52 protein-coding genes (2 of these 52 only partly in view) are annotated in these 57,671 nt (G+C 55.1%); 19 read left to right on the top strand and 33 right to left on the bottom strand.

Annotation, left to right across the window (positions count from 1 at the left end; all coding sequences use genetic code 11):
* From G512_RS0118225 to G512_RS0118215, 3 genes are all read right to left on the bottom strand, one after another.
* A protein-coding gene (locus G512_RS0118225; protein ID WP_028482946.1) for an ABC transporter permease crosses the window boundary here: on the bottom strand, positions 1-828 show its 5' portion. Its footprint begins 120 nt before the window's first position; the window shows 828 of its 948 coding nt (coding positions 1-828); the start codon lies at positions 826-828; its stop codon lies beyond the left edge, outside the window.
* A gap of 171 nt (positions 829-999) precedes the next feature.
* The gene (locus tag G512_RS0118220; RefSeq protein WP_051269612.1) at positions 1,000-2,508 is read right to left on the bottom strand and encodes an ABC transporter substrate-binding protein; all 1,509 of its coding nucleotides are present in this window, start codon (positions 2,506-2,508) and stop codon (positions 1,000-1,002) included.
* A 39-nt stretch (positions 2,509-2,547) separates the two neighbouring features.
* Positions 2,548-3,816, bottom strand: coding sequence for an acetylornithine deacetylase/succinyl-diaminopimelate desuccinylase family protein (locus G512_RS0118215; RefSeq protein ID WP_028482944.1), 1,269 nt, complete (start codon positions 3,814-3,816; stop codon positions 2,548-2,550).
* A gap of 197 nt (positions 3,817-4,013) precedes the next feature.
* Between G512_RS0118215 and G512_RS0118210 the strand changes: the two genes are divergently transcribed.
* The 3 genes from G512_RS0118210 to G512_RS0118200 all read left to right on the top strand — a co-directional run bounded on the left by G512_RS0118210 (position 4,014) and on the right by G512_RS0118200 (position 7,918).
* Entirely contained in the window at positions 4,014-5,426 is a 1,413-nt protein-coding gene (locus G512_RS0118210) for a mannose-1-phosphate guanylyltransferase/mannose-6-phosphate isomerase (protein WP_036490227.1), read from the top strand.
* 74 nt (positions 5,427-5,500) lie between these two features.
* Positions 5,501-7,000 (top strand): phosphomannomutase/phosphoglucomutase, encoded by a 1,500-nt coding sequence (locus G512_RS0118205; RefSeq protein ID WP_028482942.1) that lies wholly within the window; start codon positions 5,501-5,503, stop codon positions 6,998-7,000.
* 183 nt (positions 7,001-7,183) lie between these two features.
* Positions 7,184-7,918 carry a DUF6030 family protein gene (locus G512_RS0118200; protein WP_208975064.1) on the top strand — a complete coding sequence of 245 codons (735 nt, stop codon included), beginning with the start codon at positions 7,184-7,186 and terminating at the stop codon, positions 7,916-7,918.
* Here G512_RS0118200 and G512_RS0118195 read toward each other — a convergent pair.
* Positions 7,915-8,838, bottom strand: coding sequence for a pirin family protein (locus tag G512_RS0118195; protein ID WP_028482940.1), 924 nt, complete (start codon positions 8,836-8,838; stop codon positions 7,915-7,917). The two genes, G512_RS0118200 and G512_RS0118195, sit on opposite strands and share 4 nt — an antisense overlap.
* Before the next feature lie 145 nt (positions 8,839-8,983).
* Positions 8,984-9,862 carry a LysR family transcriptional regulator gene (locus G512_RS0118190; protein ID WP_028482939.1) on the bottom strand — a complete coding sequence of 293 codons (879 nt, stop codon included), beginning with the start codon at positions 9,860-9,862 and terminating at the stop codon, positions 8,984-8,986.
* Between the two features lie 155 nt (positions 9,863-10,017).
* Here G512_RS0118190 and G512_RS0118185 point away from each other — a divergent pair, with 155 nt between their 5' ends.
* A complete protein-coding gene (locus G512_RS0118185; RefSeq protein WP_028482938.1) occupies positions 10,018-11,514 on the top strand; it encodes a CoA-acylating methylmalonate-semialdehyde dehydrogenase in 1,497 nt (498 codons plus the stop codon).
* 64 nt (positions 11,515-11,578) lie between these two features.
* Here G512_RS0118185 and G512_RS21785 read toward each other — a convergent pair whose 3' ends face one another.
* The 6 genes from G512_RS21785 to G512_RS0118155 form a co-directional block, all read right to left on the bottom strand.
* Complete coding sequence (locus tag G512_RS21785; RefSeq protein ID WP_051269609.1) at positions 11,579-12,346, bottom strand: IclR family transcriptional regulator; 768 nt, start codon at positions 12,344-12,346, stop codon at positions 11,579-11,581.
* 444 nt (positions 12,347-12,790) lie between these two features.
* Positions 12,791-13,912, bottom strand: coding sequence for a saccharopine dehydrogenase family protein (locus G512_RS0118175; RefSeq protein ID WP_028482937.1), 1,122 nt, complete (start codon positions 13,910-13,912; stop codon positions 12,791-12,793).
* A 182-nt stretch (positions 13,913-14,094) separates the two neighbouring features.
* Positions 14,095-14,574 carry an Lrp/AsnC family transcriptional regulator gene (locus tag G512_RS0118170; protein WP_028482936.1) on the bottom strand — a complete coding sequence of 160 codons (480 nt, stop codon included), beginning with the start codon at positions 14,572-14,574 and terminating at the stop codon, positions 14,095-14,097.
* Positions 14,575-14,673: 99 nt separating this feature from the next.
* The gene (gene choV / locus G512_RS0118165) at positions 14,674-15,732 is read right to left on the bottom strand and encodes a choline ABC transporter ATP-binding protein (protein ID WP_028482935.1); all 1,059 of its coding nucleotides are present in this window, start codon (positions 15,730-15,732) and stop codon (positions 14,674-14,676) included.
* A 1-nt stretch (position 15,733) separates the two neighbouring features.
* Positions 15,734-16,582, bottom strand: coding sequence for a choline ABC transporter permease subunit (choW, locus tag G512_RS0118160; protein ID WP_028482934.1), 849 nt, complete (start codon positions 16,580-16,582; stop codon positions 15,734-15,736).
* Positions 16,583-16,682: 100 nt separating this feature from the next.
* Positions 16,683-17,639, bottom strand: a complete 957-nt coding sequence (locus G512_RS0118155; protein ID WP_028482933.1) for a choline ABC transporter substrate-binding protein — start codon at positions 17,637-17,639, stop codon at positions 16,683-16,685.
* Between the two features lie 276 nt (positions 17,640-17,915).
* On the opposite strand from G512_RS0118155, the gene betI reads away from it, so the two are divergent.
* The 5 genes from betI (at position 17,916) to G512_RS0118125 (ending at position 23,860) form a co-directional block, all read left to right on the top strand.
* Entirely contained in the window at positions 17,916-18,509 is a 594-nt protein-coding gene (betI, locus tag G512_RS0118150) for a transcriptional regulator BetI (protein WP_028482932.1), read from the top strand.
* 31 nt (positions 18,510-18,540) lie between these two features.
* Positions 18,541-20,193, top strand: coding sequence for a choline dehydrogenase (gene betA / locus G512_RS0118145; protein ID WP_028482931.1), 1,653 nt, complete (start codon positions 18,541-18,543; stop codon positions 20,191-20,193).
* A gap of 41 nt (positions 20,194-20,234) precedes the next feature.
* The gene (gene betB / locus G512_RS0118140; RefSeq protein ID WP_028482930.1) at positions 20,235-21,698 is read left to right on the top strand and encodes a betaine-aldehyde dehydrogenase; all 1,464 of its coding nucleotides are present in this window, start codon (positions 20,235-20,237) and stop codon (positions 21,696-21,698) included.
* Positions 21,699-21,936: 238 nt separating this feature from the next.
* Positions 21,937-22,986 (top strand): tRNA dihydrouridine(20/20a) synthase DusA, encoded by a 1,050-nt coding sequence (gene dusA / locus G512_RS21780; RefSeq protein ID WP_051269607.1) that lies wholly within the window; start codon positions 21,937-21,939, stop codon positions 22,984-22,986.
* A gap of 52 nt (positions 22,987-23,038) precedes the next feature.
* Positions 23,039-23,860 (top strand): sulfite exporter TauE/SafE family protein, encoded by an 822-nt coding sequence (locus G512_RS0118125; protein WP_028482929.1) that lies wholly within the window; start codon positions 23,039-23,041, stop codon positions 23,858-23,860.
* 9 nt (positions 23,861-23,869) lie between these two features.
* Here the strand turns inward: G512_RS0118125 and G512_RS0118120 are convergent, their stop codons facing one another.
* From G512_RS0118120 to G512_RS0118105, 4 genes are all read right to left on the bottom strand, one after another.
* Complete coding sequence (locus G512_RS0118120) at positions 23,870-24,571, bottom strand: retropepsin-like aspartic protease family protein (RefSeq protein ID WP_028482928.1); 702 nt, start codon at positions 24,569-24,571, stop codon at positions 23,870-23,872.
* Entirely contained in the window at positions 24,565-24,768 is a 204-nt protein-coding gene (locus G512_RS21775; RefSeq protein WP_036490076.1) for a DUF1289 domain-containing protein, read from the bottom strand. Before G512_RS21775 ends, G512_RS0118120 begins: the two co-directional genes overlap by 7 nt.
* 23 nt (positions 24,769-24,791) lie before the next feature.
* Positions 24,792-25,994: an alpha/beta hydrolase gene (locus G512_RS21770; RefSeq protein WP_073833345.1), complete on the bottom strand. Its 1,203-nt coding sequence runs from the start codon at positions 25,992-25,994 to the stop codon at positions 24,792-24,794.
* Between the two features lie 126 nt (positions 25,995-26,120).
* The gene (locus G512_RS0118105; protein WP_036490075.1) at positions 26,121-26,939 is read right to left on the bottom strand and encodes an adenosylcobinamide-GDP ribazoletransferase; all 819 of its coding nucleotides are present in this window, start codon (positions 26,937-26,939) and stop codon (positions 26,121-26,123) included.
* 152 nt (positions 26,940-27,091) lie between these two features.
* Here G512_RS0118105 and cobT point away from each other — a divergent pair, with 152 nt between their 5' ends.
* A complete protein-coding gene (gene cobT / locus G512_RS0118095) occupies positions 27,092-28,114 on the top strand; it encodes a nicotinate-nucleotide--dimethylbenzimidazole phosphoribosyltransferase (protein ID WP_028482926.1) in 1,023 nt (340 codons plus the stop codon).
* Between the two features lie 32 nt (positions 28,115-28,146).
* On the opposite strand, the gene G512_RS23105 is transcribed toward cobT, so the two are convergent.
* Positions 28,147-29,685, bottom strand: coding sequence for an ATP-binding protein (locus G512_RS23105; RefSeq protein ID WP_208975063.1), 1,539 nt, complete (start codon positions 29,683-29,685; stop codon positions 28,147-28,149).
* A 202-nt stretch (positions 29,686-29,887) separates the two neighbouring features.
* On the opposite strand from G512_RS23105, the gene G512_RS0118085 reads away from it, so the two are divergent.
* The 3 genes from G512_RS0118085 to G512_RS0118075 all read left to right on the top strand — a co-directional run bounded on the left by G512_RS0118085 (position 29,888) and on the right by G512_RS0118075 (position 31,927).
* On the top strand, positions 29,888-30,499 hold the full coding sequence (locus G512_RS0118085) for a glutathione S-transferase family protein (protein WP_028482925.1): 612 nt from the start codon (positions 29,888-29,890) through the stop codon (positions 30,497-30,499).
* Positions 30,500-30,506: 7 nt separating this feature from the next.
* Positions 30,507-31,151 carry a uracil-DNA glycosylase family protein gene (locus G512_RS0118080; RefSeq protein WP_051269602.1) on the top strand — a complete coding sequence of 215 codons (645 nt, stop codon included), beginning with the start codon at positions 30,507-30,509 and terminating at the stop codon, positions 31,149-31,151.
* Positions 31,152-31,438: 287 nt separating this feature from the next.
* Entirely contained in the window at positions 31,439-31,927 is a 489-nt protein-coding gene (locus G512_RS0118075) for an Lrp/AsnC family transcriptional regulator (protein WP_208975077.1), read from the top strand.
* A 50-nt stretch (positions 31,928-31,977) separates the two neighbouring features.
* On the opposite strand, the gene G512_RS0118070 is transcribed toward G512_RS0118075, so the two are convergent.
* The 6 genes from G512_RS0118070 to G512_RS0118040 form a co-directional block, all read right to left on the bottom strand.
* Positions 31,978-32,874 carry an NAD(P)-dependent oxidoreductase gene (locus G512_RS0118070; protein ID WP_265596924.1) on the bottom strand — a complete coding sequence of 299 codons (897 nt, stop codon included), beginning with the start codon at positions 32,872-32,874 and terminating at the stop codon, positions 31,978-31,980.
* 141 nt (positions 32,875-33,015) lie between these two features.
* Positions 33,016-33,933, bottom strand: a complete 918-nt coding sequence (locus G512_RS0118065) for an ABC transporter permease (RefSeq protein WP_036490074.1) — start codon at positions 33,931-33,933, stop codon at positions 33,016-33,018.
* Complete coding sequence (locus G512_RS0118060; RefSeq protein WP_028482920.1) at positions 33,930-34,640, bottom strand: ABC transporter permease; 711 nt, start codon at positions 34,638-34,640, stop codon at positions 33,930-33,932. Before G512_RS0118060 ends, G512_RS0118065 begins: the two co-directional genes overlap by 4 nt.
* 85 nt (positions 34,641-34,725) lie before the next feature.
* On the bottom strand, positions 34,726-35,502 hold the full coding sequence (locus G512_RS0118055; RefSeq protein ID WP_028482919.1) for an ABC transporter substrate-binding protein: 777 nt from the start codon (positions 35,500-35,502) through the stop codon (positions 34,726-34,728).
* 399 nt (positions 35,503-35,901) lie between these two features.
* Positions 35,902-36,567, bottom strand: a complete 666-nt coding sequence (gene mobA / locus G512_RS0118045; RefSeq protein WP_028482918.1) for a molybdenum cofactor guanylyltransferase MobA — start codon at positions 36,565-36,567, stop codon at positions 35,902-35,904.
* Between the two features lie 210 nt (positions 36,568-36,777).
* Positions 36,778-37,233, bottom strand: coding sequence for a BLUF domain-containing protein (locus tag G512_RS0118040; protein ID WP_028482917.1), 456 nt, complete (start codon positions 37,231-37,233; stop codon positions 36,778-36,780).
* A 342-nt stretch (positions 37,234-37,575) separates the two neighbouring features.
* Between G512_RS0118040 and apbC the strand changes: the two genes are divergently transcribed.
* The 4 genes from apbC to G512_RS0118025 all read left to right on the top strand — a co-directional run bounded on the left by apbC (position 37,576) and on the right by G512_RS0118025 (position 40,762).
* A complete protein-coding gene (apbC, locus tag G512_RS0118035; RefSeq protein WP_028482916.1) occupies positions 37,576-38,748 on the top strand; it encodes an iron-sulfur cluster carrier protein ApbC in 1,173 nt (390 codons plus the stop codon).
* Between the two features lie 295 nt (positions 38,749-39,043).
* Positions 39,044-40,003 carry a DMT family transporter gene (locus G512_RS21760; protein WP_051269600.1) on the top strand — a complete coding sequence of 320 codons (960 nt, stop codon included), beginning with the start codon at positions 39,044-39,046 and terminating at the stop codon, positions 40,001-40,003.
* Between the two features lie 9 nt (positions 40,004-40,012).
* On the top strand, positions 40,013-40,249 hold the full coding sequence (locus G512_RS22675; protein WP_143181425.1) for a hypothetical protein: 237 nt from the start codon (positions 40,013-40,015) through the stop codon (positions 40,247-40,249).
* 339 nt (positions 40,250-40,588) lie between these two features.
* Positions 40,589-40,762, top strand: a complete 174-nt coding sequence (locus G512_RS0118025; RefSeq protein WP_028482915.1) for a Flp family type IVb pilin — start codon at positions 40,589-40,591, stop codon at positions 40,760-40,762.
* Positions 40,763-40,819: 57 nt separating this feature from the next.
* Here the strand turns inward: G512_RS0118025 and moaA are convergent, their stop codons facing one another.
* Positions 40,820-41,851: a GTP 3',8-cyclase MoaA gene (gene moaA / locus G512_RS0118020; protein WP_051269599.1), complete on the bottom strand. Its 1,032-nt coding sequence runs from the start codon at positions 41,849-41,851 to the stop codon at positions 40,820-40,822.
* 129 nt (positions 41,852-41,980) lie between these two features.
* On the opposite strand from moaA, the gene G512_RS0118015 reads away from it, so the two are divergent.
* Positions 41,981-42,361 carry a gamma-butyrobetaine hydroxylase-like domain-containing protein gene (locus G512_RS0118015; protein WP_036490071.1) on the top strand — a complete coding sequence of 127 codons (381 nt, stop codon included), beginning with the start codon at positions 41,981-41,983 and terminating at the stop codon, positions 42,359-42,361.
* 78 nt (positions 42,362-42,439) lie between these two features.
* Here G512_RS0118015 and G512_RS0118010 read toward each other — a convergent pair whose 3' ends face one another.
* From G512_RS0118010 to G512_RS0117960, 10 genes are all read right to left on the bottom strand, one after another.
* The gene (locus tag G512_RS0118010; protein ID WP_028482912.1) at positions 42,440-43,033 is read right to left on the bottom strand and encodes a L,D-transpeptidase; all 594 of its coding nucleotides are present in this window, start codon (positions 43,031-43,033) and stop codon (positions 42,440-42,442) included.
* A gap of 294 nt (positions 43,034-43,327) precedes the next feature.
* Positions 43,328-44,962 carry a fumarate hydratase gene (locus tag G512_RS0118005; protein ID WP_028482911.1) on the bottom strand — a complete coding sequence of 545 codons (1,635 nt, stop codon included), beginning with the start codon at positions 44,960-44,962 and terminating at the stop codon, positions 43,328-43,330.
* A 164-nt stretch (positions 44,963-45,126) separates the two neighbouring features.
* On the bottom strand, positions 45,127-45,687 hold the full coding sequence (locus G512_RS0118000) for a YceI family protein (RefSeq protein WP_028482910.1): 561 nt from the start codon (positions 45,685-45,687) through the stop codon (positions 45,127-45,129).
* Positions 45,688-45,725: 38 nt separating this feature from the next.
* Positions 45,726-46,292 carry a cytochrome b gene (locus G512_RS0117995; RefSeq protein ID WP_028482909.1) on the bottom strand — a complete coding sequence of 189 codons (567 nt, stop codon included), beginning with the start codon at positions 46,290-46,292 and terminating at the stop codon, positions 45,726-45,728.
* A gap of 54 nt (positions 46,293-46,346) precedes the next feature.
* On the bottom strand, positions 46,347-46,922 hold the full coding sequence (locus tag G512_RS0117990; protein WP_208975062.1) for a YceI family protein: 576 nt from the start codon (positions 46,920-46,922) through the stop codon (positions 46,347-46,349).
* A 299-nt stretch (positions 46,923-47,221) separates the two neighbouring features.
* Complete coding sequence (locus G512_RS0117980; protein WP_208975061.1) at positions 47,222-47,758, bottom strand: class I SAM-dependent methyltransferase; 537 nt, start codon at positions 47,756-47,758, stop codon at positions 47,222-47,224.
* 50 nt (positions 47,759-47,808) lie between these two features.
* Positions 47,809-48,369 (bottom strand): GNAT family N-acetyltransferase, encoded by a 561-nt coding sequence (locus G512_RS0117975; RefSeq protein ID WP_028482905.1) that lies wholly within the window; start codon positions 48,367-48,369, stop codon positions 47,809-47,811.
* Positions 48,370-48,593: 224 nt separating this feature from the next.
* On the bottom strand, positions 48,594-49,598 hold the full coding sequence (locus tag G512_RS0117970) for a purine-nucleoside phosphorylase (protein ID WP_036490068.1): 1,005 nt from the start codon (positions 49,596-49,598) through the stop codon (positions 48,594-48,596).
* A gap of 172 nt (positions 49,599-49,770) precedes the next feature.
* Positions 49,771-54,156, bottom strand: coding sequence for a translocation/assembly module TamB domain-containing protein (locus tag G512_RS0117965; protein WP_028482903.1), 4,386 nt, complete (start codon positions 54,154-54,156; stop codon positions 49,771-49,773).
* Positions 54,157-54,203: 47 nt separating this feature from the next.
* Positions 54,204-56,222 (bottom strand): autotransporter assembly complex protein TamA, encoded by a 2,019-nt coding sequence (locus G512_RS0117960; protein ID WP_081657550.1) that lies wholly within the window; start codon positions 56,220-56,222, stop codon positions 54,204-54,206.
* Between the two features lie 498 nt (positions 56,223-56,720).
* Here G512_RS0117960 and G512_RS0117955 point away from each other — a divergent pair, with 498 nt between their 5' ends.
* A protein-coding gene (locus G512_RS0117955; protein WP_028482901.1) for a polysaccharide biosynthesis/export family protein crosses the window boundary here: on the top strand, positions 56,721-57,671 show its 5' portion. It continues 186 nt past the right edge of the window; only the first 951 of its 1,137 coding nucleotides appear in the window; it begins with the start codon at positions 56,721-56,723; the stop codon falls past the right edge of the window.

Genomic DNA, 57,671 nt, shown 5'->3' with positions numbered 1-57,671 from the left:
CTGGGTTATGGCTTGAAAAATCAGACGCCCAAGTCCTGGTAAGTAAAACACGTTTTCGATGATCACCGTGCCGGCAATCAGGAATGAAAACTGCAGGCCGAGAATGGTCAGTACGGGGATCAACGCGTTGCGTACCCCATGGCGCCACAGTGTGACGCGGGCAGACAAGCCCTTCGCGCGCGCCGTACGGATGTAATCCTCGCTCATCACGTCAATGAGGGCGGAGCGCATGACCCGCGCCAGAATGGCCGCTTGGGGCAGCGCAAGCGCGATGGCAGGCAGGATGAGCGCTTGCAGAGCCGTAAAAAAGCCCGCATCCCATCCTGGAAAACCTCCGGAGGGTACCAGACGTAGCACGATGGCGAAAACATAAACCAGAAGGATCGCAAACCAGAAATTTGGAATGGCAATCCCAATCTGGGTCAGGCCCATGATACCAGTGTCCAGCGCACGCCCGCGAAAACGAGCTGCCATAATGCCAATGGGAAAGGCCAATGCCGTTGAAAGGGTCAGTGCAATGACAGCCAACGGCAGGCTCACCCATGCGCGCTCTGCCAAGAGTTCGGCTACTGGCACGTCATAGGTATAGCTGATACCGAAGTCGCCGCGGAACATGCCTGTAACCCATTCGAGGTAACGGGTCAGGGCCGGGGCATTCAGCCCCAATTCCGCCCGCAGGGCTTCAAGTGTATCCGGCTGTGCGTTGATGCCCAGCATCACCTGAGCCGGGTCACCGGGCAGTACTTCAAGCACTACGAAAACGACTATGCTTGCCGCCAAGAGTGTCAGTGTCAGGCCTAAAAGGCGCAGCACTCCGTAGGAGAACATGGGCAAACCATCGGCTTGAGGATCACGAACCGGCACGGGTACGATCACTAACCGCACCCTCACTGGCGTTGGAGGTATCCCATACGATGCCAAGATGCAATTTTCGCTGGCGTGTCGTGGGGATAAGGCCAGACGCACGCGATTTTTGGCACGTGCGTCTGCAAGGCTGTGTCAGTTCTTCCAATGCACTTTGGTAATGTCGTTGGCCTGAATAGGGGCATTCTCCCACAGCCCCTCAAGCTCGGCATTCCAGACACCTGTTTTGCCCAGTTGGAACAGGAAGACATTGACCGCATCAGCCGTAATCATTTCCTGCGCTTGTCGCATGAGGTCGTATCGTTTTTCCTTGTCCGTTTCCGCATTCAACGCAGAGATCAACTCTTTGAACTCCGGATTGTCGTAGTTGAAGTAGTAATCGTCGCGGGCGTAGATGCCGATGTCCATGGGCTCGGTATGGGAGACGATGGTGAAGTCATAGTTCTTTTCACGGAACACTTCGGTCAGCCATTGCGCCCATTCGAGCGGAACGATTTCCAGTTCAATGCCCACTTTTTGCAAGTCGGAACGGATCAACTCGCCGCCGCGACGGGCATACTGAGGGGGCGGCAGTTTGAGTGTCGCGGTGAAACCATCAGCAAACCCGGCTTCTGCGAGCAACTCCTTGGCCTTGTCAGGGTCAAACGGATAGGTTCCCGTAAGATCCGTGTAGGCTGGATGATGCGGAGCAAAGTGCGAACCGATTGGCGTACCACGTCCGAACATGGCTCCTTCAATCAATGCCTGCTTGTTGATCGCGTGCGAAATGGCCTGACGGACCAAAGCATTGGCCAAGGGGCCGTTGGCATTGTTCATGGCCAGAATGGTTTCGCCTTCAGTCGAGCCAACCGATACGGTGAAGCGTGGATCAGTTTCAAACTGCATCAGCGTTTCTGGAGCTGGGAAGTTGGGAAACGCATCCACATCTCCAGACATCATGGCGGCAAAAGCGGCATTGGGGTCCGCGATGATCTTGAACTGTGCCGCTTCCAAGGCCGCAGGCTCTCCCCAATAATCCTCAAAACGCTTGAGGCTGATTTCCTGCCCCTTGACCCAACGATCAAACGCGAACGGACCTGTGCCAACCGGTTGGGTCTTGTTGCTGTCGGCAGATTCCGGCGCAACGATCACCGCATCTCCCCAGCCCAGATTGAACAGGAAGCCGCCAACAGGGCGAGAAAGGACGACCTGAACCGTGTCAGGGGCCACCACTTCTACGCTCTCGATCGCTTCAAACAGTGGCTTTTGAGCGTTTGTGCTGTCAGCCGAACGGGCACGGTCCAGCGAAAACTTGACGTCTTCTGCGTTAAAGTCGGTCCCGTCGTGAAAGCGAACATCGTCTTGAAGCCGGAAGGTATATGTCAATCCATCCTCGGAAATCTCCCAGGATTTGGCCAGAGCCGGCAGTACTTCGCCGTTGGGACCGATGCGCGTCAGGCCCTCGAAAACATTGGCGTAGGTGACTTCGTCAATGGCCGCAGCGGCGCCTGCTGTCGGGTCAAGGTGCGGGGGTTCAAGAACAATCCCCAGAGAAACGTCCGTTTTTGTCTGCGCTGCCGATAGGGTTGCGCCAGCAAGGCCCATCGCAAGGGCAGTGCCTATTGCAAGCTTCGTGAAAGCCCGCAAGGTCTTGTGCGTGTTCATGTCCCCTCCTTGTCCTGCGGTTCCAAGCTGCAGCCCGCCTCAGGGGGCCAAAAGCAAACCGTGTAATGCATGCGCCATGACCTTGGCGCTGTCCATCATGTCTTCTATGACCACGAACTCGTCGGGTCTGTGGGCCATTTCCAATAGGCCCGGTCCATAGGCAATGCAATCGTGCAAATGCCCCAGCCGGGCAATGTGCTTCTGGTCATAGGTGCCCGGCGAGATGACCATTTCGGCAGGTCTTGAAAGCACCTGTTCGATGCCCTCTGCGACTGCTTTTACCACCGGTGCGTCTTTTTCCGTCATGGTTGGGATGACTTCAAGTAGGTCTTTGATCGTGTATCGAAAGTTTTCCCGTTCTTTGCTGAGATCTTCGAGTAGTGACACGACCTCCGCTTTCACCTCTGCAAGGTTTTCTTCGATCAGGTATCGCCGATCCAGCACGATCCGACAGCTGTCGGGTACACATGGCGAAGGCAGACCCTCATACGTTTCTGGCTGGCCACCATGAATGGAGTTGATATTGAGGGTGGATTGGCGTGCGCCTTCCGGAACAACAGGCATTTCAGTGCGCTTTGTAGCCAACTTGGGATAAAGGCGTTTTTCCAAGGCTTCGAGAAAGGCGCCCATGTGGCGAACCGCGCAATCACCCAGAAACGGCATGGACCCATGGGCGATGGAGCCATGGGTTTCCACTTCTCCCCACCAGACCCCGCGATGACCCAGACAGATCCTGTCCTTGTGCAAAGGTTCCGGGATGATGACGTGGTTCACCCGCGGTTTGGAAAAAAGCCCCTTCGCCGCCAAATAGGCCACCCCTCCCAAACCGCCGGACTCCTCGTCGACCGTGCCGGAAATCTCGATGGCGCCGGGAAAATCCGGGACACACTCCAAGAAAGCTTCCACCGCGATGATAGAGGCAGCAAGACCGCCTTTCATGTCACAGGCACCACGACCATACACTCGACCGTCACGAACCACACCGGAAAATGGATCCATGCTCCAGCCATCTCCGGCCTCCACGACGTCGATATGCGAGTTGAAATGGACACACACACCGGGCACCCGGCCTTCACGCCGTGCCACCACGTTCATGCGCGGATATCGATCCGAGTCTCCGGGCGTATCTTCGCCACGAATGTACTGAACGGAAAAACCGCGGCTGGCCAAACGTTCCCCAATGTATTGCGCACACGGCGCATAGGCCTCGCCGGGTGGGTTGATGGTGGGAAAGCGGATCAGGTCTTGTGTCAAGCTGACAAGATCCTCCCGTTTGCCAGAAATGCGATTGGCCAAGTCCCCCAACATGCCCATACCTCCGTAAAATAACTTATTCATCTTGCCGCAGACGGAGAAAGATGGAAAGACTGACTCTGCGTTGTTTGAGATGCCCTAGAAAAAACGAAATAATGCAGTTAGTTAAGTTTATTGAGACTGTTGAAGACACGCTAGGGACGTGGCTTTGACAGCTAATCGGTTTGATTGATGATCGGATTGACGCGGGTATGACAGCTATTATTCCAGCAATTTTGTCGGGTGGATTCGGATCTCGTCTGTGGCCCTTGTCGCGGCGTGCCCGGCCCAAGCAATTTCTGCCGTTGTTCGATGGTGAAAGTCTGTTTCAAAAAACTTGCAAACGAACTACCGGGGCGCAGTTCGAAGCCCCGATGGTCATTTCCAATCAGGACCACCGGTTTCTGATCGGCGAGCAATTGCAAGAGCTTGGTATGACGGCTCAATCCATCCTGCTGGAACCTGTGGGGCGCAACACGGCAGCCCCGGCTGCGTTGGCTGCACAGGTGGCTCTGGCACAGGATGCAGATGCGCTTGTGCTGCTGTTGCCGTCCGATCATATGATTGCTGATGAGAAGGCATTTCAACAGGCCGTCGAAACGGCCACTCCGGTTGCTGCTGCAGGTCACATTGTAACATTCGGAATAAAGCCCGACCTTGCGCATACCGGCTATGGATATATTAAATTTGTCCCCGCCGACGAAGCCGTGCTGTCCGTGGATCAGTTCGTTGAAAAGCCAAGCAAGCAACGGGCGGAACAGTTTCTGGAAGAAGGTACCTACCTATGGAATGCGGGCATTTTCATGTTCAGTGCCAAGGCAATGCGCGACAGTTTCCTGCGCCACGCACCGGAGATCTGGCAGGGGGTTGAGGTAGCGCGCATCAAGGCGCGCCAGGACCTGGACTTCCTGCGCTTGGACCCGCAGGCCTTTGAACAAGTCCCGAATATATCGCTCGATTATGCAATCATGGAAAAACAGGCGGGCATCTGTTGCGTTCCCATGGACCCGCAGTGGAACGATCTTGGTTCATGGCGGGCCATTTGGGAAACAATGCCCAAGGATGATGCGGGCAATACAGCCCTTAGTGAAGCCATTTTTGAAAACAGTACGGACTGTTTGGTGTACTCGGAAGATGCCTTGGTGAGCGTGCTGGGCCTTCAGGATGTAATAGTGGTGAACACCAAAGACGTCCTTTTGGTTGCAGCCAAGGATCAGGCCGAGGCTGTCAAGACCATTGTTGCCGAGTTGGATCGCGAAGGGCGCCCCGAAACGGTCCAGCACCGGCGCGCCTATCGACCATGGGGTTGGACCGAGGAAATCGCGCGAGGCGAGCGGTTTCGTGTCCAGTCCATGATGATCAAGCCGGGGCAGGGATTGACCATGCAACGCCATATCCACCGCGCCGAGCACTGGGTGGTGATGAGTGGAACCCTGGAAGTTTCCGTCAATGGCGAGACAAAATACGTAACGGAAAATGAATCCGTTTTCGTGCCCCTGGGGGCACCGCACAAACTGAAAAACCCCGGAATGATCGAGGTCCGTATGATCGAGGTTCAATCTGGCGCGGTTATTCATGACGAAGATATTTTGAGAGAGCCTGCCGAGGATGAAAACCGTGACTAGGGATCATCCGGCATGAAAAGCGTCACAAGAGGCTGCTAGACCCTTAGCAAACTCACTTCATACGAGGAGCTTAAATGTTCGAGAAACCTGCTGCCCAGTTGACCCCGAACACCTATGAGTTTGAAACAACCCCGCTGGTGAAACCTACCGGTTTCCGCGAATACGACGCGCGGTGGTTGTTTGAAAAAGAAATCAACCTGATGGGTATTCAGGCGCTGGGCATGGGATTGGGAACACTGGTTCATGAACTGGGTGTTCGCCCTGAAATCGTGACCGGCCACGATTTCCGTGGCTATTCCGCTTCCATCAAGATGGCATTGATCAATGGCCTTCTGGCTGCTGGCATGAAGGTGCATGACATTGGGTTGGCCATGTCGCCCATGGCCTATTTTGCACAGTTTGATCTGGATGTGCCGTGTGTGGCCATGGTTACCGCGTCTCACAATGACAACGGCTGGACCGGGGTGAAGATGGGGGCGAACCGCCCGTTGACATTCGGCCCGGATGAAATGGGACGACTGCGCGATATCGTGTTGGCCGGTGACTTCAAGACACCTGGCGGGGGGGCCTACCAGTTCCACACCGGCTTTGCTGAGCGTTACATCGCCGATCTGACAGATCGACCCAAGATGAAGCGCCCGATCAAGGCGGTTGTCGCCTGCGGGAACGGCACGGCAGGAGCGTTTGCGCCAAAGATCCTTGAAGCTCTGGGCGTTGATGTGATCCCGCTGGATTGTGATCTCGACCATACGTTTCCGAACTACAACCCTAACCCTGAAGACATGAAGATGCTGCATGCCATTCGGGACAAGGTGTTGGAAACAGGCGCAGAAGTAGGCCTGGGCTTTGATGGCGATGGCGACCGATGCGGGATCGTGGACAATGAGGGCGAAGAAATCTTCGCGGATAAGGTTGGCGTGATGCTGGCGCGCGATCTGTCTGCTCTGCATGACAATGCGCAATTTGTCGTGGATGTAAAATCAACGGGACTTTTCAACACTGATCCCGTGCTGCAGGCCAATGGCGCAAAAACTGATTATTTCAAAACCGGTCACTCCTATATCAAACGCCGTGTTACCGACCTGAACGCGCTCGCCGGCTTTGAAAAATCTGGCCACTACTTCTTCAACGCTCCTATTGGTCGTGGCTATGACGATGGGCTGGTATCTGCCATTGCCGTACTGGATATGATGGATCGGAACCCGGAGAAAACGGTTGCTGATCTTCGTCGTGCCCTTCCGAAAACATGGGGTTCACCAACAATGGCCCCCAAATGTTCGGATGAAGAAAAATATGCAGTCGTCGACAAGGTTGTCGAACGTTTCACGCGCATGAAGGAAGCAGGCGAACAAGTCGCTGGTCAGGCCATTGCCGAACTGATTACAGTCAACGGTGTTCGTGTGGTTGCCGAAGATGGAACATGGGGCTTGGTGCGCGCGTCCTCCAACAAGCCGGAACTGGTCGTCGTGGTTGAAAGCCCGGTTTCAGAGCAACGGCTGCGGGACATGTTCAAGGCCATTGATACGGTGTTGCGCGAAAACCCGGAGGTCGGCGAATACAATCAGACCCTGTAACGGGGTGTGACAAACGTCGCCAGATGAAAGCGCCGCCTCCGGACATCGGTGGCGGCGTTTTGCGTGGGAGGAACCGTGCGTCGGGGATCGGGCGGCAGACAACATAAAAGTGACGGTGTGCAGTGGACAAGGGCTCCGGTCAAATCTGGGTGGCCCCATATCGGTCTTCGTTTTCTGGCGGCAATGGCTTTGGCTGCGTGTGTTGTCGCTGCCTATATCGCCGTCATCGTTCCCGGTGCCTTTGAGACCGTCTGGAGCAATCTGCATAGATCATTTTCTCATGCTGAGGTTCAACCAGCAGGCAACACCAGCCCCCTGTCACGATTGCTGCAGAACCGGCAGTTGGCCCAGCCACAAGAGTTTCGCCGCCTGCTTCAACCAAACCCAGAAGAAGTGTGCAAGCGCTTCGGAAGGGAAGGCTTTGAAAACAAGGGATGGCGGCCCGTTACGTTGGGATCGGGGTATGGATGCAACAGCGATGCGCTTCAAATCAACAGGGCCCCGGTAGAAACAAGGCTCGAGGAAACCGGCACATCCGGATCCAACAATAGCGCGGAGGTGTTCTTCAGTGCCCGCGGTCAAGGCGCGGCTGACCTTGACTTGGTGCGTTTTCAGGTTACGGCCCACGACGAGAGACTGATCCGGCTTGCATCGCAGACTGTTCTGGTCGCGTTGAACAACGTCCTTTCCGACCTCGGGACCCAGATTCCGAAGGCGGCTGAACAGGCTTTTCTAAGCGGCGAGGCTTTGGACCGCGAGTTCGGTCAGATTCACTGGCGCATCCTTGTCTTGCCCAGGCCGTTGAAAACAACGGCTTCAACACAAGAGCAGGAGCGGGCGCCCATGCAACGTCATCTGATCCTGTCGCCGGTAGGGGAACGCTATCAACGTTCCCCGTTGTTTCCAAAGGGTCTTTAGCTGAGACCAGGCAAGGGAATGAAGTCTTCGGCATCACCCGGAACGCTATCGAAACGCTTGGAACGCCAATCCTCCTTGGCTTGCTCGATCCGTTCCTTGGAAGAGGATACGAAGTTCCACCAGATATGGCGAGGCCCGTCCATTGGTTCGCCGCCAAACAGCATGAGGCGCGCATCGTCGAGAGCCGTGACTGTCAGCGTGTCCCCCGCACGCAAGACCAACAGTTGTCCCGGCTCGAAAACATCGCCGTTGATTTCAATGCGGCCTTGAAGTGTATAAAGCGCCCGCTCTGGATGGGTGGGGTCAACCGGTAGCAAGGCACCTGCTGTCAGGCTGATGTCGGCGTAAAGGGTCTCACTTGCGGTTCGAACCGGGGAAGATTGGCCATAAAGCGACCCGGCAATCAAGCGAACCCGTTTGCTTTCATCTGTCAGGACAGGCATTTCTCCCGAACCGTAATGTTCGAAAGCGGGCGCCGTCTCCTCCATTGTCTTGGGCAAGGCGACCCAGCTCTGGATGCCGAACAGGCGGCGAGGTGTCCCGCGCAGTTCCGGGCGTTCACGCTCTGAGTGAACGATGCCCTGACCAGCAGTCATCCAGTTGAGTTCTTCAGGCTTTATGAGCATGTCACTGCCCAAACTGTCTCGGTGATAAACCTCACCCTCCAAAAGGTAGGTGACGGTTGAAAGGCCGATGTGGGGATGAGGGCGCACATCGATGCCTCCTCCCTGCAAAAACTCCGCGGGTCCCATTTGATCCCAGAATATGAAGGGACCAATCATCTGGCGCTGGCGAGAGGGTAGGGCACGGCGCACTTCGAAATTGCCAATGTCGTGGGCTCTTGGCACGATGACTTGCTCAATGGCGTTGATGCTGCTCTCATCGCCTGGAATTGGGTCGGGCTGGTTTGGCAAGGTCATGGCTTTGGTTTCCCTCTAATGCCGCAGGCAGGGCGGCGTTGCGCTGTTGGAACCAAAGATAAAGCAGCGGTCGCAGATTGAAAGTGAACACACAGTTCCTGAAAACGTGAACAATATAGCGATCTGAGGCCAATTGTTTATGTTTTTAGAAGAGCGCGCGGTGTTCTTGAACTTCTGCCACAATGAAATCACTCACCACTTTGATACGGCGCAGATTGCGTATGCTTTCATGCGTAAGCAACCAATAGCTGCGTTCGATCCTGTAATCCGGTAGCAAGGGTTTCAGGCTCGGATCTTGATTGGCGATGAAGGCGTGAAGGACCCCGATGCCGCCACCTGCACGTACTGCTTCGGTTTGAGCCAGAGCGCTGGCAAACTCCAGCGTCGAGCGCCAGTCCTTTGTGATCTCGCCGGTATAGTTGAGAGAGGATGTAAGGATCATGTCCTCCACATAACCGATCAGTCGATGATCCTTCAGGTCGCCGGGCGCAAGCGGCATGCCGTGCTGGGTCAAATAAGCCTCAGTGGCATAAAGCTGCAAGGAATAGTCCACGAGTTTGCGGGTAACAAGCCGACCGTGGCTTGGACGCCCAACGTTGATCGCAATGTCGGCTTCCCGTTTGGACAGGGAAAAGCTGCGGTGCAACGGTACCAACTGTAGCGTCAGCTCTGGATATTTCTGGCTGAGATATCTCAGACGAGGGGCCAGAAAGTTCACGCCGAATCCGTCAGGGGCGGCAATGCGAACTGTGCCTGCCACCTCTACATCGGTGCCTCCGATGGTGGTTTGCGCCTCTTGCATTTGCGCTTCCATCGCTTCGGCATACTCAAAAAAACGCTCGCCCTCTGCTGTCAAAGTGCAGCCCGTTGTGGAGCGCTCCAGCAACTTGGCCTTCAATGCCTCCTCCAGCGCTGAGACGCGGCGCGCCACAGTTGCATGGTTCAGGCCCAAACGCTGGGCAGCGGCGAGAATTTGTCCGTTGCGCGCGACACTCAGGAATACGCGTGTGTCATCCCAGTTCATCAGTGCGGTTGATCCTGTCAGCTACTTTAAAATATGCACAGCGGTTTCGTTTTATATCACGTTGAATTGCGGAGAATATAGTTCATTCTGATCATACGTAGAGTTTGGTAAGCTGGTGCTCAAAGTATTCAGCCTGAAGGGAACGGGAGGTAACCATGGAACTTGGGCATTTCGTCAATGGAGAGCGTGTGGCCGGAAAGTCGGGGCGCACAGGCAACATTTTCAATCCGGCAACGGGCGAGGTAATCGGTCAGGTGGCGCTGGCCAGTGCTGGTGAATTGCAAGAAGCGGTGGCCGTTGCGGAGAAAGCGCAGGTGGGCTGGGGGGCAACCAATCCTCAGCGCAGGGCGCGGGTTTTGATGCGTTTTGTCGACCTGCTGCACCGGGACATGGATAAACTCGCCGAAACGCTGTCAAAAGAACACGGCAAGACCTTGCCGGATGCGAAGGGGGATGTGATCCGCGGTCTTGAGGTTGCCGAGTTTTGTATCGGTGCGCCGCATCTTTTGAAAGGCGAGTTCACTGAGGGAGCGGGACCGGGGATCGACATGTACTCCATGCGTCAGCCGCTGGGTGTGGTCGCCGGCATTACGCCGTTCAACTTTCCGGCCATGATCCCGATGTGGAAGTTCTGCACGGCGATTTCTGCCGGAAATGCCTTCATACTCAAGCCGTCTGAACGAAACCCGACGGTGCCAATCATGCTGGCCGAGTTGATGATGGAGGCCGGATTGCCTGCAGGGGTATTGAATGTTGTAAACGGCGACAAGGAAGTCGTCGATGCCATTCTGGATGATCCGGTCATTCAAGCCGTAGGCTTTGTCGGCTCAACGCCCATCGCCGAATATGTGTATACCCGTGGCTGCGCTGCTGGAAAGCGCGTGCAGTGCTTTGGGGGAGCCAAGAACCATATGATCATCATGCCGGATGCGGATATGGATCAGGCGGTGGATGCGTTGGTCGGCGCCGGATATGGGGCTGCCGGTGAGCGTTGTATGGCCGTATCCGTGGCTGTCCCTGTTGGAGATGAGACCGCAGATCGCCTGGTTGAAAAACTGGCTCCGCGTGTGGAGGCGCTCAAGATCGGGCCCTATACAGCTGGTGATGATGTGGACTTCGGACCGGTCATTACGCCTGAGGCACTCACACGCATCAAGGGACTCGTCACAAGCGGTGTTGAGCAGGGTGCCAAGCTGGTTGTCGACGGACGTGACTTCAAGCTGCAAGGCTACGAAAACGGTAACTTCATGGGCGGATGCTTGTTCGATCATGTAACCAAGGACATGGACATCTACACCCAGGAGATTTTTGGGCCTGTTCTGTCCGTTGTGCGGGCAAAGACCTACGATCAGGCCATCGATCTGCCAATGAGTCATGAATACGGAAACGGCACAGCCATCTTCACCCGCGATGGTGACACGGCCCGTGATTTTACCAGCCGTATCAACGTAGGTATGGTGGGCGTGAATGTGCCCATTCCAGTGCCACTTGCCTATCACACTTTCGGTGGTTGGAAACGGTCTGGCTTTGGCGATCTCAATCAGCATGGGCCTGATGGTTTCAAGTTCTATACCCGCACCAAGACGGTAACGGCTCGCTGGCCGTCAGGTCTCAAGGACGGGGCAGATTTCTCCATTCCAACAATGAAGTAAATAGGTTATGGAAAGGCCGGGCCTCAAACGGCCCGGCTACTTTATAAGTAGTCCCTTGATGACCTTAGCGAGTAAAGCGCATGGTTTGTGACAGGTCCCTTGCAGCTGCCGGGATGGCGTCTTTCCATGCATTGAGGGCAGCCTCATCAGTTCGATGTTTGGGGCCACTGATACCAATTGCGGCAATGACCTTTCCGCCACCGTTGATCACGGGCGCTGCAATACAAACCAGACCGCTCTCCGCTTCCTCATTATCGATTGCCCAATAGGTCCGACGAATTTCCTTTAGCTCCTGCCTCAAGTCGGCCGCGGTGCAAAGGGTATTTTCTGTTAACCGGGTGTACGGCGCTTTTTCCAAATAGGCCTCCTGCATCTCGTCATCGGAAAATGCGAGGATGGCCTTACCCAAGGCCGTGCAATAGAGAGGTGCTTTGTGTCCGGCCTGCGCGGCCACGCGGATCGAGTACGGCGATTCGATCTGGTCCATGTAAAGCACGCTCTGTTCGGTAAGAATGCCGAGGTGAACGCTTTCCTTGAACTCGGCTGAAAGACGTTCCAGCGTGGGTCTGATGACAGCACCGAGCGAGAAGCTTTCCTCGTAGATCTTTCCCAATTCAAACAGTTTGATGCCGAGCGAATAGCGGGTCGTATCCGGATCCTGCATGATGAGACCATGGACTTGCATGGTCGCAAGAATTCCGTGAAGGGTACTCTTTTTTAGGTCAAGCGCCTGGCAAATATCCATGAGACGCGCATTGTTGCCATTCTCTGCAATGTAGTTGAGAATGTGAACGGCGCGATCGATTGATTGATTTGTCTTTTTCTGTTCCACGGTGCTGCGGTCTCATCTTATTAATAAAATAGAATTCAGCTGCTGTGTGCTCTACGTGCGTTCAGTGTTTGCAATGACGTCAAGCTGAAGTCGCCCCCACGACATGAGTGTGTAGCGGAAAGTATGAGATGTGCTTCTGGACTGTCAAATAAAACAGAAAAAGCAACAACTTCTACCGAAACTCAGTGAACATGAAGGTCAATTGGACAAGGAAATTGGGGGCTGGGGATCCGTGACGGACGCGTTGAGAGACAAGCGCTCGGAGTGACGCAGGCTAAAGGACAAAGCCGTGCTCATGAGGACAGACCTGCAACCGAAAAGCCGCAGTGCTCCCATGAGCCCCTTGATCAAGGCAAGAAGCCTCTGCCGCCTACACCAGCTTGCCTATGTATAGCCGGGGCCAAAACCCCGGCCTCCATCGCATGGTAAAAAGAGCGTTTTGCTTTATTCGGCGGCAAGAAGATTTGTGTTGTTGTTATCATCCAGCCGGGTATCACCTTGATATAGACGCCCGAACCGGTTGGACAGAAACGCATCAAGGGGGATTTGCTCTTGCTTGATAAAGCCGCGTTGAGGCAATACCCCATTGCGAACAAGATCAAGGCTGGCGCATACGCCCGCAGATGTCGTGATCTGAATCGCGCTCCAAAGGGTTCCATTGATCTGCGCCGCATGGATCTTGTTGAGATAGGACCTTTCTTCATGGCGACCTGCGATTTCCCCGGTCGCTGTGATGAACACCATCACGAAATCCTGCCGAGTAGTAGCGAGTGCGGTTTCCATGACGTCCTTTAGAAGATCTCGCCGCTGTTTGAGGCCAAGATCCTCCAGCAGCATGGCAATTATATCGCGGTGACCGGGATAGCGGATGCTCAAGTAGCGCAGCGACTGTACCTTACCGCTCAGGGTTTCGTGCAAGGAGCCCAGGCCGCCTGAAGTGTTGAAGGCTTCAAATTCTGCCCCTTCAAGCGAAAAGGTCTCCAGCCCTTCCAGGGGCGCGACTTCCACTGGTTTGCCGTCCTCAATGGCGAGGCAAGGGTTGCAGTACTCATTGATCAATCCCTCGGTTGACCAGGTGAGGTTATATTTCAACCGATTGGTGGGATAACGGGGCAGTGCGCCAACGCGAAGACGCAGGTTGTCAAGCTTGTCGAATTGCTGCGCCAGATCATGGGCTGCGATGGAGACAAACCCTGGTGCCAGTCCGCACTGCGGGGCAAATACGGTTTCACTTTCAGCAGCAAGGCGATGAACGGCTTGCGTTGAGGCGACATCTTCAGTCAGATCGAAATAGTGAGTGCGTGCCTTCTTGGCCGCCTCAGCAATGACGGGTGTCAGAAAAAACGGCGCTGCTGAGATCACGGCGTCCAGAGGTTCCAGTGCTTTGGTCAGCGTGGTTTCGTCACTCACGTCCAGACACTGAGTCTCGGCGTTTCCAACTCGATCAAGAGCAGCTTGATCCCGGTCGAGAATGATCACCGAATAGTCGTCGGTTTGTGCCAGAAGATCCGCAAGCGCAACGCCAATCTTGCCTGCCCCGATTATTCCGATTTTCCATGTCGTCATATGAGCCCTCCACTCCAATGCCTATTGCAACAGTGTACGTGGGAGTGCTTACGATTTTGAGAGCGCAAACTGACGGATTAACGGTGATATCCGTCAATATAACTCATATTTCGTCAATATAACGAATAATGGCCCACGCTACGATGGCGTGTGAGTGGGGCACCCGAATCCATAGCAAGAGATTACAGCACGGGGCTCAACGGATTGGTCGATGTGATCGGTTTTTGCCGTTCAAACTTCTTGGAGAGGACAATGGATGAGCGGGAGCGCAATACACCGGGAATTTCGGCGATCTCATCCAGAATGTCATCAAGTTCTTCAAGGCGGCTAGGCTCGACTATGAGAAACAGGTCAAACTCACCAGAAATAGTATAGCACACCCGTATTTCCGGATAGGATTCCAACTGTTTGACCAGGGTCTTGGATTGCTGCTGCGCTACAGAGAGCATGACAACCGCTTGAACCTGCTGTCCTGCGTGAACATCACCCAAAATGGCGGTATAGCCAGAAATGACGCCTGTGCGTTCCAGTCGGGTTATGCGTTCCTGTACAGTGGAGCGGGCAACATTCAGCCGGCGCGAAATGGCAGATACCGGTTCGCGAGCATTGGCTTGAAGGATGGATATGAGTTTACGGTCGAGGTCGTCTTTTAGGTCGGGCATCAGCGATCAGTCCTTTTCCGGCAATATAACCGAGATGCCGTGATTTTGTCAGAGGTCTGCTGACAACTCTGACAAAATCACACAGGAAACTGAAACCCGTTAAGAGGACCCGAGACTGTTGAGGATGTCGTCTTCCGTGATCGTGCCGATGACACGTCCTTTCTCGACAACACTCAGGTGGCCCGTAGCCGCCTTCTTGACCTCAATGACCTCGCGCAAGGAGAGGGTTGCATCCACTTGTCGAGCAGATTTGGCAGCCTGTTCGTCCGGTCCGGCATCCGCTATCGCAGTCATGATGTCCTTCGCGCGAAGGACGTGCAGCGGGTTCATGTGAGAAACGAAGTTTGCCACATATTGATCTGCGGGCTTGGTTACGATCTCTTGTGGTGTGCCGATCTGTACCACATGCCCACCTTCCATGATGGCGATCCGGTTACCAAGCTTGGCAGCCTCATCCAGATCGTGACTCACGAAAACGATGGTTTTGTTGAGCTGTTGTTGCAGCTCCAACAGTTCGTCCTGCAGGTGGGCGCGGATAAGGGGATCAAGCGCTGAAAATGGCTCGTCCATCAACAAAATGGGAGCATCCGTTGCAAAGGCCCGGGCCAGTCCCACTCGTTGCTGCATGCCGCCTGATAGCTCATGCACATACTTGTCAGCGTACTCCTTGAGACCGACAAGCTCCAACTGTCTGTCGACCAGTTCCCGCCGGCGTGCCCCTGATATACCGGAAAGCTCCAGCCCAAAGCCAATGTTGCTGCGCACAGTGCGCCATGGCAAAAGCCCAAACTGCTGGAAAACCATGGCTACGCTCTGTCGGCGCAACTTGCGCAGCTCTTGCTGGCTGCAGGTTGCCGGATTGATGTACTCAGTGCCGTTGGAAACCTGTACCGCGCCGCGGCTGATCGGATTGAGCCCGTTGATCGCACGCAGGAGCGTGGATTTACCCGAACCCGACAGGCCCATCAAAACCAGTAGTTCGCCTTGTTGAATGTCAAAGCTTGCATCAGCCACGCCAACCAACTGACCAGTTTGCTTGAGTATTTCCTCACGCGACAGTTTTTGGTCGACAAGATCGAGCGCTTTGTCAGGATGATTGCCAAATACAATGGAGACGTTCTCAAAGGAGATCGCAGTTGTTTCGTTGTGATCTCTCATTTTACTTGTCCGCCTCCATTGTTTGGTTTGTTCTGAAGAAACGATCCAGAATGATGGCAACCAGTACAATTGCAGTACCGACTTCAAAGCCCTTGGCGATGTTGACGGTGTTAAGTGCCCGCAAGGTCGGTACGCCCAAGCCGTCTGCGCCAACAAGAGCCGCAATGACAACCATTGAGAGGGACAGCATGATGGTTTGCGTCAGGCCGGCCATGATGCTTGGCGTGGCGTAGGGCAGCTCGATCTTGAACAGCTTTTGCCAATAGGTGGCGCCGAACGCTTCTCCAGCTTCCAATAAATGTTTTGGCGTGGAGGCGACGCCGAGCTGGGTCAAGCGAATGGGAGCAGGCAAGGCAAATACAACGGTCGAGATCAAGCCAGGCACAACACCAAGGCCAAACAGGATCAGCGCCGGAATAAGATAAACAAAGGTCGGGATGGTCTGCATCAGGTCCAACACCGGCCGAACCCACTCAAAAAAGCGCGGGTGATGGGCGCTGTAAACACCAATGGGAACGCCAATAAGCATACAGATAAAGGCGGAGCAGAGCACCAAAGCCAGTGTTTCTGTCGTTTCTGCCCAATACCCCTGATTGATGATCAGGAGAAGGCTAAGTGTGACGAACAGGGTGAAGCCAATCGTACGGCGCACGGCATAGGCCAGCGCGGCAGCAATGGCGACGATGACAAGTGGATGTGGTGTGGTCAATGCCCATAGAACAGCATCAATCATGGCTTCAATGCCAATGGCGATGCCATCAAATACGGCTGTGGCATTATCGGTAAGCCAGTCCACGGCCCATTTGGCCCACGTGCCAATGGGAAGTTTGTGGTCGGTCAGCCAGTCCACGCGAATACCTCGATTCTAGACTTTGTTTTTGAGCTCAAAGAGCTGTGCTTTGGCGGGGGCAAGGAAATCGCCCCCGCGCGAAAAGCCGATGTGCAACGGCTTACTCAGAAAAAGCGTTTTTAGCGACAACGAGACCGTCTTCACCGTCGAAGGTGGTCACGCCGTCCAGCCACGCATCCAGCGCTTCCGGGTTGGCTTCAAGCCACTCACGTGCCGCTGTTTTGGGTTCGGTGCCATCATTCAAGATGGCGTTCATCAGTTCATTCTCCATTTCGAGAGAGAACTTCAACTGGGTCAGGAACTTGCCAACGTTGGCGCATTCTTCGGTGTAACCGGCACGCACGTTGGTGCGAACGTCGGCACCGCCATAATTCGGGCCAAAGTAGTCGTCGCCACCGGAAAGATACTCAAGTTCGAAATTGCTGTTCATTGGGTGCGGCGCCCAGCCGAGGAACACAATGGGCTTTTCACGGCGCACGGCGCGGGCGACCTGCGACAGCATGCCGGCTTCCGAGGATTCAACCAGTTCGAAGCCTTCCAGATCGAAGGCGTTGCTCTCGATCATGTTCAGGATCAAGCGGTTGCCGTCGTTACCCGCTTCAATGCCAAAGATTTCGCCGTCCAGCTCATCTTTGAACTTGGCGATGTCGCCGAAAGACTGCAGGCCAGCATCGTAGGTATACTTGGGTACCGCGAGCGTATACTTGGCACCAGTCAGATTGGTTGCGATGGTTTCAACCGTACCAGCTTCGCTATATGCGGCGATATCGGCTTCCATGGTTGGCATCCAGTTGCCTAGGAATACGTCGAGGTCATTGTTGGCCAGAGAGGCGTAAGTCACTGGAACAGAAAGAACTTTTACTTCTGGCTCGTAACCCAGAGCTTCAAGCACGACGGAGGCTGTGGCAGTGGTGGCGGTAATGTCCGTCCAACCTACATCAGAAAACCGGACCGTCTTGCAGGTGTCCGGTTCTTGTGCAGTCGCGATGCCGGCGCTAAGTAGTAGTGCCAATGTAGAGCCTAGGGTGACAAGTTTTGTTGTCCCAGTAAAAGGCATGTAAATCCCCTTTATTCAAGTTTTCAATTCCGAGATGCTGCATTCTACAAGAAAGAATTGATCTTTTTTATGTATGCATCCGGTCAATTGATATGCGTTCTGTGATCGCCCCCTAAGCTATTAGGCGGTGTCTCAATTGATATCAAGGGGAAACCCTGTCAAAAAAATACGCTTAATCCGAAATCAATACTTTTCAATCGCTCCAAGGTACTCTAAAAGAGGGAAAATATTGATTGAGTGTTCAATTAATTTTCTTGTGGGTAAGGGGAATTTGGTATGAAGCGGGCACAAACGATCGAGGAAAGAAAGTCATCGATAATCGATGCGACGATCTTCGTCATCCATGACCGCGGTTATTCCGAGGCTACAATGGCCCAGATCGCCAAACGGGCGGGTGTCTCGACAGGCCTGCCGCATCACTATTTCGGCTCAAAGGCGTTGTTGCTGAATGCGACAATGGTCAAGCTTTTGAAGGACCTTTCGGTGCAGACACGAGCGCAGATGAAAGGCCTTTCGCACCCGGAAGAGCGGGTCAAGGCGATCGTTGCGGCCAGTTTCAGCCAGGAGCAGTTTCGACCGGAAGTGATTTCAGCGTGGCTGGCGTTTTACGTGCAGGCGCGCACGGAACAAGCAACCCGGCGATTGCTGCGCATCTACCACAGCCGATTGATCTCGAACCTTGTCCATGAGTTCAGCGGTCTGGCTCCCCGTCCGGAAGCGATACGAAGTGCCCGCTCCACGGCTGCCTTGATTGATGGGCTCTGGCTGCAAATGGCGTTGGCAGGCGACAATCCCAGTCCCTCACAAGCCATGGAAATCGCGCTCCATCACGTGGACCTCACCGTCAAAGCCGAAAAGGCGCTGGTGTGACACTGAACGCTTGCTAGAAGAAGAAAGAAAAATGACACCTGATTTTATCATAGTCGGGGCTGGTTCTGCTGGCTGTGCATTGGCGAACCGCCTCTCGGAAGATCCGAAAAACCGTGTTGTGCTTCTGGAAAGAGGAGGGACCGATGCTGGTCCTTTCATTCAGATGCCAGCCGCCTTGTCCTATCCCATGAACATGTCGATCTATGATTGGGGCTACAAATCCGAACCCGAACCCAACCTGGATGGACGGCAGGTTGTAACCCCGCGCGGTAAGGTGATGGGGGGCTCTTCCTCGATCAACGGCATGGTGTATGTACGTGGTCACGCACGTGATTTTGATACTTGGGCGCAAATGGGCGCACGTGGCTGGTCCTATGCTGATGTGTTGCCGTATTACCAGCGCATGGAAAACGCTCATGCCGGTGATGAGGGATGGCGTGGCCGAAACGGCCCTGTGCATGTAAGCCGCGGTGAGCGGTGGAGCCCGCTTTTTGATGCTTTTATCAAGGCAGGCGCGCAGGCTGGATATGAGACGACCGAGGACTACAACGGGTACAAGCAGGAAGGTTTCGGCGAGATGGAAATGACCGTTTACAACGGTCGTCGCTGGTCTGCTGCCAACGCCTATCTCAAGCCCGCCAAAAATCGGGAAAACCTGACGGTTATTTCCGGTGCCCTGACACAGCGCATCTTGTTTGAAGGCAAACGTGCGGTGGGCATCGAGTACCTGAAAGGTGGAGAGCTCAAGCAGATCCGTTGTTCGCGTGAAGTGATCGTTTCCGCATCTTCCATCAACTCTCCGCAATTGTTGATGGTGTCAGGCATTGGTGATGCAGAACATCTGGCTGAAATGGGCATTGAGCCACTTGTCGACCGAAAGGGAGTGGGGCAGAATCTTCAGGACCATCTGGAACTCTATATCCAGCAGGCCTGTACCAAACCCATCACCTTGTACAAATACTGGAACCTGTTTTCCAAGGCACTGATTGGCGCTCAATGGCTGTTCACCAAGACCGGCAAGGGCGCGTCCAACCATTTTGAAACCTGTGCCTTCATCAGGTCGCGAGCCGGGATTGAGTATCCGGATATCCAGTTCCATTTTCTGCCGTTTGCAGTGCGCTATGATGGAAAGGCCGCTGCCGAAGGTCATGGCTTCCAGGCGCATGTGGGGCCCATGCGTTCCAAGAGCCGCGGTGCGGTTACCCTGCGCTCCGGCAATCCGCTGGATCCTCCAAAAGTGTTGTTCAACTACATGAGCCATCCGGATGATTGGGATGAGTTCCGGCAGTGTATTCGTCTCACGCGGGAAATTTTCGCGCAGGAAGCGTTTGCCCCGTTCCGTGGCAAGGAGATCCAACCGGGTGCTCATGTCCAGAGCGATGATGAACTGGATGCTTTCATTCGTGAACATGCCGAGAGTGCCTATCATCCATGTGGTACGTGTCGGATGGGTTCGCCAGATGATCCCTTGGCCGTTGTGGATCCGGAATGCCGTGTGATTGGTGTTGAAGGGTTGCGGGTTGCAGACAGCTCCATCTTTCCCCAGATCACCAACGGCAACCTGAATGCACCTTCCATGATGGTCGGCGAAAAGGCAGCGGATCACATTCTGGGCAAGGAGCGTCTTGCTCCGGTGAACGATGAGCCGTGGATCAATCCCAACTGGAAAACGCAGCAACGCTAACGCAAGGGACACACACCATGACAAACTCGAAAGCAGAACACATGAGCGTTCAGCCAGCTGGTTCGCATTTCATTCACGGCGCCTACGTGGAAGACGCCGCTGGTGCGGCTATCCTGTCGCTCAACCCTGCAACTCAGCAGGAGATCGCCCGCGTTCATTCCGCCACACCAGAACTTTTTGAAAAAGCGGTTGAAAGCGCGCGCAAGGGGTTCGCGCAGTGGAAAAAAACCAGCCCGAGCGAGCGAGCCGAAGTGTTGCGCAAGGCCGCCCAGATCATGCGCGAGCGGAATCATGAGTTGTCGGTGCTCGAAACGCTCGATACCGGCAAACCTCTTCAGGAAACGTTGGTGGCGGACGCAGCCTCGGGGGCAGAAGCTCTTGCCTATTTTGCCAGCATTGCGGCAACGGCCAATGGCGAGCACATTAATCTGGGGGCGTCCTTTGCCATGACAAAGCGAGAGCCTCTTGGCATCTGTTTGGGGATCGGCGCATGGAACTACCCCATTCAGATTGCGTGCTGGAAAGCCGCGCCCGCACTGGCTGCAGGCAATGCGATGATTTTCAAACCCTCGGAGGTTACTGTTCTGACGGCGTTGAAGCTGGCGGAAATCCTCAAGGAAGCGGGCTTGCCCGATGGCGTGTTTAACGTTGTGCAGGGCGACAGGGACGCAGCTGCGCGGATGGTGACCCATCCAGCCATCGACAAGGTGTCGCTGACCGGGTCTGTACCTACAGGCCGTGTGATTGCCCAGAATGCCAGCGCGTCTTTGAAGCATATGAGCCTTGAACTCGGCGGCAAATCACCGATTGTCATTTTTGAAGATGCTGAAATCGACAATGCCGTGGCCGCAGCCATGAACGGCAACTTCTATTCGTCGGGCCAGATATGTTCAAATGGAACCCGCGTTTTTGTTCACTCCAGCATTCTGGACAGGTTTTTGGACCGCCTTGTCGCCCGCACAAAGGGTATCAAGATGGGAGACCCGCTGGACGAAGCGACACAAATGGGACCGCTTGTTTCCCGCATGCAGTATGACAAGACGCTCGACTACATCCGTATAGGACAGGAAGAAGGCGCAACGCTTTACTATGGCGGCAACACGCCTGAAGTGGCCGAGTGTCCCAATGGACTGTTTGTTGAACCCACGATTTTCACGGACGTAAAGGACACAATGCGCATTGCGCGGGAAGAGATTTTTGGCCCGGTCATGTCTGTGCTGTCTTTTGACGGGGAGGATGAGGTCATCGCCCGTGCCAATGACACGGAGTTTGGCTTGGCTGCCGGTGTCTTTACCAGCGATCTCAAGCGTGCCTATCGGGTCATCGATCAGATCCAGGCGGGTACGTGCTGGATCAACAACTACAACTTGACCCCACTGGAAATGCCTTTTGGTGGTTTCAAGCAATCTGGTATCGGTCGCGAAAATGGTCATTGGGCGCTGGATCAGTATTCGCAGGTCAAAAGCATCTATGTGGAAATGGGAGATGTGGAAGCGGGCTGGTAACAAACGCTTGGCCCACACCCTGAACAAACGGCGCGGCAGATCTTCTGCCGCGCCGTTTTCGGATCAGGTTTTTGTTGTGCTCGGCACACTCTCGATTTAGAAGAAGCATCTGACGCGAGGCCCGTTTTGGGGACAGCCAGACTGTCGCCCAATAAAGAAAGCCAGCACAAACAATCACCGGAAATGATAGGCGGAGCTCAGCGGTGGCTGATGGCTGAACCTGTCCCATAGGCTGCGTATGACGGATACCACGACGCTTTACGATATCAACACGCCCGTTTTCTCGGTCGCGCCCATGCTGGATTGGACGGATCGGCATTGCCGGTCCTACCATCGCATCTTGTCGCGCCGGACGTTGCTTTATACCGAAATGATTACAACGGGGGCGCTCATTCACGGGGATCGCGCTCGTCATCTGAACTTCAACGCAGGTGAACACCCGGTTGCGTGCCAATTGGGTGGATCAGACCCTGACGCGCTGGCAGATGCGGCACGGATGGTTGAGGACTGGGGCTATGATGAGGTCAATCTCAACGTGGGGTGTCCCTCGGATCGAGTGCAAAACGGCCGCTTTGGTGCGTGTCTCATGCTGGAACCTCAGTTGGTTGGCGAGTGTATCGCGGCCATGAAGAACGCGGTTTCCATTCCAGTGACCACGAAATGTCGGATTGGGGTGGACGAACAGGATCCCGAAGAGGCACTGGACGCCTTGGTTTCGGCTGTTCTCAAAGCGGGCACGGATGCAATCTGGGTCCACGCCAGAAAGGCGTGGCTACAAGGACTAAGCCCAAAAGAAAACCGAGATGTGCCGCCGTTGGATTATGAACTGGTCTACCGGCTCAAGCAGCGGCACCCAAAGGTGTTCATCGGCATTAACGGCGGTGTTGCAACACTCTCTGAAACGCAGGAGCATCTGCGTCACGTCAACGGCGTGATGATGGGCCGGGCAGCTTATCACTCGCCCATGCAGCTTGCCGGGGTCGATCGTTTGATCTTTGGTGATCCGAAAGACGATATTGATGCGCGTGAAGCAGTTGAGGCATTTATTCCATACATCGAGTCGGAGTTGGCCGAAGGGACAAAGCTGTCCCAGATTACCCGTCATATGCTGGGAACCTATCAAGGCGTGCCGGGTGCGCGCCATTTCCGGCGTATCATGACGACAGAAGCGGTGAAACCGGGGGCTGGTATCGAGGTGGTACATCAGGCTCTGGCTGCCGTTCACGGTTCGGTTTCGGGCGGTTTCGGCGCTGATGAGCCTGAAGCTGCGGGAGCGCCGACTCTTTAAGATCACAAGTGGGCCAGGGCAAGCTGCTCTACAGACGGGGAAAGATTGGGTCATGGTACATTTTTCGGGTGAGCTGCTGCCGTTGGTGGCCGCGCTGGTTGCTGCGGGCGGTGTGGCTGGTTTCATGGCCGGTCTTTTTGGTATCGGTGGCGGAGCCATTCTTGTGCCTGTTTTGTTGTCAGTCCTCATTCCGGCCGGTGTGGATCCGTCCATTGCCATGCATGTGTCTGTGGCAACATCGCTGGGTGTGATTGTCCCTACATCGTTGCGCTCGTTTTTTGCACATCGGGCGCGTGGCGCCGTCGACCATCAATTGCTTACCAGTTGGGCGCTTGCTGTTCCTGCCGGTGTCATGCTGGCGTCTTGGGTTGCTTCATGGATTTCGGGCGATGGCTTGAAGCTCGTGTTCATGGGCATAGCCTTCATGGTGGCCATGCGCATGCTCTTCAATCGCGAGAGCTGGCGCCTAGGTGATGACATTCCCGGCAATCCGCTGCGCACACTCATCGGTGTTTGCATCGGGTTTTTCAGCACGCTTATGGGAATTGGGGGTGGTGTCATGACCAATACCTTCATGACACTGTTCAATCGGTCTATCCATCAAGCCGTGGCAACCTCCTCTGGGGTTGGCGTCTTGATTTCCATCCCCGGCGTCATCGGAATGATGATTGCGGGATGGGGCGATCCCGACTTGCCACCACTGTCGGTGGGCTATGTCAATCTGTTGGCTGTTCTCATCATCATTCCCCTGTCCATTGCGATGGCACCTGTAGGCGCAAAGGTGGCGCACTTCATGAAGCGCCGTCACCTGGAAATCGCCTTTGGGATCTTCCTGCTGGTGGTATGTGCCCGGTTTGCATACAGCCTGCTGTGATGCCGGGGGCTAGTGCGGGCGCGGTGTCAGGATCATTCGATCGCCTTCAACACGAATGCCGCTAAACCGATCCAGCGTGCTCATGCCCAACAGGCTGTCATTCAACATGCCGGCCTGAGCAACGAAGGCCCGCGCTTCATTCAGGGCAATGTCATTGATGCGAAGCTCCGAAATGCGCACGGGGGCAACATAGCCAATGCCATTGGCGGTCTCCACCGGAACACGGTAGCTCAACTGATCAACGGGAAAGCCGGCGCTACGCGCATCTTCTTGGGTCAAGGTGATGTGTGAGGCGCCTGTATCCACCAGAAAGGGCAGAGTGGTGCCATTGACCTGCGCATTCAACATAAACTGGCCATTGCCGGCACGAGCGATGGCAATCTCTCCGCCTGCCATGGAAACAGCATGGCCGGGAACGAGTTCTGCCAGAATGCGATCCTTGATCACCGAAAACTCGTGACGGTACGCATAAAGCGCTACCAGAAGCAGAGCCAACCCACCCCAGAAAACAGTCGCCTTGAGTACCTCACCACCGGCAGGTCGCCGGGCCAGTAGTCCAGCGCTGACAAGAAGCAGCACACTCAAGAGCGCCACCATTTGGGGGCCGATCTGTTGCAACTCGGATGAATGGAAATCCGGTCCCATCAAATAACCGGAAACCACACCCACAGCCATGGCGCCCAGCAATAAAAACAGCCCAATCCTTACCATGACTGCCCTGTGTCCTCCGTGTTCGCGTCGTTTTTGCGGCGCCGCTCCACGGCGGCCATGGTGCGCCGTTTTTCCTCATCGTTCATGACAGACCATGTGGCGATTTCGTCCAGAGTGCGCAAGCAACCCGTGCACAGGTTCGATTGTGGGTCGATCTGACAAATCTTGATGCAGGGACTGGCAACCGAGGTTTCCATGCGAGCCTGTCTTTCTGATGTGGTTAGTTGGCGTTGGCCGGGACAACCGCACGTGTTTGCCCGGCGCGTGCAATGGAACGAGGCACGGTGATGACGACGCTCGCCGCATTGCCGATAAAACTCCCAAGATCCCGACCGGCGGCACCAATCGACTGTGCAAATCCGGTTTCGCGATCCTCATCTCTGTCGATTTGTTGCGAAACTGCGCTTGCTACCTGCGGGATTTGCGTTGCCAAATCCGCAAACTTGTTATGATTGGCAGCATCGCTGGCTTCGATATTCGTCAGGTCCAAGACGATCACACCAAGTTCCGCCAGTTGTTCATTGTCCGCGTAAGATCCGACCCGCCCGCGCCCACCGGCAATCGTTCCCGAAATACCGAGAGCCCGATCGTCTTGTGAGGTAAGGACCACAAACGGATTGTTGGGCTGCTTCAATATTTCCATATGGTGTTGGAAGACATCCACGTCCACATCCGGGGCGGCCAATACGACCGTCACGTCTGGATCATTGATGATGCTGTTGCCGGATAACTCCATCTGGCGCAGGGTTTCCAGCAAGGCCCAGTTGCCAAGTGAATGGGCCATGATGACAATTTGATCTGGATTCTCGGCAGCAACATCGACCAGCAGGCGCTCCAGCGCATTGCGGGCAATCGTAGCGCTGTTGGTGTCGTAAATGTAGCCGGTCACGTCTCCGATGGAGGCCCAGGTGAACAGGATCGGCACGCCCTGATAACCTGAGTCGTGTGTAAATTGGGCAAAGCGGAAAACAGCTTCCGCGAACAGCGTGTTGTAGCCGTGAATGAAAATCATCACATTTCGTTGGCCCTTGGGCTCCGCCGCAAGTTTACTGCTCAGATCCTTCCGAAAGGCAGCGTTTCCGTCAATGAAGTCAGCCGATCGTACTACGAACTGTGTTTGCGGATCTCCCGGCGGTGGATTGGGAAGTGTTACGCGGCCCGGTTTGTGGCTTGGCGGGATCGAGACGGTGGCTTGGGCGTAATCTGTTTGACCGTTTCGTTGTACCCCAAACAGAGTGTTTGGTTCCTTGGATCGGGTCCGTGTCGTTGCGATCAACATGCTGACTTCTTGAGCGCCCTCCGCCGGGGTCAGAGCCACTTCCATGGCTCCTGTTCTTGGCCGCGCTGTGCACCCGGCAACGAGCATGACCAACACAACCGTCAAAACGGGCCTAATGCGGATCTGATCCAGTAGGTGCCTCACAAGGTTGCCTTTCCCATCATCATCCCGAATTGTTGAGGGACTGAATGCTTGCGTCACCCCGGATTTGTCGCGGGATGGTCTCTCCTCCACAGCATCTACATGATTCTGCGATAGTGCTATGAAAGCTCACAGAAGAAACAGTCCGAAAAGAAATGCAAGGCTTGCAATTTGCTGGAGGGCTCCAAGCACATCGCCGCTCATGCCGCCGATTTTGCGGCGGGCCAGAAGTACCAGACCATAAGCCATTGCTGCGGAGACCAGACCCGCAATCATACCGGAAAGGGGCGCTACAACTAACGTCGTGACAAGCGTAAGAAAGAGAGCGCTTAAAACGGCCCAAATCGCGGCCTCCCAATCTGGTAACCCGAAGCGTTGCCCCAGCCCGCCCGGGTTGGCAGAGGGTTGGCTGTTCCATGCTATGACCATGAAGCACCGGGCCAATGCCTCCGAAGTGATATAGAGCACGGCAGCCACAAACGCTCCGAACGCATCCAATGCTTGTGCGAGCAGTGCGATGCGCAGGAGAACGGTCAACATCATGCCCAGTGCGCCAAAAGTGCCGATGCGACTGTCATGCATGATGAGGAGACGCTTTTCTCGGGTGTGGCCGCCAAAAAAACCATCAAACACATCCGTCAGGCCATCTTCATGCAGACAACCGGTCAGAATCGCCGTCAGCGCAACACAAGAAGTTGCCACGACCAAGTCAGGCAGATCCGTTGCTGAAAACAACAACAGCACGCAGGCGGCAGGTAGAGAAATCAACAGCCCCGCCAGCGGGATGGCGCGGGCCGTGCGCCGAAAATCGGGTGGTTGATCAATCACATCATCAGGCCCTAAAGCTGGTATCGGTATCCGTGAGAAGAAACGAATACACGTAGCGATATCAACGGGTAAGGACTGTTCTCTAGGTTCGGAATGGTCCGGTTGACTGAAAGTCGGCATTCAAATGGCCTTCGCGCATCTATTGACAGGCATTGCTGCGGTGCACATGTGCCGCGCATCAGAGATTGTAAATCACCCGCGCTTGCTTATAGAACAACGTCAGCAAACAAGCAAAACCGCATAGAAAACCGCTCTGGAGAATATCGATGTCCATGTCTACTTCCGCCCTGCCATTTGATGACTTTCGTGCCCTGGTGGAGACGATGCCGGGACCGGACATGGAGGCCGTTGCAGCAGTGCGTCAGCGCGAAACTCAATTGACGAAACCGGCGGGCTCACTTGGGCGTCTTGAGGATCTCGTTGAATGGCTTGCCGCGTGGCAGGGGCAGCCGAAACCGCGGGTCAGTCGTCCATTGGTCGCGGTTTTTGCCGGCAATCATGGTGTTGCCAAGCGCGGCGTTTCTGCATTTCCCATTGAAGTGACCGAGCAGATGGTCTCCAACTTTGCGGCAGGTGGGGCGGCCATCAATCAGCTTTGTATTGCTTACGATCTCGGTCTCAAGGTGTTTGAATTGGCCTTGGAAATTCCCACAGCCGATATTTCGGTAGAAGATGCCTTTGAAGAAGCGGACTGTGCCGCAACCATGGCCTTTGGAATGGAAGCCTTGTCTGGCGGCAGCGACCTTGTGTGCCTCGGAGAGATGGGCATTGGCAATACCACGGTTGCAGCAGCCATTTTTCACGCCCTGTTCGGCGGTTCGGCGCGAGATTGGGTAGGGCCTGGCACCGGTGTGGAAGGTGATGCCCTTGAACTCAAGGTCAAGGTCGTTGAAGAAGCTGTTGAGCGGTGCGGCGGACCGGAAAAGCTTGAGCCTTTTGAAGTTTTGCGTCGCCTCGGTGGGCGAGAAATTGCAGCAATGACAGGTCTCATTCTCGCCGCACGCATGCAGCAGGTGCCGGTGGTCATTGATGGGTTTGTAACCAGTGCCGCTGCAGCGATCCTTTACAAAATGGATGAGCGCGCACTTGATCACTGCATTTTCGCCCATGTTTCGGCCGAACCAGCCCACCAGAAGGCCATCGATGCCATGAATGGCAAACCTCTTCTGGACCTTGGCATGCGACTCGGAGAAGGGACAGGCGCGGCCGTGGCAGCGGGTATCATCAAGGCAGCTGCAGCGACCCATTCCGGCATGGCGACTTTCGAAGACGCAGGGGTTCTGAACAAGGACTGATCGGCCTCGGGCCGACAGGGGCGGCGGGCGGTTCAGCCCGCCTTCAACATGCCATCAAATCGGCCGGACGCGGCACGGGGGGTTGACGTTGGATCGCGTCTCACCCGGCTGGGTGGGAACTCGATACGCACGACAGTACCGTTGTCAGGGCGTGAGGCCAGATCAAACGTGCCTCCATGCATCTGAGCAAGAGCCTGAACAATCGACAGGCCCAGGCCGGTTCCTTGTTCCGCGCTCTGTATGGCCTGTGTGCCCTGTCCGAAAGCCTGAAGCACGGTCGGAATTTCCTCCTCGGGTATCCCGGGGCCGTTGTCCCGTATCGTCACATGCTGGCCACCCGTTTCCGTTGATCCCACGGTCAGGGAAATCATGCCGCCTTTTGGGGTAAACTTCACGGCATTGGCCATCAGATTCAAAACCATCTGACGAACCGCGCGTTCATCTGCTAGCAGCTGTGGTAAGTCGTTTTCGTAATGCTCGGTCACAGTGAGAGCCTTGTCCTGAATGCGGACATGCATCATGCCCTTGCACCGCGCGACAACCTCGTCAAGCAGAACGGCTTCTTCATTCAGCTCATAGCGTCCCGCTTCAATGCGGGACAAATCCAGTATTTCATTGATGAGGTTCAGGAGGTGCTCCCCGGAACTGTGAATGTCTTTGGCGTAGTCCAGATACGCCGTATTTTTCATTGGTCCGAAAACCTCATCTTTCATGACCTCCGAAAATCCAAGGATAGCATTTAATGGGGTTCGGAGCTCGTGACTCATCGTGGCGAGAAAGCGGGATTTGGCCAGATTTGCATCTTCTGCCCGCCGCCGGCTCTCAAGGGCCAATGCATTCACTTGTTCCATCTCCGCAATAAGATCATCTTTTTCAGCCCGTGTTGACATGATGAGAAGAGAGGAACGAAAGAGCTGCTGTGACAGGATGGCAAAGAATCCTTGAGCGCCAATGGCCATGGCGCCCATGGCAAAGTGCATGGAACTGCCATAATGCAGGAAGCAGACCACAAGAGTGGCCGTGATCGGCAGCGTGGCCGCAAAAAGGGCCATGGGTACCGCAAAAGACAACATGGTGCTCATGGCAATGACGACCAGCACGATGGCGAACTGAAAGACATCAAGGCCGGGTAATGGCACTGGCTGCAAGCTGAGCAGCAAATAACTCGCCCAGATCACGCCGTATATAGTGTCGCCCAAAATCAACTGCGTTTTGATCGACGGAAGTTTATTACGCCGAACCAGTTTGGGTTCCAGGCGCCGGGTACGCCAGTAGATGACCAGATGTGCGCACAACGACAGAAACAACCAGCCGGATATCCAGATCAAAGGCAACCAAAGCAGTGAGATGGCAGCAACAGTAGTCATGAACAGGGGCAGGGCATAGGCTGCGCTAAGCCGGTTCTTGACAAAAAGGAACACAAGTTCGGCATCAAAGCTGCGATGACATGAGGAAGGCGCCGGCGCACCGTCTCTCAACCGCAGAGAGCGGGCAAAGCGCCGCCGCCGGGCCGATCTTTCATCATCAAACCCCTTTGTTCCAAAAATACTTTGCTTGTTTACCTTGCTCATTGCTCAATGGCCTGTTTTTTAAATAGACTGACCGGATACTTCCCTATTTGGCCACCATGAACACTTTTTCTTAATAATGCTCTGAATACTATGGTTAATAATATGTTAATCGGGAATTTTGCTATTTAAACTACTGGCTTGTATTGGCACAAATGCGCTGTAACATCTACGGTATTCGCGTTAAGAGTGTGGGAGGTGGACTATGAAATTATTTCTATCAGAGCGCGCACCCAATCCGGTCCGTGTCGAAATCTTTTTGCGTGAGAAAGGGGTTAAGGTTAACACTGAGACCATCGACATAATGAAGGAGGAGGCCAAGGCAGATGCCTTTGTGCAGATGAATCCGATGAAGCGTGTGCCTGTCCTTTTATTGGACAACGGGACGGTCATCTCGGAGTCTGTCGCGATTTGTCGATATTTTGAGGTTCTGAATCCGGAACCCGCATTGATGGGGCGGACGGCAGAAGAACAAGCTGTCATTGAGATGTGGAACCGGCGCGCGGAACTGAACCTTTTTTTGCCGATCACCCATGTTTTCCGTCATGCCCATCCCGCCATGGCGCATCTTGAAGTTCCCCAGATCGAGGCGTGGTCTGAGGCTAATCGTCCGAAGGTGGATGAGGCGATGGCGATCTTTGATGAACAACTGACTACCCATGACTATGTGGCCGGCGACACGTTTACAATTGCAGACATTACCGCTTATGTAGCAATCAACTTCTGCAAACCGGCCAGGATCGAGGTGCCTGAGCGATTTATCCATTTGAATCGGTGGGCAGAGCGCTTGCGTGAAAGGCCAAGCATCAAGGGATAGGTGGACGGTGTCTCAGCGGCAGGCGATTGCCGAATTGCATGGAAAGATTGTTGGGTGCCGTGTGTGTGTAGAGGCGCCTCGAGGTAAGCCGTTGCCGCATGAGCCGCGACCAGTCGCCGTGCTTTCTGCCACCGCGCGCATCTGCGTCAGTGGGCAAGCGCCCGGTACCAGAGTTCATGCCTCCGGGCGCCCCTTCACGGACCCGTCGGGCGATCGACTCCGGGATTGGATGGGCATTGGCGAAGACGTGTTTTACGATGCAAGGCGTCTGTCTATTGTCCCGATGGGTTTTTGTTTTCCGGGGCTTGATGCAAAGGGGGGTGACAAGCCGCCCAGACCGGAGTGCCGCCGAACATGGCATGACACCGTATTTGCGCACATGCCACAGGTGGAGACGGTGTTGGCTGTGGGAGCGTATGCGCATGCCTATCATCTGGGAGAATTGGCTCATTCTCGATTGCGCGAAACAGTAGCTGATTACCAGCGGATCTGGGATATGACCTGCGAGCGCCGCCGCGAAGGGCAGGGGCCTGCTGTTATTCCATTGCCGCATCCATCGTGGCGCAATAACGCCTGGCTGAACAAAAATCCTTGGTTTGCCAACGATGTGCTGCCTCTGGTGAAAAAGGAGGTCGCCCGGCTTGTGGCCTGAGCGACCTCAGTTCCGACGCATTAGCGGCACGGGCCATGGGAATGCCGAGGTCGGTTTCACAGTCAGGGTGGGAACCTGAACTGCCAAATAGAAAGTGCTTCCACACTAAAGGCTTCTGGTTGAGTTGTTGAGAAACTGGAGCGCTGATTTCAGCTGGATATTAGAATGATGATCTATTATCTCTGCTGAATAGAAAAAATGGATCGTCGCACAGCGTGACCCAGTCGATATGATGCGTATTCAGAGTCAGCTGCTGCCAGCCAACAGGTATTCCGAGGCATTTCATGATCGATCGTATTGACCGCCGTATCCTTTCCATTCTGCAGGAAGACTGCACCGTGCCTGTTGCGGAAATCGGTCGACGTGTCGGCTTGTCAACGACGCCATGCTGGCGACGCATTCAGAAACTCGAAGAAGATGGCGTGATAACTGGCCGTGTGGCGCTTTTGGACCCCACCAAGGTCAACGCCAAGGTGACAGCTTTTGTTGCCATTACAACAAACCAGCATACCGATGATTGGCTGCGCAAGTTCGCGGACGTGATCAAGGAGTTTCCAGAGGTTGTGGAGTTTTATCGCATGGCGGGGCAGGTGGATTATCTGCTGCGTGTCGCTGTGCCGGACATCGATGCTTACGATGCGTTCTACAAGCGGTTGATCGCAAAGATTGATATCGCAGACGTGTCAACAACCTTCGCAATGGAACAGATCAAATACACGACCGAGTTGCCCCTTGCGTATGTGCCCAGCGAAAAGCCAAAGGTAACCGGCGCCTGATGGCAATTGAGAAGCCGGACCCCATGGATCCGGCTATCTGTGAAGGATGATCAGTTGTCGGCCTTTTTCATACGGGCCAGCAGGCTGGAAGTGTCCCAGCGCCCCCCGCCCATGGCCTGCACTTCAGCATAGAACTGATCAACCAACGCCGTAACCGGCAAGCGTGCGCCGATCTCGCCGGCGGTTTTCAGGCATATGTTCAGATCCTTGCGCATCCAGTCGACGGCAAATCCATGCTCGTAATGCCCATCGCGCATCGTTTCCCAGCGGTTTTCCATCTGCCACGATTGGGCAGCGCCGCCCGAAATGGCACCAATGACCTTCTCAAGATCAAGGCCAGCCTTTTCGGCAAAGTGGATACCTTCTGAAAGGCCCTGCAAGAGCCCGGCAATGCAGATCTGGTTCACCATCTTGGTTTGCTGTCCAGCGCCAGATGGTCCCATCAATCCGATCTTTTTGCCATAACAGTCCATAATCGGCTTGGCCGTATCGTAGGCTTCCTCATCTCCGCCCACCATGATCGTCAGAACGCCGTTTTCCGCACCAGCTTGCCCGCCAGAGACCGGGGCGTCCAGAAAACTGAAACCGCTTTCCTTGGCCACTGCAGCCAGTTCCTGAGCGACCTCTGACGAAGCGGTTGTATGATCAACGAACACGGCGGATTTTTTCATGCCGTGAAACGCCCCATCCGGCCCGGTGGTAACAGCTCTCAGATCATCGTCGTTTCCAACACAGCAAAAAACAACATCGCACCCTTCAGCCGCTTCGCGCGGCGTTTGGCGGAATGAGCCAGAATAGTGCTCGGCCCACTTTTCCGCTTTTGTGGTGGTCCGGTTGTAAACTGTTACCTCATGCTGGCCTTTTACGCGCAGATGTCCGGCCATGGGATATCCCATTACCCCAAGGCCTATGAATGCCACTTTCGCCATTTCACCCTCTGTAGTTATGGTTCTCGTGAGTCTGCGTCTGATAGTAGCGGTGATCAGATGAGGCGCAAATGGCAATTCGATGTATGACCGAGCGCGAAAAAGAAAGCCCTCGCACCAATGGATGCGAGGGCAAGCGATGTGTGTCTATCAAGTAGCCTGTCAGCGTTTGAGGTGGCGCGTCAGGCGGTTTTCCAACCGGTTCCAGATCCGGCGCAGCGTTTCCACCATGACAAGGTACATGATGGCGGCCCAGACATATGCTTGAAAGTCGTAGGTTCGAGAAAAAGCGCGCCGGGTTTCGCCCATCAGGTCAAGAATGGTGATGATGGAAACAATCGCCGACCCTTTGATCATCAGGATGATTTCATTGCCGTAAGGACGCAGGGATACAATAAGAGCCTGCGGTAGAATGATCTTCCAGAAAATCAACCAGCGCGGCAAGCCAACCGCATCTGCCGCTTCCCATTGCCCTTTGGGCACGTTTTCGATCGAGCCTCGCAAGATCTCTGTTTGATAGGCGGAGGTGTTGAAGGTGAATGCCAAGACCGCGCAGTTCCATGCATCTCGGAAGAACCACCAAAGACCGATGTCGCGCAGTTCGTCGGTAAATGAGCCCGCACCATAATAGATCAGGAATACCTGCGCCAACATGGGCGTGCCACGGAAGAAGTAGACATAGGCATAGGAAATGGCAGAGAACACTTTGATCTTGGACATGCGCATCGCCGTGAGGGGCAGCGACATCAGCGCGCCGATCAGCAGCGACAGACCAACCAGTTTCAAGGTGATAATGAAGCCATCAATCAGCTTCATACCATACCGTTCAAGAAAGCGTGGCTCTGCAGACAGATCTACCGAGGTGATCCAGGGGAAGCTGTCGGAATAATTCAGATTGAAGGAAACGTTGTTGCGCACCATCAGGAAGTAGATGATGCCGAACCCCGCCGCACACCACAGTGCCATCAGAAGGTGGCCTACAATCCGGCTCTTCGTCCAGCGACGCTTTGGTGGCGCCGGCTTTTCAATTGTCACTTCGGAAGGGGCGGACGCGGTCGTTTCAGCCGTGCTGTTGGTCATTTCTGCGCGTCTCCCTTCTTGGTCCATTTCTCAAGGCTGGAGATACCAAAGGAGGAAATGACGGCGAGCACCAGATAGATCAGGCAGGCGAGCGAAAAGAACAGGAACGGCTCCTTGGTTGTACGCGCCGCCATGTTTGAATACCGAATGATGTCGTTCATGCCGATAATGGAAACGAGGGAGGTGTCTTTTAGCAAAATCAGCCAGAGGTTTCCCAAGGCGGGCAGCGACAGGCGGATCAATTGCGGCAGAATGATCAGGCGCAGTGTTTGAAAGCGCGACAGGCCCAACGCATGAGCGCCTTCATATTGGCCCTGCGAGATGCCGCGAAACGCAGACAAAAAGGCTTCAGAGGCGTAAGACGAGAATACCAGCGACAACGCCACCATGCCCGCGACGAACGCGCTGACTTCGAAGTGGACGATGCCGACCATGCTCAATACCTGTTGGATCAGGATTTGGCCGCCGTAATAAACAAGGAACAATGTGAGCAGCTCAGGCAATCCGCGGAACAACGTCGTGTAAACGTCGGCTGCTGCTCGCAAGGAAGGTTCGCTGGATTTTTTTGCGAGCGCGAGGATCAGGCCGATAACAAGGCCCAAAGGCAAGCTGGCGAGCGCCAGTGTCACAGTGAGAACAACTCCCGTCGCAATCTGATCCCCCCAACCATCAGGACCGAACGAGAGCATCACCAGTATTTCGTTCATTTCTTAAGGTGTCCTTCTTGCACCTAAGCCAAGCGGCGGGGATCGGGTCCCCGCCGCTCATCAACTCGGCTGTATTCGCGCGGGCTTAGTCGCCGTAAACGTCGAAGTTGAAATACTTATCGTTGATTTCTTTGTACTTGCCGTTCGCGCGGATAGCTTTGATTGCTTCGGAGAACATGGCGGCCAAGTCTTCATCGCCCTTGCGAACACCAATGCCGGCACCTTCCCCATGGATCCGTGGGACGGACTTTAGGGTGCCAAGGATCTTACAGCAAGAACCTTCTTCAGATTCAATCCACTGCGACAGCACCATCACGTCGTCCACGACCGCATCAACACGACCGCTTTCCAGGTCAAGCTTGTACTCTTCAGCAGTCGGATAGAGCCTAACGTCCGACTCTGTAAAGAACTCTTCTGCATATACCGAGTGGGTTGTGGATGACTGAGCACCAATCGAGATGTCCTTCAAGTCTTCCATTGTGATGCCGGTCAGCTCGGAATCCTTCGGCACGGCGATGGCTGGAGGGGTGTTGTAGTACTTTTCAGAGAAGCTGATCTGCTCTTGACGCTCGGGCGTGATCGACATGGATGCAAGAATGGTGTCGTATTTGCCAGCGACCAGACCGGGAATGATGCCGTCCCAATCCTGAGTCACCCATTCACACTCAATCTTCAACTCTTCGCAAAGTGCGTTGCCGATCTCGATGTCAAACCCGACCAGTTTGCCATCGGCGGTCGTATAGTTGAATGGAGGATAGGCTCCCTCGGTACCCATACGCACCTTGGTCCATTCCTTGGCATGTGCTCCTCCGATGGTCGCGACGGCCAGAGCCGCTACGGCAGCAAAACGCAAAAAACGCATCTTTATTCCCCTGATGTTTATCGTTGAGGGTTCGTGTGGAGTTGCTCCCCTCGTTACCCGATTACCAGTTCACATCAATTCGGCCTGCCAATCAAGCTTATTGACGGTTGAGCCGCGTAAACATTCGTCAAATGGATAGTTGCTGTGCTTATATTTCCGGCAAATTGCCGGAATTGGGGAAAATATCGCGCGGGGTTGGGTCGTGTTGAATGAATTGACTTAAGGAGAGCTGCGAATCTCGTGTCAAACCGCAAGCGCCATGGCCAAGATACGCTTGGCTGCACATCAAGACACTCATGAAATCTTACTGAATACTGTGACAGATGGCTTTGCTGGGTGGAGCGGAGATGTGCCTGGCTCTGAGGCTTCGCGGTTTGGTGGCTAGCGAAGAAAGGGGGGCTACCCGAACGAGATTTCTTCGATGAGACTGGAGTCTGCAATCTCGGCCACACGAAGATCTTGCGGCGTGTTGATGTTGAAGAATGGATCGAGTTCGATGCCGTCTACCATCGGGCCACCAAACGAGATGACTGGAGGCGTCCGATCTCGCATGAACCCTTTCACGCTCCGGCCGCCAGTCAGCAGATAGGTCCGTACATCATCGGCGAGATAGACCGGCCACAACGCAAAGGTGGGATGTACTTCCTTGCGGGACTTCGCAACGGTAATCAGCGGCACGATGCTACCTGCAGGCTCTGCAAGCTTTTCCGCAAGGTCCAGCGGGAAAAAAGGTGTGTCAGCTGCTATGCTCAGTACCCACTTGGCATCCGGCTCATGCGTTTTGGCCCACTCCATGGCAGAGAGCACGCCAGCCATCGGTCCTAGGTGGCCAGGCAAACTATCGCGGATCAACGGGGCCCCGAGCGCTTCGTGGGAGGAACTGGGATTGTTAACGCTGACGACAACGCTTTTCACCTGAGGGCGGAGCCGATCAAATGCAATTTCAATCAACGATCGGCCGTTCAACTGCAAAAGGGATTTGTCTTGTCCTCCCATCCGGCGCGATTGCCCGCCACACAGAATGCAGCCAACGATGCGTTGCGTCCGCGGTTGGGTCACGGTCATGTTCCCTGTCCCCTCAAGGGCCGCTGGGGTCGGTTTGTCGCTTGCATCAGGGGCCACATCGTTTCGCAGGTCATTGCTAAGTCGCACTATGATTGAAAAATATTAACGCATGCCGACCATCAAGGTAAACCCGAGGCCTTTTCAACATATGCGTGTAAAAAAAGGCCGCACTGTGATGCGCAACACGTTATTTCTTGTTTGTTACGTCTCTTACATCAATGAAACGCGTTGCGTGATGCGGCCTTCTGATAGTGTTAGGGAGAGAAGGTAGAAAAGATCCATGATTTCATCACGGTGGAGACGTTCTTCAGCTCCGGCCAGATGGTGTGTCAACTGCGACGGACGAATTTCATCCTTTCGCAGGTCAAAAAATTGCATCCAGGCGCCACAAAAAAGCTGATGATCATGGGCGCTGTTATGCACAACTGTCAGGTGGCTGTGGCGTCGGTCCTGCAAGACACACTCGAACGTGTGCTTGACCGCAGTCCAGGGGCCTTCCAGAAGCTGGAAAATGTGCGTATCGGTCAGGATGAGTGCACCAGTAACGCCAACCCGTGAATTGATGCGGCGAATGCGGGTTAACGTGAGGTCCATCTCCGCCTCAAGATCATGCTTGAGTGCGGGCCAGTGAATTCGGCTTCGATAACAGAGTTGGGATACCGCCATATGCTCCTCCTGAACCTGTTTTGACAGTAGAGCGGTACGGTTTCCAATTTGCTAATAGGATGAATTATTTTCTATCATTTGCGCGTAGAGTTCCAAATTACTTCAGATACTTATTTCTGAATGGATAGTTGTTCTGAGTTGTTATGGACAGCTGGGGACAAACACAGGTACTTCAAAGCGCAGCTCTGCAAAACTCTCCACAACTCTCCCCGTGACATCTGCCTGCTGGGGGCCTACATCACGGGGCATAGGATCAAACAGCCATCACGGCGCAAAAACGGGCACAAGGCTCTTTAAAGGCAAAGGACGCGGGGCATGTTTTGGAAGAAAGGACGCGGGAAAGTGGACGATCTCTCGCAGGATAGAATACTGGAAGTCCTCAAGCAGGTGAAAGACCCGTCTGGTGAAAGCAATATCGTGGACAAGGGCTTGGTCGGTGACATTTCAATCCTTCAGGGACGGGTGGTGTTTTCTATCAAGGTGCCCGCAGAACAGGCACCGAAACTGGAAGGCATGAGAAAAGCCGCCGAAAAGGTCGTGTCCGTACTGCCAGGCGTGGAAAAGGTCATGGCTGCTTTGACCGCAGAACGCGTTCCCGGCCAACCTGCGGCATCGTCTTCAACGCCGCCGTTGACCGGTGGCGGATCCGCTCCCTCTGGTCCGGCCGCTACTGCCGCCTCTGGAAAAACGGGCAGTTCCGCTCAGTTGGATGTACCCGGCATTTCAAAGATCATCGCTGTTGCATCGGGCAAAGGTGGCGTGGGCAAGTCCACCACAAGCGTTAACCTGGCGCTGGCGCTATCGGAGTTGGGATTGCGGGTAGGGCTGCTTGACGCGGACATTTATGGACCGTCCATTCCCAAGCTCATGGGTGTTTCTGGAAAGCCGGAGGTTCTTGAAGGTCGCGTCATGAAGCCAATGGAAGCGTATGGCATCAAATTGATGTCCATCGGTTTCCTCGTGGATGAAGAAACAGCCATGATCTGGCGCGGCCCCATGGTGACCTCTGCATTGAACCAGATGCTGCGAGAGGTTGCGTGGGGCGAGCTGGATGTGTTGGTGGTGGACATGCCGCCCGGCACCGGCGATGTTCAATTGACCATGGCTCAAAAGGTACCTTTGACGGGGAGTGTCATTGTTTCAACGCCTCAGGATCTGGCGCTGTTGGATGCACGCCGCGGAACAGCAATGTTCCAAAAGGTTAGCATTCCGGTCATCGGGATCATCGAGAACATGAGCCATTTCATATGCCCGGATTGTGGCAGTCGTCACGAGATTTTCGGGCATGGCGGCGCGCGGGAAGAGGCCCAGAAACTTCAGGTGCCGTTCTTGGGTGAAATACCGTTGACCATGGAATTGCGCGTTCAATCGGATCAAGGCCGCCCTGTGGTGATTGCGCATCCCGAAGGCGCAGTTGCTCAGGCGTACCTGACCATAGCCGAGCATATTCGAACCTCTCTGGAAACGGGCGAGGCCGGCTTGAGCAAACCAGCGCCGAGAATCGTCATCGAATAAGATTGTCGCAGTCATGCTATCTGGCGGCCCCGATCAGGGGCCGCCTTGCGGTTATTACGGACAGATTTGTATAGGCGCAGCGCTCATACGTTTAAACACTACCGCGTAAAACTATCTAAATATCTGATATTTCAACATAAAATGGCCTTAAGGCGGCACATTGTCACGTCTTAAATGGAGCTAATTCGCGTTACGGTACTCTACGAAAGTCGGATAGCTGTCTGGGGGGTGAAAGCAACCGGATGAAGCTGCTGTTCGGCAGGGATGAAGCCCAGAGATTTGGAGTGCCCTGGGAATGCTTGCCAAGGAAAATGGCCGCGCGTTGCTGGCAATGTTCTTGTCCACCGCGTTTTTTATGTTCAATGATGCAACACTGAAATATACCGCACAAACCATGCCACTGGGGCAGGTGATCTTCTTGCGTGGATTGGTCACGACGGCGGTGATGGGGGGGCTCTGCCTCTATCTTGGTCAGTTCAAGATAGGGTGGCAGCTGTTTCATCCGGTCGTGCTGGCGCGTGCGCTGCTGGAGGTCATCGGGTCCATGATGTACCTCACCGCGCTCACGCACATGCCCATGGCCAACGCCACGGCCATGCTGCAGGCGATGCCGCTCATGGTGACGGCCGGAGCAGCCATGGTTTACGGCGAAGTGGTTGGCTGGCGCCGTTGGAGCGCCGTCGCTTTCGGTTTCGTGGGCGTTATGCTGATCATCCAGCCCGGCCTGGATGGTTTTGATGCCTGGGCCTTGCTGGCCATTGCTGCCGTGTTCTTCATGGCGTGCCGCGATCTGGTCACGCGCCGTATGCCCAAGGGGCTTCCGTCCTTCGGTGTTACTTTTGTTGTATGTGGCGCCGTAACCTTCATGGGATTGGGCCTTGGCGTCACCGAAGACTGGGTTCAGGTGGACACATGGTATTTGTGGCCTGTGCTCGGATCTTCCGCCTTCATCATCGGTGCTTACTATTTTGCGATCGTGTCCAACCGTTTGGGTGAACTCGTGGCGGTAGCTCCCATGCGCTACACCGGTCTGCTTTGGGCTACCGGCATCGGCGTCCTTGTGTGGGGCACCTTCCCCGATGCTATCACCATGCTGGGCATGGTCATTGTGGTGGGCTCGGGCCTATACACCGTTCACCGCGAACGCATGCGGTTGCGGGCAGAACAGGCAGCCGAACGCACCAGCGCGCTAAAACAGCAGAAAGAAACAACCGACATCCCGGTGGCAACGCCGGGGGCGCCGGCTTCTGCGTGATCCCTTTTCATGGCGCAGATGGTCTGCGCCATGCTGTTCGCCGGTCGGGTGCTGCGCGTCCCTCTGGCTGGAAATGGTCCCACGAACGGACCTGTCTTTACTGGAGACGAGACAATGAATGTCCATCACTTTGCATCGCCATCGAGCATCAATGGTCAATCCATGAACCAACTACTGCTCAGAGGACAACGGGCCAGATCAAAAGCGGCACTGGCAGCACTGCGCTGGTTGTTCAAGCGCCGTTAAGAATGAGCGGGTGAAGGGGCGCCGAGTCGCCCCGCCACCGCACGTCCAGCACGCTCCATCAAACGTTAGGGTATTCAAAACACAGTGTTTTTAAGGCGTGGTTAATCAAGGGTAAACATGTCCGGTTTGCATCAAAATAGATAAAAACCTATGTTTTTCAATTAGTTGAAATATGTGTGCCTAACATCATATGTCTCCGTTCTGGGGCGTGGCACCTTCAAATTGTACTTGTAGATTCAACCCAGTAAAAATTTAGATTTTGGCAAGAAACCTGCCAGTACCTTGCAGACATGCCCTCAGGACCAAAGGGGCAATTAGGGTTCAGTTGGAGTAAAATACATGTTTGCAAAGTTTCTGAAAGACGAGTCCGGTGCGACCGCAATCGAATATGGTCTGATCGCTGCTCTTATCGCTTTGGCTATTGTTGGTGGGGTAACTGCGCTTGGCTCTAGCCTTGATGGCTTTTTCTCGGCCGTATCGACAAAGCTCGACGGTTCAAAACCGACAAATTAGTCTTTCAAAAAAAACCCGCCAGCATATGCTGGCGGGTTTTTCACTCGTGATACGAACCTACCCGCCGGTAACGCTCATGTGACGTGAGACAGCCGGTTTTTTTGTGTCTCGGTCAATGACGAAGTCATGGCCTTTTGGTTTCCGGCTTATTGCTTCCTCAATGGCCTGTGACAGCAACTCATTCCCTTCTGAGGCCCGCAGCGGCGCCCTGAGATCCGCGTTATCCTCCTGTCCCAAGCACATGAACAATTGCCCGGTGCAGGTGACGCGTACGCGGTTGCAGCCCTCACAGAAATTGTGCGTGAGGGGGGTAATCAGCCCGAGGCGACCACCCGTTTCTGCCACACCAAAATAGCGGGCCGGACCGCCTGTTTTGTAGGGGAGAGGGGTCAGCGTAAAGTGTTGCTCAAGTTGGCGGCGCACCTGATCAAGCGGCAGATACTGGTCAACGCGCTCGCCGTCAATTTCTCCAAGCGGCATTGTTTCGATCAAGGTGAAATCGTGACCTTCACCATGGGCCCATTCCATCATGGCGTGAAGGTCGTGCTCGTTGAAGCCTTTCAGCGCTACCGCATTGATCTTGACCTTGAGTCCAGCGGCTACGGCAGCGTCAATGCCGTCCAGCACCTTTGCCAAATCTCCCCACCGCGTGATTTCCCTGAACTTGGCTGGATTCAGCGTGTCGAGGGAGACATTAACCCGCTTGATGCCGCAGGCCGCCAAGTCCTGCGCAAAACGGGCCAGTTGAGAGCCGTTTGTGGTCAGGGTCAGTTCATCCAGAGCGCCGCTTTCCAGGTGACGGGAAAGGGAACGGATCAAGCTGATGATGTTCTTGCGCACCAGAGGTTCGCCGCCGGTGAGGCGTAGCTTTCGAACACCCTTGTCGATGAAGGCACTGCACAAGCGGTCCAGTTCTTCCAATGAGAGAACTTCTCTTTTGGGCAGAAAGGTCATGTCCTCGGCCATGCAGTAGAGGCAGCGGAAATCGCATCGGTCCGTCACGGAAACTCTGAGATAGGTAACCTTACGGCCGAATGGATCGACGAGCGCTGGCTGCTGTGCCTGAGGAATGCGAATTTCTGGATCCACCGAGCCCCTCCCTGAACCTGTCTATCGCGTGAAGATCACCGTAGTTTAGAGTGATCCCAACCAGCGTCAACGGGCAAGCATTGACATTTACTTGAAGGGTGCCCCACATGACAGGATACAACCAATAAAATGCGGAGTGATACGTTGGCAACCGAGACCGTGCCATGGCCCACCGAAATACGATTGAAGAAGGACAGAAAACACCTGGTTGTGTCCTACGAAGATCGCGAGCCTGTGGAGTTTACCTCTGAGTTTTTGAGGGTGAACTCGCCCAGTGCAGAGGTGCAGGGGCATGCGCCGCATCAACGCAAGACCGTAGCCGGCAAGGCGCATGTTGAAATCATCGCTGTGGAACCTGTCGGCAACTATGCGGTCAAACTGGTATTTGACGACCTCCACAATACCGGGATCTTTACATGGGCCTATTTCAAGGAACTGGATGAACAGCGGGAGTCCCTTTGGGCACGCTACCTGAAGGAACTGGAGGAAAAGGGGTTGAGCCGCTCCTGACGTCGGCGGAGGGCAAGAAAAAGGCCCTGTCCGTAAGCGGACAGGGCACAGGAAATAAAGTCGGATGGTTGAGTGTTATTATCGCACCACAACAACTTTGGAGCCCACCCGTACGTTTTCGTAGAGATGGATCACGTCTTCGTTGGCCAAGCGGATGCAGCCTGAGGAAACGGCAGAGCCGATTGTCCAAGGCTCATTGGAGCCATGAATGCGATAAATGGTCGACCCGATGTAAAGCGCACGGGCGCCCAGAGGGTTGTTGGGGCCACCTTCCATGTAGGCAGGCAGGATCCGGCCCTTGCGGCGCTCTCTTTCGCGCATGACAGCAGGCGGTGTCCATCCCGGCCACTCGGCCTTGCGACTGATGCGGTGGGTTCCGGACCACTGGAACCCCTCCCGGCCAACGCCAACCCCGTATTTCATGGCTTTGCCACCGGGATAGACGTGATACAAGCGCCGCTCTGACGTGTTGACAACAATGGTGCCGGGACTGTGGGGGCCGTAGTAGTTCACCATTTGTCGTTTAATGGGTGATTTTCCATGGCGGGCGGTTCCATAGGAAACCCACTGTTTCGTTGCCGGGTCGAAGAATTTGCCGCTTGCGGCCTGCACGGTTGTGCTCGCGTAACCAGCGGACAACACAATGGCCGCAATGGCGAGAAATCTGAGCATAGTGATCCCCTGTAATTATGTTTTATTATTCTCGACTACATGAGGGTGTCTCTGCGTCAAGTTACTGTAAGCTGTCACCGCTCTGTTGCAAAGCCGTTAACGCAAGCTGCGCGTGTGCAGATGTCAGGGGAGGAAGTCTCTGGTGTAATTAATAAAATCACATCGCATTCGCATAAATCCGGTTAAAAACCGGTCAGAGACAAAAAGATTCAAAATGCGTCGATGTTGAATGAAATTCGCTAAGCTTGAAAAGAGGCGGCGGACGGATCGCAACATGATCGTCCGCCACAATGGTCAGCCCAGATTGAGCTCCTTGAAGAAATCATTGCCCTTGTCATCAATTACGATGAAAGCAGGGAAATCCTCAACCTCAATTTTCCAGACCGCTTCCATGCCCAACTCTTCGAACTCCAGCACCTCCACCTTTTTGATGCAGTCTTGAGCCAGACGGGCTGCCGGTCCGCCAATGGAGCCGAGATAAAAACCACCATGGGCCTGACACGCCCGCCGTACCTGAGCCGAGCGGTTCCCCTTTGCCAGCATCACCATGGACCCGCCCGCAGCCTGAAACTGGTCTACATAGGCGTCCATCCGGCCGGCGGTCGTTGGTCCGAACGAGCCCGAAGGCATGCCCTCAGGGGTCTTGGCCGGGCCCGCATAGTATACCGGATGGTTCTTGATATAATCTGGCAGCGGTTCTCCGCTCTCCAGTCGCTCCCGCAATTTGGAGTGAGCAAGATCTCGCGCCACGATCAACGGTCCGGTCAAAGACAGCCGCGTCTTGATGGGATGCTTGGTCAACTCACCGAGGATCTCGGGCATGGGCCGCGTCAGATCAATCTTCACCACATCATCCCCGAGGTCTGCGTCGGTGACCTCCGGCATGTATTTTTCAGGGTGGCGTTCCAGCTCCTCAAGGAAAATACCGTCCTTGGTGATCTTGCCGGTTGCCTGACGGTCTGCAGAGCATGAGACCCCGATACCAATGGGCAGGGAGGCGCCGTGGCGCGGCAGACGAATGACCCGCACATCGTGGCAGAAGTACTTCCCACCAAACTGTGCCCCAACGCCCGTGGACTGGGTCAGTTTGTGTATCACCGCTTCCATGTCGAGATCGCGGAATGCATGGCCCAGTTCGGAGCCCTGCGTCGGCAATCCATCCAGATATCGCGCCGAAGCCAGCTTGACCGTCTTCAGGTTCATTTCTGCGGATGTGCCTCCGATCACGATCGCAAGGTGATACGGCGGGCAGGCGGCCGTGCCGAGTGTCAAAATCTTCTCTTTCAGGAAGTCGATCATCCGGTCATGGGTCAGAAGGCTTGGCGTACCCTGATAGAGGAAGGTCTTGTTTGCAGACCCGCCGCCTTTGGCCATGAACAGGAACTTGTAGGCATCCTCGCCCTCGCTGTAGAGATCGATCTGGGCAGGCATGTTGTTCTTGGTGTTCTTTTCCTCGAACATCGCAAGTGGTGCCAACTGGGAATACCTTAGGTTCTTGTGGAAGTACGCATCCCTTGCGCCTTCACCCAACGCTTCTTCATCACGTCCGTTGGTCCAGACCCGTCGACCTTTCTTGCCCATGATAATGGCTGTCCCTGTGTCCTGGCACATGGGCAGAACACCTGCAGAGGCGATATTGGCGTTCTTTAAAAGATCATAGGCTACGAACTTGTCATTCTCGGTCGCCTCTGGGTCCTCCAGAATTGCGCGGAGCTGCTTCAAATGACCTTCACGCAAATAGTGATTGATGTCCTTGAATGCCTCCTCCGCCAACAGTCGAAGGCCTTCCTGTTCCACCTTGAGAACGGTCTCACCATCAAACTCTGTCGTGCTCACATGAGCGTCAGTGAGTTTGCGGTAGCGGGTCTGGTCTTCTCCCAAGGGAAACAGAGGCGAGTGGACATAGTCTGGAGGACGGTTTTCTGACATGACGAAATCTCTGGTTTTTGCAGCAAGTTGGACCCTGCGGTCTTCTGTTCACAAGGGTTGTATAATCAAAAGGCCGGATGCGCAAAGCGCTCCGGCCCGTTCTTTGGAAATTAAACCGATTAGGCAAAGTGCTTACCTTGCGTCCTCGTGGATAAGTCCTCCGTTCAGCGCGTTGCCCAAAGATCAAGCGTAACGGCTACCTTGTCCGGCACCGTATCAGCAGAGATGTCCTGTCCCATCTCGAAGGAGGAACGCATCAATGCCACTTGTGCGGTGGCGTGCGCCTCATCCCCTTCAACCGAAAGCGTAAACGGCAAGGTCAATGGCACGGATATGCCGCGAATGGTCAGTGTACCGCGTGCTTCGTAGCGATTGCCGGTTGTTGCCACTATCTCGTCGGAGGAAAACACTGCATCAGGATAGGCTGACGAATTGAACCAGGCATCACTTGTCAGCGTGCCGTTTATCTGACCATTGCCTGTATCGGCGCTACCGGTTGAAATGGTGGCTTCGATGGATCCCGTCTCCGGAGTGTTCGGGTCAAGCGAAATCGCCGCGTCCCAGGTGCCGAAAGTTCCGGTCAGGGGCTGACCATTTTGGGTGGTTTCAAAGCTCAAACTGCTTTTTTCCGAGTTCACCGTCCAGTCCATGGCCAACGCCGGCGTGGAAACGATCAGACTCACGGCAAGAAGGCCAGCAGCGCGGAGAGAATTGAAGGATGACATGGCAGGGTCCTTTGGATGTCTTTTGTGCGGTCAGGAAGTTAGCTGGGGCGGGTCATCCGGCGCAGTACATCGTCTCGCGAAATAAAGTGATGTTTGAGGGCGGCCGCGATGTGCAAAACGATCAGGGCAATCAAGAGATAGGCGCCCCATTCATGAACCGTTTTCAAAGTAGCCTCAGCCGTTTCCTTTGTTCCCAAAAAGTCTGGCACCGGAAGGTGAGGCAAGGTGAAGCTGTCGAAAATGACAGTAGGCACACCCCAAGGTGAGGCAGACACCATGAGCCAGCCGGACAGGGGCAGAAACAGCATCAGTCCATAGAGGCCAGCGTGGCCAAGATGGGCCGCCATACGCTCAAGAAACGGCATTGTCTCTGGCAGTTTGGGAGATGGGTTCACGGTGCGCCACACCAACCTCAGAACAGCCAGAACCAGAATGACGAAGCCAAATGATTTGTGCAGCTGGTAAAGTTCAAAGGTGCGTTGGTCGGTTAGGGGAAGATCCACCATGTACAGCCCGAGACCAAGCAGACCAATAATCATCAGCGCCATTAGCCAGTGGAACGTGATGGCAATCAGGCCATAGGTCCTGTGTGTGTTTTTGATCATGTTCGACCTCGGCACAAGGAGGGGCACCACAGAGATGCCCCATTCCTGTTTGGTTTATTTGATCAGGGCTTCGGCGTTGATCACGATGTCCACTTCATCGCTGACATAGGGCACGAACTTGTCCATGCCAAACTCGGAGCGCAGCACCGTTGTCGTGGCAGTGAAGCCGACAGCTGGTTTCTTCAACATCGGATGCTCGGCCATCTTGTTGACGTCCACTTCCAGAACGGTTTCCCGTGTTTGCCCGTTGATTGTCAGATCGCCAGTGATTTCCAGTTCATCTTCATCCACTTGCTCAACTTTGGTGCTCTTGAAGGTGGCCGTTGGATTGGCTTCCACATTGAAAAAGTCAGCAGACTTCAGATGAGCATCCCGCTCTTCCCAGAAAGTGTCGATGCTGTTCATGTCGATGATGATCTCTACGCTGGAGTTTTCCGGCGCGTCTTCATCGATAACAAGCGTACCTTCCCAGTCACCAAAACGCCCATCTGTGGTGGAGTAACCCAAGTGGTTGTAGCTGAACGCGATGTTCGCATGGGACATGTCGAACTCGTATTCAACCGGCTCGGCCAGCGCAGGAGCCGAAAACAAAGCGGTCGTCAAAGCGACGGCTGCAAGGCGTTTCATCATGGTCAAGTACCCTCTTGTTTCTCAGTTGCTCTACGCGAACTGCGTAAAAACCATGATGGGATATTGTGTGGTTCTGATGAAATTGCAACTGAACGTACCGTTCATAATGTGTGAACGATTGTGGCACTTTCAGCAAAATCTTTGGAAATTGTTCAGCAAAAAGCAAGGAGTGCGCCTCAATTGTCCATATCAAGGTGCAATGGTACTGCTAGACCGGACAATGATCGGCCCACTCGCTGACAATACTGTGATGGGATGTGAGCCACCAAGACGGGCTCACAAATCTTGAATGCAGAAAATTAGGGCTTGAGCGCAAACAAGATGCCGTTCTTGTCCCGGATGAACTCGAATCCATGCTTTTTGAGGGAATCGCGTAACTGCGGCAACACGCTCTTGTCATCGGCGATCAATAGATAGCCATCGCTCTTCAGGTGCCCGATATACTTCTCCAAGACACGGACCCGTGTGTTGGAGGCCAACTCGTGGAAAAAGCGGTCACATACAATCGCGTCAAACTGGTGTTGAGGCGCATAGCCAATGGCGTCTGTGTGAACCGTTTCAATCGAGAGGTGCTCGGCTTCAATGCGTTCGCGCAGTTGCTCCAGGCCCACGGCAGAAGTGTCCACGGCAATGACATGGTGACCTCGGTTGGCGAGGTACACGGCATCGCGCCCTTGACCTGCACCCAGATCCAGAACAAGCCCGGCATCAAAGTCGAGATTGTTGAACATGGTTGTGAACTGTTTGGAAGTATGCCCGAAATACTCCGGGTTGTGTTTGTAGATCTTGTCGTATTTCTGCATGTCGCCATCTGCTTGCGGTTTCGCTATGTGCATATAGATAACCCGGTCAAAGGGCAAGCTGGGCAGAGGTATGGAGGGTAAGGTCAGCTCTGAGTGTTGCGGTCCAGAGGCCGGCGAAAAAACAAAGTTGGTGCTTCGTTGAACACAACGGGCTCGCTCTGCTGAACGAAACCAGCGCGTTGCGCAAGGCGGGCACTAGCTTGGTTCTCTGGAGCTATGATGCAGAAAACCTTATCAAAAGGCAGGGTTTCTTGCGCCCATTGCAACGCGCAACTGACAGCTTCATGACCCAAGCCCTGACCGAAGAATCTTGGAGAGAGTATCCAGCCCATCTCAGGATGCCCTTCGATGTCAACGGAAAGCGCGCGCTTGAAATCGGCAAATCCGACTTCGCCAACGTAATCGCCGGTTTCCCGGTGTTCAACTGCCCAGTAGCCAAATCCCATCATGGACCACATGCCGACAAAGTTGAGCAGGCGAAACCAGCAGTCTTGTCTGTTTGAAGGCTTGCCGGAAATGAAGCGGTAAACAGATTCTTCGCACCAAAGAGCATGGCTGGCATCAAGATCGTCTGGCCTCAAGGGCCTTAAGACGAGACGATCACTCGTCAAGACGGGCGCAGCTGCTGGACGGGGAAATGTCATTTGGGACCTGATAGTCTGAAGGATAGGACAAGGGCCAGAGGCCATTTGTACCAGTTGCTATGACGTTTCAGGACTGCTGACAAGGTACATGCGCGCCCCGTTCGCTTGGCAAATAGAACTAGGGCTTACAACAAGGGCCCGTGACCGGATCCAGTCTTCGCCCTCCAGATGAGGCGGGGAGGGGTGATCAGGCTTGGTGGAGGCCAGGCCTGATCAAAGAGGTCTTACTTGCTCAGGCCGTCGCTATAGACGTTCCAGTTGGCGATGATGTCCTGCGCAAAGGCATTGCCTACGCGAAAGGCGTTTTCCTTCGCTGGGCCAAAGCCGCCGGAGTTGGCAGCCAGCGACTCGGCAGCCGTTTGCTCTGGATTCTGCCGGTCAAAGTTGGAAGCTGTGCGCAACACGGCCACACGAGAGAAGTCCAGCTTTCCGGCTTCCGCGCCCCGCTGCAACGCAGTCAGTGTGGCATTGTCTTCCATCTGGCTCATGCAGTATTCAGCTTCGCCGTCGGTCAACAGCGCTGTGTGAGCACTTACCTCAGCTGCAGTAATGGCGCCATGCCAATAGGTATCGGCCGAAACAGAACTGCAGATCATTACCGTTGGTTGAGCCTTTGCGGCCTCTTGCGGGTAGTTTGCACGATAGGCTGCAGCCGTGTCGCCGTCGGCAAGCGCGACGCCTTCAGTGACTGAAAAGGCTTTTTCAATCAGTGCCGGGTTCAGCTTGAACACTTCTGAGCCAGCGGCCCATTTGGGCTTTTCGCCCGGGGCTTGTGCGCCAAGTTCCAGAATTTGGCTGTCCCAGTCTTTCGGGGCTTCCCGGTCATCGATGCGGTGAAACAGGCCCGCGTCCACTACATAGTCGGCCCATGCGGCTGATCCCAATGTGCCCTTGTTTGGGTCGACGCCAGCAATACCCGCGATCAGGAAGTAGGTCTGCGATAGATCGAACTGTTCAGACAACGCCACCGCCAGTGTCGAGCTGGCTGCATTCGCATAGCCCATGGTCGTTGTCATGACGCACAAGTCGTCATTGCAGGCCACGGTATTGTTTGAGGCAGGCAGACCCGGAACAGCAATCTGTTGAGACAGGTCCAGATTGTCCAACCACGGTTGTGTCTCACCGTCAAACATGGTGACGACCATCACCTTTGGTGAAACAGGGGCAGCGTGGGCCGCCAATGGCACTAGCATGGAGGCCAAACAAACGGCAAGTGATCGAAGCTTCATAATGTTCCCCGAAGTTTGAAATGAAGGAAGATCTAGAAGCTTCAATTCACACATACTGCTCTGAAAAACAACGTTTTCACTAATGAGCAGGCAAAATATTTCACTGCGTTGAATGCGTCTGTTTCACTCCTTGTGAACGTGATGGCTGGCGCGTGCTGTGCACGCGTCCTCTTCAGTATTCGCGTTCAAAAAAGAAACCGGCCTTCGCATCGCCGGTTGATCCGGCTTCGCCACGAATTTTCAAGTCCTTGGTGATTTCGATGTCGACGGTCGCCGAGTTGGAGCCGTCTTTGGCGTTCTGGGTGACGCCAAGATAGATATTGTCGTTGATATAGGTTCCTGCAGACAGTTCTGCTGCGCCGTCAGCATTCACGTTTACGTCGATATCACTCAGGCCCAATACGTTGCGCAGAGCGCCCAACGGGCCGCCCGTGCCGCCCCCTGCCAATGTTGTTACCGCGTTGGCAAGCTGAGCCACCTGAACTGGTGAAAGGTCGGTGACGGACTGCCCAAACAACAATTGCGCCAGAATTTCATCCTGAGGCAAATCGGGTGACGAGGTGAGGGTGATTTCCGGCTGGTCGGCTTCACCGCGCACCCCGATGGTGACATTGGCGTTAGCCGTGCTGGTGGTGGCCGCAAAGTCGATGTAAGGCATCAGACTACCGTCAAACGTGACTGATCCTTCTTGAAACTCAAGGCGCTTGCTGAGGATATCAAAGCGACCCCGCACCAGGTCGAAGCCGCCGATACCTTGAACATCTCGGCTAGTACCGGCAAGGCGAAGTGAGCCGCCTACTTCTGCGTTCAAGCCACGCCCGCGAACGAACACGCGGCCGGGTGCGTTCACGGTAAGGTCCAGATTGATGGCCCCGGTGTTCGTCTCGGCCTGTTGGCTGGCGCCTGAAGCTTGCCCTTCATCAATCGCCAACGCGCGCGCTTGGTCCAGAACGGGCTTGGGAGCATTGAGATGGCGAACGATCACCGGGTTCACGCCGCCGCCGAAGGAGTTCGGGATGCCAATATCCGCGCGCTCAATGGTCACGGTGCCGGCAAGAGTTGGATTTTGCGCGGTGCTGGCTAGCGGCCCTGTCATTCGTATGTCTGCATCCAGCAGTACGTTGGCCAGCGTCCCTTGTACATAACGGCCTTGATCTACCTGAGCTTGCACCGAGATCGGCAAGCCATCGCCCAGCCCAACCGTACCTCCGGCACGCACAGTCCCACCGGTGCGGATGTCTGCGGTGATATCGTTGACGCTGATGCGATCCTGATTGGCGTCCACAGAGCCTCGGAAATTCTGCAGGGTCAGGCCTGTGGCCAACCGGGTCAGCTCCACGTTTTGCGGGGTCACCGAAACGTTGAAGCGGGGTTTTGCGAAAGATCCTGCAGCCGTCCCGGATACACTGAGCAACCCTTGTCCCGACAGGCCAGCGCGGATCAGCCGAGCCCGCAACACTTCCAGCGGCACCTGACCGGCAGCTTCAAGGTTCAACGTGCCGCCATCGGATAGCGAAACAGTGCCAGTAGACGTGACATCCAGGCCGCCGTTGTTCGTGACGCGGGTGTCTTGTTGAATGCGCTGGTTTTGCAGTTGGCCTGTAGAGGTAATGGTGAGGGGTGAAATGGCATTGTCCCGCATGGCAGCAACTGCAATGCCGCTGGCATTTACTTGCCATTGCGCATTGGGGGATTGCGGTGCGCCAGTCACGCTTGCGCTCGCCGACACGGCACCGCCAAGGCCCAGTTGCGGGGCGAATGCATTGGCCAGATTGAGCGGCACGGCGTCCACCTTGATGCCGAGGTCCAGCTCGGAGCCGCTGGCACCAGTCACCGTGATCCGGCCTTCTCCCAACGCCATGACCAGGGGATTTGCAAGGGAGACAACGCCCTGCCGCACAACCACCTGACCAGGCGCGTCAAGTTGAGAGGTGATGCCCTGATAGCTACCGGAGATCTGGTTGATGTCGATGGTCAAGGCGTCTGATCCGCGGGTGACGACAAAGGCTGTCTGAAACCTGTCGGTATCGCCGTCAAGTTTGGCTTGCAGATCGACCGTGGTCGTGTTGCCTCTGGTTTGCGCCGAGGCGTTGGCATTGGTCACGACAACCGCTCCGGCGTTCAGTTCTGACAGTCTCAAGTTGCCGTCAACTTCCGGCGTCGAGAATGCGTTCAAAACGCGCGCATCTGCGCTCAAACTCGTTAAAGTGACATTTTCCCACGCAAAGGCGCTGGCCTGAGCGTCCAGGTCAACGCGGGTCTGGCCTGCCGCCTGTTGGACCTGAACGCGTCCCACAAGAGAGCCTTCCACTTCCGCCAATACCAACGGAGCGATTTGCGCCAGATCGGGCGCGGAGATGTCCAGATGCCCTTCAATGCCTTCGGGCAGGGTGGTCAGATCAGCAATCGTGAAGGCACCGTTCGCACGATTATCCCCCACAACGATGGCAAGGTCACTGATGTCCGCGCCACCATCACCTGAATTCAATTCACCTGAGATGGTGATTTCCCGATCTCGCAAGGATCCGCTGAGGTTCACCTGCGCCCGCGGTGCTTGTGTACTCAGTGTTGCTTCGCTGCGTAACGAAAGATCGGTCACCGGCGTTCCCATCATTTCCAGCCGCTCGGCTTGCGCTTCCAGGGACATTACGGCTGCATCCAGTGGCCCGCTCACCTGCGAGGAAAGGGTAACAGCGCCGGAAATGCGTTGATCGAGCGCGGCCAAATCCTTCAAACGCGCGCGAACGCTGCCGTCGAGCGCGCCGTCCTGCAGGATGCCGCTGGCCTCCAGGTCAAAACGCGAAGAGGCTGCCTTCAGATCCATAACCTCAAGCTCGCCCGATGCCGGGAAGTCTGATGGCAACTGACCGCGTGCCGAGCCGCTCAACGTCGCGCGCCCTTTTGTCAGGGCATCCAACTGGGCGATGCCGGTCTGCAAATCGTCAGCGCTGCTGTCAAAGGTCAGCGAATAGCGACCGGTATCCGGCGTGCCGTCGAGGGAAAAGGTCATGGCAGCTGCACCCGCCAAGGGGCGGTCCGTCAGTCGGGCAAATCGTGACAGATTGGTGGCCTCAAGCTGGCCCTGCGCCGAAACGCGGGTGGGTGAGGCGACAATGTTTGACAGATTGAGTGAGGTGTCATCGCTGGCTGCGGTCAGGAAATCAAGTCGGGCCACCTGATTGGTCAGATCCAGATCCCCTTTCAGGCTCACACTTGCAGCAGGTGGCATACTGCCACCGAAGGAGTTGTGTTTTAGAGCAACGCCTTCGAGCACCAAGTTCGCCTCCAGCGGAGTTGAAAGAGCGGTTGCCAGAGTAGAGGCCCCCGTGCCGCGTGCGTTCAGCCGAACCGACTGCAGATCCACCTGATCCGATACAATCGAGGTGCCCTCAACGTACATGGTCCAGTCCAACGCATCCAATGCGCCTTCCGCCGTTAGGTTGGCATTGAGCGCCTGAACGCTGACCGGCACATCGGGCACTGGCAGCTCCAATGTCTCGCCGCTTGGCAGGCGGGTGCCGATGTTGACTTTGACAAGAGCTGTTTGCGTGGCGCGCGCAACGCTGCTGTTTGCCTTCAAAAAGAAGGTATCCGTTGCCAGACTCACATCCAAAAGGGCGGGGAAATAGGAGGAGTCCAGCTCACCGTTGGCAACAAGTTGCGTATTGCCTGCAAAAAGCGGCTTCAGTGGCGCAGGAAGGATTGTTTCCAGATCGCCTCTGAGATCCGCCGTCAGGCGCTTGGTTGCAGCAATATCGGTCAAGGCGGCAGAGCCTGAAACGGTCTGCTTGCCATCAAGCGCAACAGAGAGTTGAGCCTCGAATGCCTCCAGCGTGCCGCTGCCCACCAACTCCGCATCAAACGAAGGGGCGCGAGCGATGTCCAGCAACGAGGCGACCAGTCCACCTGCTGCTTCGCTGATTTTGGCGTCCACATCGAAAGCGACGTCAGCAAGATCCACATGTGCAGCCACATCCACACGGCCTTGGACGCTGTCCAGCCGCTCTGCCTGCAGGGTAACAGACGCTGCTTGCGGGGATGCTGTTACATCAGCTGACCCCACGACTTGCAATTGAATTGGCGTACCAAGGACAGGACGCTCAATCGAGATCTTGTCGATACTGAGCTTTGTCAGCCGTCCGGTCAGGCGCGGCAAGCCCCCAGAGCCCTCATCGGCCGGTTCGGTTGCTTCACTGGTGTTTTCGGCGGGATAAACCGGTTGGCGGAGAATGCGCACATGTTCGCTCGCCAACTGCTGGATCTGCAGATCAGCGCGCAACAATGCCAGCGGCGACCACTCCAGAAAGATGCCATCCACAACAAGCCAAGGGCCGGTGGGATCGGATATGTCGACGCGGCCCACGGAAATGGTGCCGGTCGGGCTGATCCCGAGTTGCGACAAGGCGATGTCGGGAACAAGCGCGGAGGCCACACGTCCAAGCGCCTCGCGCCCCTGATCGAACTGGCTTGTCGCAACGAGCGCGCCATAAGCCAGCGCGACAAGGGCAATTACACTCAGGATGAGGCGAGTAATTACTCCGAGAATGCGCAGCAGCACAGTGCTAAGTCCTTGTCTTGGTGGGTGCCGCGATCATCAACCCTTCATCAGAAGGATTGGCTCAGTCCCACGTAAATTGCGAATGATGGGTCGTTTTCCTTTGGGTCCAGCGGTACGCCAACATCCAGCCGGAGCGGTCCAACAGGCGTAAAGTAACGTAAGCCGGCTCCAACGCCAACCTGCAAAGGTTCGCTGAAGTCCGGCAGGCTCTGTTCGAACGCCGCACCGGCATCCACAAAGCCTACAGCACCAATGTTATCAGTCAGTTTCGTGCGCAGTTCGCCGTTTAACTGAAGGAAGGAGCGGCCACCAATCACTTCATCGCCAATACGTGGGCCAATGTTCTTGTAAGCATACCCTCGAACGGAGCCGCCACCCCCAAGGAAGAACCGACGAGAGGCGGGAATGTCCTGCAGGCTATCGGAGTAAATCGTGCCGGTGGCCACGCGCCCGGCCAGAATGAACCGGTTCGCATCGTCAAGGCCCAGATATGACGCGGCAGAAAAACGGGAGAACACAAGAGGGGACGTGTCCAGCGCATCAATGGCCGGCTCCACATACGCCTCCGCATAAATGCCCGAACTGGGGTTCAGGTCATCATCGCGCGTGTCATAGGTCAGGTAGCCCGGAATGCCGACGATGAAATAGTCGTTCGTTCCAAACACGTCTTCTTCATTGGCGTAGTAAACTTCCCCGCCAACACGTCCAGAAAGCGTTTCATCGAAGTCCTTCACGAAGAAGGCATCAGCAGACAGGCTACGAGAGGTGTAGTTTTCCGGCTGCTCCTGTACAGCTGCGAGACTGGTGGTGAACGAAGTTGTCGGCCCAAAGGCGCCCGGCTTTTCGAAGGCAAGTCGCAGCGCATACTCCAAGTCCTCGGGGTTCACCGTATCGATCTTGCCAACGGAGCCGGAGACCTGAAGCTTTTCTGCTTGTCCGAACAGGTTGCGGTGGCGCCAATATCCCTCAACACCAAATCCCTCATTGCTGGACCAACTGGCGCCGAAACCAAATACCCGGCGCGGACGCTCGGATACGGTTATGGTGATCGGCAAGGTGCCATCGGCAGCAATCGTATCATCAGGACGCACTCGCAAACTGGCAAAAACGCCAAGATCACGCAGGCGGGTTTCTGCGCGTTTGAGAATGCGCGCATCATAGCGCATCCCTTCGGGAATATTGGCGTAGCTGCGAATGAAAACCGGGTCCATTCGCTCCGTACCTTCAACCGAAACAGGCCCGAAAAAAGCCTCCCGGCCGCTATCGAACACCAACGTCACGTCCAGCGTATTGGCGCTGTGATTGGCAGACAATTGTCGGTCTGCCACACGCGCTTTGGGAAACCCTTCATCGTCCAGAGCGCTTAGTCCGCGCTTTTCCGCTGTCAGAACCTTTTCAGAAAACGCCGGTTCACCTGTAACAAGACCCAAATCTCCGGCACCTGGAAGCATGTCTTGCAACTCGGCTCGGGGTGTCTTGTAGCGAATATCGACCTTGCCCAATGAAAACACGGGGCCTGGGGTTACCGTGACTTCAACCGGAATGGGCCGTGTTTGAATGGGATTGGGATCTTCAATGACAACACTGAGGGGCCGCCCATCGATGCGTACGGAGACAAGGCCGCCATAATATCCGCGCGTATAAAGCGTGCCCACCATGTTTTCGAAGTCGCCAGAAGCCAGCGCCAGCACACCAGCCTCTCCAGATACTGGACTATCCTGATTGGTGACGAGGTCACTGTTGCGTTCCAACCGTGCCTTCAGATCCTCATCGACCTCACCAGTTTCAGGGTTCGGTGTGACGGTGAGCTCCACCGTAAAACGGGTAGGTTCGGGCAGAGCGTCGTCGGCGGAGGCTTCCGTTTCTTCCTCGCCCCATAAATGGATGCCGAACAGACTGAAGGCTTGGGCAGGTGGCGCGGCGAACAGCAAGGCAGCCGCCAGCACGAGGCCAGCCAAAATGGCTGAAAACCGTCCTCCAAGCCCATTTGTTGCCAACACCGCGATCAATCCAAGCCCCAATTCCGAGATCGCACGGATCCCCAGATGCGACGAGTGTAGTCCCATGACTACCGCACAAGGATCCGTGAAAACTTACCAAGTACCTGTCGTGGACGGCAAAAAGACCACAATAACAGCTTGTTGTGAAGTTTGCCGTCCATTCAGATTGTTGCATGCCATGCCCCTTGGCCATTTGCAATCTGTTCTTTCCGAATGTGCCAGAGCGATGAAGCCCAGAGTGTATTCCACGATTTAACGAGGACGATCGCCATGAAACTGTGGAGAACGGCCAACCTCGCCAAAACACAGGGTTTTGGTAGTTTTTACCTGCACAGTTGGGTTGCGAACTTGCCGTTTACGACATGCATTCTGGCTTAGAATCATTCGCTCCGAGCCACTTTTACCTCCATCTCCTGAGTAAATTACTGGTAAAAATAGCATGTAGGAAAATGCCTAATAAGTTGTTGCGTTTGTTTTATTTTTCCATGTGCGCAAGGTTAGGCCCGGTTGCCTTAGGGAATCATAATTACTCGTCTACAGATTGCAGGCTTATTGGGATACTCAATGCGCTGGATACCAGTTTGGTTGATGTCGGTTGCTTTGGCTGCGTGCTCTGCGTTGCCAGCGCAAGGACCGTCTTCAGCGGTCATATCTTCTGAGCAGGTGACGGCTGATGCGCAACTTGCCAACTACACAATCGTGAAACTGGATGACGCGGCCATCTCGGTGTTGCGCCATTATCAGCCTCAAAGTTTCGCCAACAAGTTTGGCAGCGTGCCTGCCTCCAATGGGGTGTTGCAATTGGGGGTGGGGGATGCCGTGCGCATTCACATCTGGGAGGCCGCGCCGCAGGGGCTGTTTTCGACGGAAAAGTCCAAACAGTCCGGCATTGATGCAGTTATTGATGAATCCGGGTTCATCTTCATCCCGTATGCGGGCCGCGTAAGGGCGGCCGGCCTCACGGTGGAGGGGCTTCGAACCACCGTACAGAACAAGCTTATTGGAAAGGCGATCGAGCCTCAGGTGCTCGTGCAGGTTCTTCATAATCAGAGCAACAGCGCGGTTGTGATTGGGGATGTGGTCAAGCCGGGTCGCTATCCCATTTCGATTGGCGGCTCGCGCTTGCTGGAGCTGGTGGCCGTGGCCGGGGGAGCCCGTGAGGCGACCTATGAAACCGTGATCACGCTGAAACGAGGGCACCGGTCGGGCACCGCTCGGTTCGAGGATCTGATTGAAAACCCTGCCAACAACATACGCGTAGCGTCAGGAGACAACATCCTGTTGTCCCATCGACCGCGCAGCTTCTCGGTCTTTGGCGCTGTCGGCAAGGAACAACTGGTTCCGTTCCGAACGCAGGAAGTGACGTTGGCTGAGGCATTGGCTGTCGTAGGGGGAATCAGCGACTTCACGGCTGATCCAGCCGGCATTTTCCTGTTCCGTTTTGAAGAAGCCGGTCTGGTCAGTCAGATGACACAGCGAAAATTCGCTCCAAGTGTGACGTCGGGCACCCCTGTA

Origin of the sequence: Pseudovibrio exalbescens DSM 16456 (genome assembly GCF_000422785.1) — a bacterium.
Taxonomy (GTDB): Bacteria; Pseudomonadota; Alphaproteobacteria; order Rhizobiales; family Stappiaceae; genus Pseudovibrio; species Pseudovibrio exalbescens.
The sequence above is the reverse complement of the archived record's forward strand: the minus strand, read 5'-3'. Positions and strand labels throughout refer to the sequence as shown.

Coding starts and splice junctions, on each gene's coding strand:
- G512_RS0118220 (WP_051269612.1), bottom strand. CDS start 2,508: ATGAACACGCACAAGACCTTGCGGGCTTTCACGAAGCTTGCAATAGGC.
- G512_RS0118215 (WP_028482944.1), bottom strand. CDS start 3,816: ATGTTGGGGGACTTGGCCAATCGCATTTCTGGCAAACGGGAGGATCTT.
- G512_RS0118210 (WP_036490227.1), top strand. CDS start 4,014: ATGACAGCTATTATTCCAGCAATTTTGTCGGGTGGATTCGGATCTCGT.
- G512_RS0118205 (WP_028482942.1), top strand. CDS start 5,501: ATGTTCGAGAAACCTGCTGCCCAGTTGACCCCGAACACCTATGAGTTT.
- G512_RS0118200 (WP_208975064.1), top strand. CDS start 7,184: ATGGCTTTGGCTGCGTGTGTTGTCGCTGCCTATATCGCCGTCATCGTT.
- G512_RS0118195 (WP_028482940.1), bottom strand. CDS start 8,838: ATGACCTTGCCAAACCAGCCCGACCCAATTCCAGGCGATGAGAGCAGC.
- G512_RS0118190 (WP_028482939.1), bottom strand. CDS start 9,862: ATGAACTGGGATGACACACGCGTATTCCTGAGTGTCGCGCGCAACGGA.
- G512_RS0118185 (WP_028482938.1), top strand. CDS start 10,018: ATGGAACTTGGGCATTTCGTCAATGGAGAGCGTGTGGCCGGAAAGTCG.
- G512_RS0118175 (WP_028482937.1), bottom strand. CDS start 13,912: ATGACGACATGGAAAATCGGAATAATCGGGGCAGGCAAGATTGGCGTT.
- G512_RS0118170 (WP_028482936.1), bottom strand. CDS start 14,574: ATGCCCGACCTAAAAGACGACCTCGACCGTAAACTCATATCCATCCTT.
- choV (WP_028482935.1), bottom strand. CDS start 15,732: ATGAGAGATCACAACGAAACAACTGCGATCTCCTTTGAGAACGTCTCC.
- G512_RS0118155 (WP_028482933.1), bottom strand. CDS start 17,639: ATGCCTTTTACTGGGACAACAAAACTTGTCACCCTAGGCTCTACATTG.
- betI (WP_028482932.1), top strand. CDS start 17,916: ATGAAGCGGGCACAAACGATCGAGGAAAGAAAGTCATCGATAATCGAT.
- betA (WP_028482931.1), top strand. CDS start 18,541: ATGACACCTGATTTTATCATAGTCGGGGCTGGTTCTGCTGGCTGTGCA.
- betB (WP_028482930.1), top strand. CDS start 20,235: ATGAGCGTTCAGCCAGCTGGTTCGCATTTCATTCACGGCGCCTACGTG.
- dusA (WP_051269607.1), top strand. CDS start 21,937: ATGACGGATACCACGACGCTTTACGATATCAACACGCCCGTTTTCTCG.
- G512_RS0118125 (WP_028482929.1), top strand. CDS start 23,039: ATGGTACATTTTTCGGGTGAGCTGCTGCCGTTGGTGGCCGCGCTGGTT.
- G512_RS0118120 (WP_028482928.1), bottom strand. CDS start 24,571: ATGGTAAGGATTGGGCTGTTTTTATTGCTGGGCGCCATGGCTGTGGGT.
- G512_RS21775 (WP_036490076.1), bottom strand. CDS start 24,768: ATGGAAACCTCGGTTGCCAGTCCCTGCATCAAGATTTGTCAGATCGAC.
- G512_RS0118105 (WP_036490075.1), bottom strand. CDS start 26,939: ATGCCGACTTTCAGTCAACCGGACCATTCCGAACCTAGAGAACAGTCC.
- cobT (WP_028482926.1), top strand. CDS start 27,092: ATGTCTACTTCCGCCCTGCCATTTGATGACTTTCGTGCCCTGGTGGAG.
- G512_RS23105 (WP_208975063.1), bottom strand. CDS start 29,685: ATGAGCAAGGTAAACAAGCAAAGTATTTTTGGAACAAAGGGGTTTGAT.
- G512_RS0118085 (WP_028482925.1), top strand. CDS start 29,888: ATGAAATTATTTCTATCAGAGCGCGCACCCAATCCGGTCCGTGTCGAA.
- G512_RS0118065 (WP_036490074.1), bottom strand. CDS start 33,933: ATGACCAACAGCACGGCTGAAACGACCGCGTCCGCCCCTTCCGAAGTG.
- G512_RS0118060 (WP_028482920.1), bottom strand. CDS start 34,640: ATGAACGAAATACTGGTGATGCTCTCGTTCGGTCCTGATGGTTGGGGG.
- G512_RS0118055 (WP_028482919.1), bottom strand. CDS start 35,502: ATGCGTTTTTTGCGTTTTGCTGCCGTAGCGGCTCTGGCCGTCGCGACC.
- mobA (WP_028482918.1), bottom strand. CDS start 36,567: ATGACCGTGACCCAACCGCGGACGCAACGCATCGTTGGCTGCATTCTG.
- G512_RS0118040 (WP_028482917.1), bottom strand. CDS start 37,233: ATGGCGGTATCCCAACTCTGTTATCGAAGCCGAATTCACTGGCCCGCA.
- G512_RS21760 (WP_051269600.1), top strand. CDS start 39,044: ATGCTTGCCAAGGAAAATGGCCGCGCGTTGCTGGCAATGTTCTTGTCC.
- G512_RS22675 (WP_143181425.1), top strand. CDS start 40,013: ATGGCGCAGATGGTCTGCGCCATGCTGTTCGCCGGTCGGGTGCTGCGC.
- G512_RS0118025 (WP_028482915.1), top strand. CDS start 40,589: ATGTTTGCAAAGTTTCTGAAAGACGAGTCCGGTGCGACCGCAATCGAA.
- G512_RS0118015 (WP_036490071.1), top strand. CDS start 41,981: ATGCGGAGTGATACGTTGGCAACCGAGACCGTGCCATGGCCCACCGAA.
- G512_RS0118010 (WP_028482912.1), bottom strand. CDS start 43,033: ATGCTCAGATTTCTCGCCATTGCGGCCATTGTGTTGTCCGCTGGTTAC.
- G512_RS0118005 (WP_028482911.1), bottom strand. CDS start 44,962: ATGTCAGAAAACCGTCCTCCAGACTATGTCCACTCGCCTCTGTTTCCC.
- G512_RS0118000 (WP_028482910.1), bottom strand. CDS start 45,687: ATGTCATCCTTCAATTCTCTCCGCGCTGCTGGCCTTCTTGCCGTGAGT.
- G512_RS0117995 (WP_028482909.1), bottom strand. CDS start 46,292: ATGATCAAAAACACACACAGGACCTATGGCCTGATTGCCATCACGTTC.
- G512_RS0117990 (WP_208975062.1), bottom strand. CDS start 46,922: ATGATGAAACGCCTTGCAGCCGTCGCTTTGACGACCGCTTTGTTTTCG.
- G512_RS0117980 (WP_208975061.1), bottom strand. CDS start 47,758: ATGCACATAGCGAAACCGCAAGCAGATGGCGACATGCAGAAATACGAC.
- G512_RS0117975 (WP_028482905.1), bottom strand. CDS start 48,369: ATGACATTTCCCCGTCCAGCAGCTGCGCCCGTCTTGACGAGTGATCGT.
- G512_RS0117970 (WP_036490068.1), bottom strand. CDS start 49,598: ATGAAGCTTCGATCACTTGCCGTTTGTTTGGCCTCCATGCTAGTGCCA.
- G512_RS0117960 (WP_081657550.1), bottom strand. CDS start 56,222: ATGGGACTACACTCGTCGCATCTGGGGATCCGTGCGATCTCGGAATTG.